At 71.4% G+C, this 57671-nt stretch carries 47 protein-coding genes and 1 riboswitch (2 of these 48 cut by a window edge); of the genes, 21 read left to right on the top strand and 26 right to left on the bottom strand.

Features of this window, described 5'->3' with window-relative positions; translation table 11 throughout:
• Positions 1 to 283, bottom strand: partial view of a TetR/AcrR family transcriptional regulator gene (locus tag ABD817_RS35125; protein WP_344922736.1) — the beginning only. 341 nt of this gene lie to the left of the window's left edge; 283 of the gene's 624 nt are visible here — the first part of the coding sequence; its start codon is at positions 281 to 283; the stop codon falls past the left edge of the window.
• A 122-nt stretch (positions 284 to 405) separates the two neighbouring features.
• Here ABD817_RS35125 and ABD817_RS35120 point away from each other — a divergent pair, with 122 nt between their 5' ends.
• On the top strand, positions 406 to 801 hold the full coding sequence (locus tag ABD817_RS35120) for an ester cyclase (protein WP_344922735.1): 396 nt from the start codon (positions 406 to 408) through the stop codon (positions 799 to 801).
• A gap of 421 nt (positions 802 to 1222) precedes the next feature.
• Here the strand turns inward: ABD817_RS35120 and ABD817_RS35115 are convergent, their stop codons facing one another.
• The 6 genes from ABD817_RS35115 to ABD817_RS35090 all read right to left on the bottom strand — a co-directional run bounded on the left by ABD817_RS35115 (position 1223) and on the right by ABD817_RS35090 (position 13055).
• Positions 1223 to 4408, bottom strand: a complete 3186-nt coding sequence (locus ABD817_RS35115; RefSeq protein WP_344922734.1) for an ATP-binding protein — start codon at positions 4406 to 4408, stop codon at positions 1223 to 1225.
• A 2-nt stretch (positions 4409 to 4410) separates the two neighbouring features.
• Positions 4411 to 5001 (bottom strand): hypothetical protein, encoded by a 591-nt coding sequence (locus tag ABD817_RS35110; RefSeq protein ID WP_344922733.1) that lies wholly within the window; start codon positions 4999 to 5001, stop codon positions 4411 to 4413.
• Between the two features lie 44 nt (positions 5002 to 5045).
• Complete coding sequence (locus tag ABD817_RS35105) at positions 5046 to 6113, bottom strand: endonuclease domain-containing protein (RefSeq protein ID WP_344922732.1); 1068 nt, start codon at positions 6111 to 6113, stop codon at positions 5046 to 5048.
• 534 nt (positions 6114 to 6647) lie between these two features.
• A complete protein-coding gene (locus tag ABD817_RS35100; RefSeq protein WP_344922731.1) occupies positions 6648 to 10073 on the bottom strand; it encodes a coiled-coil domain-containing protein in 3426 nt (1141 codons plus the stop codon).
• A gap of 155 nt (positions 10074 to 10228) precedes the next feature.
• Complete coding sequence (locus ABD817_RS35095; protein ID WP_344922730.1) at positions 10229 to 11848, bottom strand: helix-turn-helix domain-containing protein; 1620 nt, start codon at positions 11846 to 11848, stop codon at positions 10229 to 10231.
• Positions 11838 to 13055, bottom strand: coding sequence for a hypothetical protein (locus tag ABD817_RS35090; RefSeq protein ID WP_344922729.1), 1218 nt, complete (start codon positions 13053 to 13055; stop codon positions 11838 to 11840). The genes ABD817_RS35095 and ABD817_RS35090 overlap by 11 nt, the downstream gene beginning before the upstream one ends.
• Before the next feature lie 374 nt (positions 13056 to 13429).
• On the opposite strand from ABD817_RS35090, the gene ABD817_RS35085 reads away from it, so the two are divergent.
• The 3 genes from ABD817_RS35085 to ABD817_RS35075 all read left to right on the top strand — a co-directional run bounded on the left by ABD817_RS35085 (position 13430) and on the right by ABD817_RS35075 (position 15800).
• The gene (locus tag ABD817_RS35085; protein WP_344922728.1) at positions 13430 to 14290 is read left to right on the top strand and encodes a helix-turn-helix domain-containing protein; all 861 of its coding nucleotides are present in this window, start codon (positions 13430 to 13432) and stop codon (positions 14288 to 14290) included.
• A 109-nt stretch (positions 14291 to 14399) separates the two neighbouring features.
• Entirely contained in the window at positions 14400 to 14783 is a 384-nt protein-coding gene (locus ABD817_RS35080) for a hypothetical protein (protein ID WP_344922727.1), read from the top strand.
• Between the two features lie 360 nt (positions 14784 to 15143).
• The gene (locus tag ABD817_RS35075) at positions 15144 to 15800 is read left to right on the top strand and encodes a response regulator transcription factor (RefSeq protein ID WP_344922726.1); all 657 of its coding nucleotides are present in this window, start codon (positions 15144 to 15146) and stop codon (positions 15798 to 15800) included.
• A gap of 18 nt (positions 15801 to 15818) precedes the next feature.
• Here ABD817_RS35075 and ABD817_RS35070 read toward each other — a convergent pair whose 3' ends face one another.
• The 11 genes from ABD817_RS35070 to ABD817_RS35020 form a co-directional block, all read right to left on the bottom strand.
• Positions 15819 to 16598, bottom strand: a complete 780-nt coding sequence (locus tag ABD817_RS35070; RefSeq protein ID WP_344922725.1) for a poly-gamma-glutamate hydrolase family protein — start codon at positions 16596 to 16598, stop codon at positions 15819 to 15821.
• 278 nt (positions 16599 to 16876) lie between these two features.
• Positions 16877 to 17497 (bottom strand): 5,6-dimethylbenzimidazole synthase, encoded by a 621-nt coding sequence (gene bluB / locus ABD817_RS35065; protein WP_344922724.1) that lies wholly within the window; start codon positions 17495 to 17497, stop codon positions 16877 to 16879.
• Positions 17498 to 17529: 32 nt separating this feature from the next.
• A riboswitch (cobalamin riboswitch) is annotated at positions 17530 to 17725 on the bottom strand.
• A gap of 37 nt (positions 17726 to 17762) precedes the next feature.
• Positions 17763 to 19781 (bottom strand): prolyl oligopeptidase family serine peptidase, encoded by a 2019-nt coding sequence (locus ABD817_RS35060; protein WP_344922723.1) that lies wholly within the window; start codon positions 19779 to 19781, stop codon positions 17763 to 17765.
• A gap of 55 nt (positions 19782 to 19836) precedes the next feature.
• Positions 19837 to 21573, bottom strand: a complete 1737-nt coding sequence (locus ABD817_RS35055; RefSeq protein WP_344922721.1) for an ATP-binding cassette domain-containing protein — start codon at positions 21571 to 21573, stop codon at positions 19837 to 19839.
• Positions 21570 to 23426: an ABC transporter ATP-binding protein gene (locus tag ABD817_RS35050; RefSeq protein ID WP_344922720.1), complete on the bottom strand. Its 1857-nt coding sequence runs from the start codon at positions 23424 to 23426 to the stop codon at positions 21570 to 21572. Before ABD817_RS35050 ends, ABD817_RS35055 begins: the two co-directional genes overlap by 4 nt.
• A 116-nt stretch (positions 23427 to 23542) precedes the next feature.
• Positions 23543 to 23680, bottom strand: coding sequence for a SapB/AmfS family lanthipeptide (locus tag ABD817_RS35045; RefSeq protein WP_344922719.1), 138 nt, complete (start codon positions 23678 to 23680; stop codon positions 23543 to 23545).
• Positions 23681 to 23736: 56 nt separating this feature from the next.
• A complete protein-coding gene (locus tag ABD817_RS35040; RefSeq protein ID WP_344922718.1) occupies positions 23737 to 23874 on the bottom strand; it encodes a SapB/AmfS family lanthipeptide in 138 nt (45 codons plus the stop codon).
• Between the two features lie 53 nt (positions 23875 to 23927).
• A complete protein-coding gene (locus ABD817_RS35035; protein WP_344922717.1) occupies positions 23928 to 24065 on the bottom strand; it encodes a SapB/AmfS family lanthipeptide in 138 nt (45 codons plus the stop codon).
• A 4-nt stretch (positions 24066 to 24069) separates the two neighbouring features.
• Positions 24070 to 26718: a class III lanthionine synthetase LanKC gene (gene lanKC, locus ABD817_RS35030; RefSeq protein WP_344922716.1), complete on the bottom strand. Its 2649-nt coding sequence runs from the start codon at positions 26716 to 26718 to the stop codon at positions 24070 to 24072.
• Between the two features lie 149 nt (positions 26719 to 26867).
• Positions 26868 to 27569: a sensor histidine kinase gene (locus ABD817_RS35025; RefSeq protein ID WP_344922715.1), complete on the bottom strand. Its 702-nt coding sequence runs from the start codon at positions 27567 to 27569 to the stop codon at positions 26868 to 26870.
• Positions 27570 to 27811: 242 nt separating this feature from the next.
• Entirely contained in the window at positions 27812 to 28525 is a 714-nt protein-coding gene (locus ABD817_RS35020; protein ID WP_344922714.1) for a M50 family metallopeptidase, read from the bottom strand.
• A gap of 378 nt (positions 28526 to 28903) precedes the next feature.
• Here ABD817_RS35020 and ABD817_RS35015 point away from each other — a divergent pair, with 378 nt between their 5' ends.
• Together ABD817_RS35015 and ABD817_RS35010 are read left to right on the top strand one after the other, a co-directional pair.
• A complete protein-coding gene (locus ABD817_RS35015; RefSeq protein ID WP_344922713.1) occupies positions 28904 to 29380 on the top strand; it encodes a nuclear transport factor 2 family protein in 477 nt (158 codons plus the stop codon).
• A 30-nt stretch (positions 29381 to 29410) separates the two neighbouring features.
• Positions 29411 to 30556, top strand: a complete 1146-nt coding sequence (locus tag ABD817_RS35010; RefSeq protein ID WP_344922712.1) for a magnesium and cobalt transport protein CorA — start codon at positions 29411 to 29413, stop codon at positions 30554 to 30556.
• Between the two features lie 44 nt (positions 30557 to 30600).
• Here ABD817_RS35010 and ABD817_RS35005 read toward each other — a convergent pair whose 3' ends face one another.
• On the bottom strand, positions 30601 to 31047 hold the full coding sequence (locus tag ABD817_RS35005) for a DUF2730 family protein (RefSeq protein WP_344922711.1): 447 nt from the start codon (positions 31045 to 31047) through the stop codon (positions 30601 to 30603).
• 138 nt (positions 31048 to 31185) lie between these two features.
• Positions 31186 to 33402 (bottom strand): thiamine pyrophosphate-dependent enzyme, encoded by a 2217-nt coding sequence (locus tag ABD817_RS35000; RefSeq protein WP_344922709.1) that lies wholly within the window; start codon positions 33400 to 33402, stop codon positions 31186 to 31188.
• A gap of 671 nt (positions 33403 to 34073) precedes the next feature.
• Here ABD817_RS35000 and ABD817_RS34995 point away from each other — a divergent pair.
• Positions 34074 to 34454, top strand: a complete 381-nt coding sequence (locus ABD817_RS34995; RefSeq protein ID WP_344922707.1) for a hypothetical protein — start codon at positions 34074 to 34076, stop codon at positions 34452 to 34454.
• Positions 34455 to 34785: 331 nt separating this feature from the next.
• Complete coding sequence (locus ABD817_RS34990) at positions 34786 to 35652, top strand: universal stress protein (RefSeq protein ID WP_344922705.1); 867 nt, start codon at positions 34786 to 34788, stop codon at positions 35650 to 35652.
• A gap of 6 nt (positions 35653 to 35658) precedes the next feature.
• On the opposite strand, the gene ABD817_RS34985 is transcribed toward ABD817_RS34990, so the two are convergent.
• Positions 35659 to 36258, bottom strand: a complete 600-nt coding sequence (locus tag ABD817_RS34985) for an SACE_7040 family transcriptional regulator (protein ID WP_344922759.1) — start codon at positions 36256 to 36258, stop codon at positions 35659 to 35661.
• Between the two features lie 97 nt (positions 36259 to 36355).
• On the opposite strand from ABD817_RS34985, the gene ABD817_RS34980 reads away from it, so the two are divergent.
• The 9 genes from ABD817_RS34980 to ABD817_RS34940 all read left to right on the top strand — a co-directional run bounded on the left by ABD817_RS34980 (position 36356) and on the right by ABD817_RS34940 (position 46081).
• On the top strand, positions 36356 to 37924 hold the full coding sequence (locus ABD817_RS34980; protein WP_344922703.1) for a carboxyl transferase domain-containing protein: 1569 nt from the start codon (positions 36356 to 36358) through the stop codon (positions 37922 to 37924).
• A 35-nt stretch (positions 37925 to 37959) separates the two neighbouring features.
• Positions 37960 to 39969, top strand: coding sequence for an acetyl/propionyl/methylcrotonyl-CoA carboxylase subunit alpha (locus ABD817_RS34975; protein ID WP_344922701.1), 2010 nt, complete (start codon positions 37960 to 37962; stop codon positions 39967 to 39969).
• A complete protein-coding gene (locus ABD817_RS34970; RefSeq protein WP_344922699.1) occupies positions 39966 to 40232 on the top strand; it encodes a hypothetical protein in 267 nt (88 codons plus the stop codon). The genes ABD817_RS34975 and ABD817_RS34970 overlap by 4 nt, the downstream gene beginning before the upstream one ends.
• Positions 40229 to 41182 carry a hydroxymethylglutaryl-CoA lyase gene (locus ABD817_RS34965; protein WP_344922697.1) on the top strand — a complete coding sequence of 318 codons (954 nt, stop codon included), beginning with the start codon at positions 40229 to 40231 and terminating at the stop codon, positions 41180 to 41182. Before ABD817_RS34970 ends, ABD817_RS34965 begins: the two co-directional genes overlap by 4 nt.
• 2 nt (positions 41183 to 41184) lie before the next feature.
• Complete coding sequence (locus ABD817_RS34960; RefSeq protein ID WP_344922695.1) at positions 41185 to 42339, top strand: acyl-CoA dehydrogenase family protein; 1155 nt, start codon at positions 41185 to 41187, stop codon at positions 42337 to 42339.
• Between the two features lie 169 nt (positions 42340 to 42508).
• Complete coding sequence (locus ABD817_RS34955) at positions 42509 to 43387, top strand: MbnB/TglH/ChrH family RiPP precursor modification enzyme (RefSeq protein ID WP_344922693.1); 879 nt, start codon at positions 42509 to 42511, stop codon at positions 43385 to 43387.
• Positions 43387 to 44145, top strand: coding sequence for a hypothetical protein (locus tag ABD817_RS34950; protein WP_344922691.1), 759 nt, complete (start codon positions 43387 to 43389; stop codon positions 44143 to 44145). Before ABD817_RS34955 ends, ABD817_RS34950 begins: the two co-directional genes overlap by 1 nt.
• A 138-nt stretch (positions 44146 to 44283) precedes the next feature.
• Positions 44284 to 44421 carry a hypothetical protein gene (locus ABD817_RS34945; protein ID WP_344922689.1) on the top strand — a complete coding sequence of 46 codons (138 nt, stop codon included), beginning with the start codon at positions 44284 to 44286 and terminating at the stop codon, positions 44419 to 44421.
• 325 nt (positions 44422 to 44746) lie between these two features.
• Entirely contained in the window at positions 44747 to 46081 is a 1335-nt protein-coding gene (locus ABD817_RS34940) for a glycoside hydrolase family 6 protein (RefSeq protein ID WP_344922687.1), read from the top strand.
• A gap of 132 nt (positions 46082 to 46213) precedes the next feature.
• Here the strand turns inward: ABD817_RS34940 and ABD817_RS34935 are convergent, their stop codons facing one another.
• A complete protein-coding gene (locus ABD817_RS34935) occupies positions 46214 to 46717 on the bottom strand; it encodes a MarR family winged helix-turn-helix transcriptional regulator (protein ID WP_344922685.1) in 504 nt (167 codons plus the stop codon).
• 78 nt (positions 46718 to 46795) lie between these two features.
• Here ABD817_RS34935 and ABD817_RS34930 point away from each other — a divergent pair, with 78 nt between their 5' ends.
• A complete protein-coding gene (locus ABD817_RS34930; RefSeq protein ID WP_344922683.1) occupies positions 46796 to 47218 on the top strand; it encodes a DoxX family protein in 423 nt (140 codons plus the stop codon).
• A gap of 130 nt (positions 47219 to 47348) precedes the next feature.
• Complete coding sequence (locus tag ABD817_RS34925; RefSeq protein ID WP_344922681.1) at positions 47349 to 48212, top strand: hypothetical protein; 864 nt, start codon at positions 47349 to 47351, stop codon at positions 48210 to 48212.
• Here ABD817_RS34925 and ABD817_RS34920 read toward each other — a convergent pair.
• From ABD817_RS34920 to fxsA, 3 genes are all read right to left on the bottom strand, one after another.
• Complete coding sequence (locus ABD817_RS34920; RefSeq protein ID WP_344922679.1) at positions 48148 to 50133, bottom strand: tetratricopeptide repeat protein; 1986 nt, start codon at positions 50131 to 50133, stop codon at positions 48148 to 48150. The two genes, ABD817_RS34925 and ABD817_RS34920, sit on opposite strands and share 65 nt — an antisense overlap.
• Entirely contained in the window at positions 50130 to 51035 is a 906-nt protein-coding gene (locus ABD817_RS34915; RefSeq protein ID WP_344922677.1) for an SIR2 family NAD-dependent protein deacylase, read from the bottom strand. The genes ABD817_RS34920 and ABD817_RS34915 overlap by 4 nt, the downstream gene beginning before the upstream one ends.
• 66 nt (positions 51036 to 51101) lie before the next feature.
• The gene (fxsA, locus tag ABD817_RS34910) at positions 51102 to 51290 is read right to left on the bottom strand and encodes an FxSxx-COOH cyclophane-containing RiPP peptide (protein ID WP_344922675.1); all 189 of its coding nucleotides are present in this window, start codon (positions 51288 to 51290) and stop codon (positions 51102 to 51104) included.
• Between the two features lie 264 nt (positions 51291 to 51554).
• Between fxsA and fxsT the strand changes: the two genes are divergently transcribed.
• The gene (gene fxsT, locus ABD817_RS34905; protein WP_344922673.1) at positions 51555 to 54092 is read left to right on the top strand and encodes an FxSxx-COOH system tetratricopeptide repeat protein; all 2538 of its coding nucleotides are present in this window, start codon (positions 51555 to 51557) and stop codon (positions 54090 to 54092) included.
• Here fxsT and ABD817_RS34900 read toward each other — a convergent pair.
• Positions 54089 to 56566: an FxsB family cyclophane-forming radical SAM/SPASM peptide maturase gene (locus ABD817_RS34900; RefSeq protein WP_344922758.1), complete on the bottom strand. Its 2478-nt coding sequence runs from the start codon at positions 56564 to 56566 to the stop codon at positions 54089 to 54091. The two genes, fxsT and ABD817_RS34900, sit on opposite strands and share 4 nt — an antisense overlap.
• A gap of 240 nt (positions 56567 to 56806) precedes the next feature.
• On the opposite strand from ABD817_RS34900, the gene ABD817_RS34895 reads away from it, so the two are divergent.
• A protein-coding gene (locus ABD817_RS34895) for an FxsB family cyclophane-forming radical SAM/SPASM peptide maturase (RefSeq protein ID WP_344922670.1) crosses the window boundary here: on the top strand, positions 56807 to 57671 show its 5' portion. The gene runs 374 nt beyond the window's last position; only the first 865 of its 1239 coding nucleotides appear in the window; its start codon is at positions 56807 to 56809; its stop codon lies beyond the right edge, outside the window.

Here is a 57671-nt window from a genome sequence, read left to right as displayed (position 1 = left end):
TGAGCGCTTCCGCTTTCGCCACCAGTTGCCTGATCTGGTCGGTCGCGACGGCGAGATACAGCGCCTCCTTCGCCGGGAAGTGCCGGTGGACGGTGCCGGGGCCAACGCCCGCGCGGCGGGCGATCTCATCGAGCGAGACGCCGAGACCCTCCGTCGCGAACAACTGCTGCGCGGTCCGCAGAACCCGCTCGCGATTGCGGCGCGCGTCGGCCCGCAGCTCCCGGTCACTCCCGTGAGCTGCCGTCGGGCTTGCCGGGACCGGATCAGGTGGCTGGCTGGACATGTCCGCATCAGTGTAACCGGGACGGCGCACCGTATAGTGTGGCCATAAACGGGGCGTCGCACCGGTTAGAGTCCGCGGCGCTCATCACGACCCGACCTGTGAGCCACGAGGAGACCACACCGATGACCACACGTGAGGACACGAGCGCTCTGGTGCGGCGGATGCAGGAGTGCTTCAACAGCCGGCGATTCGACCAAGCCGCCGACCTGCACACCCCCGGCTTCTTCAGCCATCCGCTCGGCACCACGGGTTTCGAGGCGGGCAAGGACGCCTGGCGCGTGCTCGTCGCTCGGTTTCCCGGCATACGCGTCGTCGCCCAGGACATCCTGGTCGACGGCGACAAGGCCGCTGTCCGCTCGACCGTCGAGGGGATCGCGGCCCCGGACGACGACGCGCGGCCCACGCTGTTCGAGATCTTCCGCATCGATGACGGCCGGTTCGCGGAGATGTGGGGGGCCAGCACGGGATTCCCGTCCTCGGCCAGCCCCGAGGATCTGAGTCGCCCGGTGAGCCGATGACCGGTTCGGCGACCACGGAAAGTGCTTCTGACGTGCGCCGGATAAGCCGGACAAGGGGTGAGGAGCGGCGCGGCTTGACGTACTGCCCGCAGGCGTCGACGGCGTAGGGTTCCATGTCGTCCTGGGGCGAGGCCGGGAACCTGCTCTCGTCATACGTGTCGATCCGCACAGCGGCGACGGTGTCCGGGGCGACGATCCCGTCCTTCACCCGGATCCTGTCGCCCTTACAGGTCGTCGACCGCCAGGCGCCGAACGGGTTGCCCTTGATCGCCTTGGTGACACGTGGAGCCGCACGGGGCGACGGGGGTCCCACGGGCGGGAGAGATCGTGCGGCCACGGGCCGGGACGAACGTCCCGGCGGCGCGCACGACCTTTCCCGCGAATGATCACGCTACGGATGAGCACCGGCTGACCCACGAGGTCACCGGCTCGCTCGGGTGATGACCTCCTCGGTCGTCAGCGGCGCCCTGGGGTGATGGGTCAGACACAGAGGTGTACGCACCTTCGCGAACCCCGCGCCCTCGGGGGCGATGTAGAACTGGCCGCTGCGCAGCGAACCGATGTCATCGGCACTGCCGCCTTTGACGCGGGCCATCGCCTTGGCGGCCTCGATCTGCACGTCCGCGTTGAGCAGGCCGTAGAACTGGGTGGCGGCGTTGCCCGGGATCCGGTTGTGCAGGCCCTTGGGCGCCTGGGTCGCGAACACCAGCCCGAGCCCGTACTTCCGGGCCTGGGAGGCCAGCGCGAGCGTGCTCTGCGTGCACGCGGTCATGACGCCCGAGGGGGCGAAGGTCTGCGCCTCGTCCATGACGAGGAGCCCCCCGAGGGGCAGGTCACCGGCGGGGTTCTTCTTGATCCAGGCGAACAGCGCCATCTGCAGCTGGTTCACGAAGGACTGCCGCTCGGAGTCACCCTGCAACCCTACGAAGCTGATGACCGAAACCCGGGCCCGCTTCCCCTCGGCCGGAGTGAGAAGCCGCCCTGGATCGACCGGCTCACCTTCCCCGCCGAACAGCGGATCGGTCACGGCGGCGGCCCGGAGCAATCGGGCGAGCTCATTCGCGATCTTCGCTGCTCCGTCGATCCGGCTGATGTCCTCGGGGAAGTCCGCGAGCAGATCGATCAGCCCGTCGAGGCCGCCACGCCTGTGTTTCCCGAAGTGGACGACCGCCTCCGTGAGCACCGCCCGCGCGACCTGGGCCTTGCCGGTGGTGCCCGTCACCTTCGCTCGCGGGGCGAGCGCCGCGATGGCGGCCTGGACGGCCTCGTTGAACTCGTCGACGTCGTCCCGGACCCCGGAGAAGTCGGGCAGCGGCTGGAAGGCCAGCGGACGGCCCCTCTCCCGGCGCGGTGTCCAGACCACGACATCGGTGTCCGCGAGGTAACGAGCCGCCAGACCCCGGTCACCGGGGCCCCAGGCGGAAGGCTCCTCCGGCCAGGCGTCACCGAGACGGGCGAGGTCGTTGTTCGGGTCGAGCACGATCGAGGAGACGCCCCGAAGGGCGCACTCCTCGACGATCCGCCTGATCAGAACGGTCTTCCCCGAGCCGGATCCCGCGAAGATCGCGACGTGTTTACGGAGCGCCTCCAGCTCTACGGAGACCGGAAGCCCGCCATCGTAGGAGTGCCCCACGGTCAGCGACGGCACCCCGGCCGGACGGCTTTCCGGAGAGTGGCCCGAGGAACCGGCCGCGCGGACCGGCAGGGGCTTCGCCTGGGCGGGCGGCCCCTCAGGGACTTTTGGGGCAAGGTCTTTAGGAGCGGGGTCTTTGGGTGCTTGTGGCACTCGCGGAGCGGTTGGATCCGCCCAGTCACCCAGGGCGTCTTTGAGGAGCTTGAGGTTGGCGGTGGGTTTCCTGTCGGCGATCCACTGGTCGAGGTGCGGGAGGTTCTCCGCGAAGAGGTCCCGCAGGGCGCACAGCACCTTGAGATCCTCCTCGTCGGCCGTGATCACCCGGCCGCCCCTGGCGTGGAAGGCGGCGACCGACTCCTGGGTGACCGGCCCGGAGTTCCACGGGATGTTCCGGATGATGATCAACCGGCGCTTGGGACTCTCCTCCGCGAGACCGGCCTTGAGCACCGCCTTGCGGAGCCGGGTCAGCGCCGCGAGATGATGGGTGGCGGCGATGCCACGGAACGCCCAGTGGATCTCGTCCTCGGTCGCCTCGTTCAGAACCTGCTTGAGACCCGCGTGAAGAGAGGTCTTCTGGCCCATCGGCGGATCGACCCGGTAGCGCGCGGGCGTCTCGCGCCGCTCCACGGTCCAGGCCCGCAGGCCCGCCGAGATCAGGCGGGGAAGGACCGCGTCCTCCAGTTCGGCATCCAGCGCTCCACTGACATCGGCCGAATCCGCGAGGAGCGCGAACTTGGTGTCGATCCCCCGAAGCACTTCTTTGAGATTGGGCTTCGGGGTGCGATCGATCACCTTCGAGGACGTGCCGAGACTGTCCAGCTCGGTGATCTCGCCCTGTACGAGACATCTCTGGATGTGCTCGGACAGGCGTTCCAGGACCTGACGCGGAGTGTAGTAGGGAGCCTGCTCGAAGGCCTCCGGCCTGATCGGCCACGTTGGGTACGGCCGGTCGAAACCGATCTCCTTGAAGTGCTCCGCGAGTCGCAGGGTGACGAGCTCCGCCCCCACCGCGGGGGTCGGAACGCGCCGGAGGAAGGCGGCCTTCCGAAAGCGGTCCTTGAAACTCCTGACGGCCAGATTCTCGATGAGCGTCCACGTCTCCGGCAGGCAGGAGAGAACCGTCAGGGTCCGGCTGGTCATCTCACGGAGGTTGGTCAGTCCGTGGGCGAACTGGAGGACCGCCGAGGTCGCCGCCCTGTCGGGATCACCCTCGACGAAGAGGCTGCTCTGCATGATGAACGTGTCGAGCTGGTCGAAGGCCACGACACTCGGGCCGGTCAGCGCCAGCAGCCGCGAGATGTCACGGACGATCTCCTGGGGAGATTTGCGGACCTGCCGGAAGCCCCAGTCCGACCGGTAGCTCTCGCCGTCCGCGATCGAGCAGATGTAGGACTCGCCGATGTCCACCAGGGTATTGCTACCGGCCCCCAGGAGCACCAGAGCCCGAGCGACGTCCTGTGCCTCTCTGCCGACCCGGCGATCGAGGTCGTACAGGGCGTCGATAAACAGGTTGAGATCTTCGAGGGTGACCGCCTGATTGCCGATGATCGCCTGCTGGGTTCTTCGCGGGAGCTGCATCCGGCCCGTCAGATTGCGGAGGAACCGTTTGAGCTGGGTCTCCTCGTCCGTGCCCACCCGGGCCAGCCCGTCTTGAATGGACACGACGGCGCTTTCCCAGAAGTTGCGGGCGTCGAAAATGCTCATGAGGAAGAAGTAACCGTCGCGCTGGATGACCTGCTCACGCAGCCAGCTCATCAGGTGCGTCTTCCCGCTTCCGGAGCCGCCTTCGAGGACCACCCCGATCGGGCTGGTCGCGGGAGAGTCGGTGGCGGCGTCCAGCCCCGAGCGAAGGGCGTAGGAGGCCGCAGGGTGCATCTCGGGCACGTGGAACGGAACCGGCTGCCAGACATCCTCACTGGCGTTGACGGTCGAGAAGGTCTTGAGGCTCTGCAGTGCGTACCATTCGGTAACCATCGTCACGCTCCGACGCGGAACTGATGGTTGGGTGTGCCGCCGATGGCGATCGCGGCGGCGTGGTCTTCGGGCCCAAGGTCACCCAAGATCGCGACGGGCTCGATGTCCACCCGCCCCCCCAGCATCATGGTGCGCAGGACGTCGTCCTGAAGATCCCGGTCGATGTCGGTCAGGAGGGCTCGCAGCCCGGTCATCGCGGCCCACCGACCGGCGCCAGGCGTGATCTTCGCGTACGCCTCGCGGATCCGGTCTTCCACCTCCTCCGGCGACACCGTCGCGGCCAGCGCCCGAACGGGTTCCTCGACGGATTCCTCCACGGCCGGGGTCGCCGTTTTGGGCGTGAGGAGGGAGCGCAGGTACAGCAGAGCCAGCGTCTTGCCCGAGCGGGAGGTCACCGGGACTTTGTTGCGCACTTCCTCGATCGCGCGTTCTTCACCGGCCGGTGTGATCGTGTACCACAAAGCTTGTTTCCTGGTTTCCGACTCGATCAGCTTGGAGTCGACGAGACCCGCGCGGTTCTTGGGGTCGAGCTCCAGGCCCCACTCCTTTTGCAGTTCCTTGTGGGCCAACACGGTCTTGAGCTCCCTCAGCACGAGCAGAGCCGCGACCTGCCGATACGTGAGTCTTTCTTCGGACATCAGCCTGCTCCTTCGTTCATTCCGAGGCGTCGGCCCCGGAGGAATTCCTCGATGTGCCGCAAAACCGCTCCCAGGTCGCTCATCACCTGCTGGTTGGTGAATCGCAAGACCGTGAACCCGTCACGTTCCAGGTGCCGGTCACGAATCCGGTCGCGCTCCATTTGGGCGGGCGTCTCGTGTTCCGGTCCGTCGAGTTCCACGACGCACTTCTCCGGGACCCACATCAGATCCGTACGAATCATCACGAATAACGGGTCTTTGGAGTGATACATCTGATTCCATGTCCGGCCATGAGCCCACGCGCGTTCCGCCAGGGCCGCCTCCATCGCCCGCTCGACCGCACTTCCCGCATGCGGCCTTCCGGCGATCGGCGGCACTCCCGCCGTCGCGATGGGCGGCGGCGCCGTCATCTCCTCGGCCAGCCGCCTGACCGCCGAGGGCACCTCCAGGTGGAAGGTCTCGACGCGGCTCAGCTCGGGGCCGACGAGCCAGATCCCCATGCCGCTCCGGTGTGCCAGCCACTCACATCCGGCGACCAGAAAGGTCTCCTCGCGCGAGGCCGGTCTCTCCGGCACATAGACGACCAGCGCCGCCGATTCGCGGCCGAACGTGGAGGCGATGACCCGGGCCAGCCCGGCCGCCCGCGACTCCGCGGGGAACGAACGTCCCGTGGGGACGCGCTGTCCGGGAACCAGCGGGCCGCCGTGCTGGATGGCTCGGGCGGCGAGGTCGGCCAGGAACGGTGCGAAATGACGGGTGCCCGACGCCAGGCTCGTCGCGAGAATCCTCGCCGCCGCCACCCCGCCACCGCCGGGGCCGGAGAGTCTCTCCCCTCCGGGCAACCAGGCCGGGAAAAGGCCGATGGCGAGTGTTTCCAGCTCGCGGAGGATGGACTCCACCACCCCCGAGGCCGAATCGCCGTCGGTCGCCGTGTAGGTGACGACGGCGGGGCCGGTCTCCGGTAAGGGATCCAGCAACAACTCCATCACATTGGCGTCAATGCGGGAATCGACTCCGGCGAGGCGGAGCACCCTCCCGGCCGGGAGATCGCCCCATGACAATGCCACACCGGCTCCCTCTGGGCGCTCCTCCGAAAACGTGACTTTGCGCAGGATATAGGGCGAGAGAGGTGAGGCGTGGGTAATCCAAAGATATCTACTGTTCTGGAGTTACAAAATCATCCAAACAGTCATCCTGACCTTTCTTCACACCGCCGTTTATGTCATGGGTCGCCGTCATGATCTCCGGCCGGGCGGGGCAGGTGCGGGCGCCCCGCGCCTTCGTCTTCCCGGATTCAGCCGAACACGCCGAGGGGCCCGGCGGCATCGGTGAGACGCGTAGCCGCCGGGCCCGCCTGGCTTGGGACACTCCTTGGGACACGCTTTGGGACACGTCTTGGGCAAACATCCGCCCCGCGTGCGGCCGTATCGCCTCACGTCGTGCCCGATCTCCGGCGGTCAATTGATCGCCTTCCGGATATCTCGCAATTCCGGAATATCGGATATATGGCATCTTGTGGTCATGTGCGATGTATGACGCTCCGGTTTCCAAGTTTCTCGCTCACCGGGCTTCTTGCTCACCGGGCTTCTCGCTCCCCGGGCTCATCGACTCACCGCGGCGGCCAGCGCGCGCACCCGTCCGGCGTGCAGGTCGTGGCCGATGACGACCGGCGGCTCGTTGTACGGCATGGCGTCGGAGGAGCGGCGCAGCTTGACGTACTGCCCGCAGGCGTCGACGGCGTAGGGCTCCATGTCATCCTGGAGCGCGCCGATCACCGTGATCCCGTACGTCTCGCCGATCCGGCGGAACAGCGCCACCGCCTCCCTGCGGTGCTCCTTGCCGAGGTTGCGGCCCAGCTCGTCGAGGACCAGGCACAGGTGCCCGCCGCCCGAGGACGCGATCGCCGCCGCGCAGACCAGTTTGACCGCCTTCTCGTCCATCAGCGCGGTGTTGGCCCGCCGGTTGTACGGCACGAAGCCCTGCCCCTCGCCCCGGCGCCACTTGGGCGTCACCCGCCACGCCCAGCGCTGCTCGGGGTCGGCGGGCGCGGGCGGGACGGGGAACTCCAGCGTCGCGCCGTAACCGCCGTAGGAGGTGTCGAGCTTGTCGAACTCCTCGGCCACCCGGGTCAGCCGCGCCCTGATCGCGGCGGTCAGCGCGGCCCGGTGCACGGCGGTGGACTGGGCGGCCTCCTCGGCGCCCCTGGCGGCGGCCGTCAGGTCGCGCTGCCGGGTGACGATCTGCGTCTCGATCTGGCGGCGCCGGTGCCGCTCGTACTCCTCCTGGCCGCGCAGGTAGGACGCGAGCGCCGAGCACACGCCGGGAAACGTCGCCTGCTCGCGGGCGGTGCGCCCGGCGCCGGGCGCGGTCCGTTCCCTGACCAGGAAGCGCAGCTCCTCGGGCATCTCCTCGTCCTCGCCGGGGAAGGTGTCGCGCAGCGCCTCGTCCAGGCGGCGCTCCGCGGCCCGCCACCACTCCTCGGACGTCAGCGGGCGCTCCTGCTCGTCCAGGGCGCCCAGCCATTCGCGGGCTCCGTCGACGGTGCTGCCCCAGTCACCGGCCAGCGCGTCCAGCCCGAGCGCGTCACGGTCGGCGGCGATCCTCGCCGCCTGCTCCCCGGCCTGGTCGCGGTCGGACTCGTGCCGGGCCCGGCGACCCTCCAGACGCTCGATCTCCATGCTTCTCGTACGGGCCCGGAAGTCCAGGGCGCTCGCCCGGCGCTCGGCCTCGCCGACCTTCGGCGCGATCCCGGCCAGCGCCTCGGACAACTCGGTGAGCGAGCCCCGCCGCTCGGCCAGCCGCCGCTCGATGTCGGCCAGCTGCACGGACGCCTTCGCCCCCTCAAGCCTCCGGCCCGCCTCGGCCACCGCGTCCTCGGCGGCCCGTACGACCGCCGCCGCGCTCTCCTGGGTGTCACGTGCCCGGTGCAGGCGCTGCTCGGCCGCCTTGATGCGCGCGTCCCTGCCGGTGACCGCCACCTCGAACGATCCCACGACGGTGACGCCCGCCGCGCTGACCAGCACCGATCCGGGCAGCGCGCCCAGTGCCCGCGCCGCTGCCTCCAGGTCGGCCGCGTCGACGATCACCGCGTGCTCGTGCGGCCACCCGCGAGCTCCCAGCGGTGCCGCCTGACCGCCTCGGCGCTGCGCGGCCTCGTCGTCGCGCGCCTGCTCGGCGACGTCGATCGCGTCGAGCAGGCCGGTCGCCTCGACACCCGCCTCGGCGAGCGCGTCGAGCTGGGCCGCCGCCGGGCCGCCCTCGGCGTCGTCCAGCGCGGCCTTCGCCCCCTCGGCCTCCCGGTCGGCCACGCCCAGCGCCTTCAGCGCCTCGTTCAGCCGTGTCCTGGCCTCGGCCAGCTCGGCGCCCGCCGTCGCCACGTCGCGCCCGTCGGCGAGGCGGCGCTGCTCCTCAAGGCCGGGGATCCAGCCGCGCAGCTCGTCGACCGAGTTCTCCGCCACCGCCCGGTCGGCGTCCAGCTTCGCCGCGCGTGCCTGCAGGCCGGTCAGCTCCTTGCGGGCCTCGGCCAGCCCGCGCTCCAGAGTGTCGTCCTTGAGCGTGGCGATCTCGGCCCTGACCTCGGCGATCGCCTCCGTGGCACGTGTGCCCTCCGCGTGGACCCGCTCCAGCTCGACCGCGAAAACCTCGTCCCGCTGCCCGGCGTCGGCCAGCCTGCGCGCCAGCCGCCCCCGCCAGCAGCGCATCGCGTCGGCCAGCCGGACACGGGCCCGGTCACGCCTGTCGAAGGTCTCCAGGAGCGTACGGGACTCGCCCTCGAACTCCCGGAGCAGCTCCACGGCCCGCGTCGCCCGCACCCGCCTGGCGTGCTCGTCGCGGCGGGCCTCCCGCTCCTGGTCGAGCTCGGAGTCCAGGCCGGTCAGCGCGGCGATCGCCTCGAAGACCCGCTCGGGGGAGATCTCGTTGAGCGGCTGGGAGAGCAGGTTGGTGGCGACCTTGCTCCGTACCGAGGTCGACAGGAACGACACGCACCTGACACGGTCGCCGTACAGGAACCTGGTCAGGTCGCGCGCCACCACGTCGCGGCGTCCCGCCGAGCGGGGCAGCGCCGCCCACAGCTCGTCGGCCCGCGCCACCCGTTCCGCCTCCGAGGCCGCCGACGCCAGATGCACTCCCTGGATCCACCGGATCTCCAGGTGCGGAGCCTCCTGGTTGACCCGCAGCCACACGGTCACCGCGTCGTCCAGGGCGCCGTCCGGGGTGGCGCCGCTTGGGGTGGCGCTGTCCGGGGTGGCGTCGCTTGGGGAACCGGGGCCCGGAGAGTCGCCGTCCACGGTGTTGGTATTCACGGGATCGCCGTTCGCGGGGCTGGCGCTCGCGGGAACGGTGTGCACGGAGTCGGCGGGGGCGAAGACGCCGACGATGTAGCCGTGGGCGGCGCTGGCCCACGTCCGGCCACCCCCGCCCGCCGCGAGCTCGGCGTTGAACAGCAGCTCCGAGACGGACTTCGCACCCGAGGCGAAACGCCACTGCTCGTCTCCGAGCAGCGCGGTGATCATCGCGATGAACGACGACTTGCCCGCGCCGTTGGAATCCTTCGGCCCCGCGCCCGCGACCACGATCAGCGTGCCCGGCACGGTCGGCACCGGGTGGGTCGAGAGCCGCGAGATGTTGACCGGCTGCACGGCGATCAGCACCCGGTCACCCACCACGTTCTCGCTCGGGCCGGTGGCACGGGTCGCCTCCACGGGGACCAACGTCGCCTGCGTCCCGCCCGCGCCCTCGGAGGCCCCGGTCTCCCCGCTCTCCGCCCGCCCCCTCCCGGTCCGGTCCTCGGCTTCCGCCCGCCCCCTCCCGGTCCGGGCGGTCCCGGTGCGCTCGGCCTCCGCCCGCCCCCTCCCGGTCCGGGCGGCCCTGGTTTCCTCGGCCTTCGCCTGGTCCCTCCCGATTCGGGTGGTCCCGGTGCCCTCGACCTGGACGCGTTTGGTCCCGGACGTGCCGGTGCGGCTCTCCGTGGCCGTGGCTCGGCTCCCGCGTGAGCTCTTCGCGGCCTGGTCCCGCTGGTCGGTCAACCCCGTCGTTCCTTTCTTCCATCCTGCTTCCGGCGCATGGAGCGCCGGATCTCCGGCACCCCGCTCCGGGCTCGACCCATCGTGGGAGGCGGTCTCCTCACGCCCGCCCGACGCCTGGCCCGCCGGGTCTCCGGCACCCCGTCGTCGCGGTCCGCTCACCGCCGGTTGGCCCGTACGGCCGCCGCCAGCGGGGTGTGCGGCCCCGCCGCGAGGATCAGCTCCTCCTGCAGGCGACGTCTGGCCTGCGGGGTCAGCCGGTGGAACTGCGGCCCCGGCACGTAACCCCCGGCCTCCTCGCCCGCCTTCACCTGGGTCACCAGACCCGCGTGGCGCAGGACGCGCAGCGCGGCGTCCAGCTCGCCGACCGGCAGCCTGGTGTGCCGCCGAAGCTCGTCGACCTGGGCGGGGAACGGCGAGAGCCAGCTGTCGGCGGGCAGCAGGCCGTCGGCCCGGGGGATCGCCACCGAGTGGATCAGCACGAGGACCAGAACCGCCCGCTCGGACTCACCCAGAGCCGAGCCTGCCCCCGGGGCTGAGCTCGCTCTCGGGGCCGACCCCGCTCCCGTTCCCGTCTTCGAAGCCGGGTCCGATGTCTCCGTCTCCGGAGTCGGGTCCGAACCTGAAGTCGGGCCAGAACGCGATCCCGGGCCCGGCCCCGAGGACACACCCGCTCCGGTGAGCGTCTCGGGCGCGTAGCCCGAGGTCCACGCGTCGCGGTCGTGGATCAGGACCCGGCCGCGACGCTCCAGCATCTCGGCGAGCGCACGGCGCGGCATCGGGTCGCGCAGCGCGGAGAAACGGGCCTCGTGCACCGGCTCGGCCGCGTGCTCCACCGCCATGAAGGCCGCCACGACCTCGGCCCTGCGCCGCTCGTCGAACGGGCCGAGCAGATCCTCGTCCACCTCCTCGGGGAGCGTGACACCGGCCCCCGCCTCCGCGTCGTCAAGGGCGTCCTCGGCGACCGGGAGCACCTCCAGGCCACCCGGAACCTCCTCGCCCGAGGGCAGGCGGCGCATCAGCTCCCGCAACTGGGCGTGTGACGCGGTGGGCCAGGAGGCGCACCGGGGGCCGAGCCGTACGAAACCGTCGGAGACCTCCAGCCAGGCCGAGTCGTGCAGGCGGCGCAGCGCGCCGACCGCCCAGTTGCGCATGAGGTCGTCGCCGCGCCCGATCAGCGCCCGGTACGCCGACAGCACGTCATCCACCGTGGCCGGGATGCCCGGCCACGGGTCGGCGGCCAGGTCGGTCCAGCAGCACCGCAGCGCCGCGGCCAGCACCCGCCGAGTCTCCCCGGATCGTTCCACCGTCACCGGCGTGACCTGGTATTCCTCCAGGAGGGACGGGGTCGCCCCATCGGGCCAGACCGGCAGCGCCAGGCCCGTCCCGTCGCCGCGCCCCAGTCGCGCCATCCCGGCGGGGGCCGCCTCTCCGGCCGCGAGCGGGAGAGGACCGCCCGCCCTGGCGCGGACGTGCGCCATCCGGGACGGCTCGGTGTCGGCCGCCGGGACCCGCGCGGACATCCCGGTCTCGGTCTCCGCCGGGTGGGTTGTCGCCGCCTCTCCTTGTGTATCGGTCTCGGTCTCCGCCGGGTGAGTCGTCGTCCGTTCTTGTGTATCGGTCTCGGTCTTCGCCGGGTGGGTCGTCGCCGTCCCTCCCCGCGTACCGGCTTCGACATCGGCCGGTCCCGCCGCCCGCTCGTACGTCGCTCCTGCCGCCGTCGCCCGCTCGTGCGCCGGGACCGTCACTGCCGGGGTGTGTCGCGGATCAGCCGACACCGCCGGTCCTTTCGAGCCGGCCGTGGGAGAGCCAGGCGGGCTCGTCGCCGGGGGCGGCGGTGAGGCCGTCGGACCAGCGCAGGCGGTATGGAGAGTCGGGACGCAGGTCGGCGGAGACGAGGTCGGCCAGCAGGCGGCGGGCGGAGACCCACTCGCCGTCGGCGGTGAGCAGCTCCTCCAGACGGGCGGTGGAGCGCCCGGCGAGCGCGGCCTCGGCCACGGCGGTCAGGTGGTCGAGGCCGTCGGTGCCGGGGACGTGGGTGTCGGCGGGGCCGGAGTCGGGCAGGGCCGAACGCGGGGGAGTGGGCTGGGCGGGCGCCGGGCGCGGGCTCTCGTCCACGGCCCTGACGATCGCCGCCGGGTCGTGCCAGGGGGCGGGGGCGTCGAAGACGAAACCGTCGAGCACCGAGGCCAGGCGCTCCTTGCTCGCGGTCTGCGCGAAGGTACGCCACGTCTCGGCGGGGAGCAGCGTCAGGTTTCTCGTCGTGCCCGCGGAGTCGGCCAGGCGCCCGGCGGCGCGGCGCGAGGCGTCGCTGTAAGAGTAAATCGAGGCGCGCAACTCGGTGCAGGTGCGGTCGAGGTCGGGCCAGCGGGTGAGGATGGTGCCGTGCAGGCTCTGCGCCCGCCGGGCGATCTCCTCGGTGCCCCACAGCTTGGGCGCCTGCTCGCGCAACTCCTCGATGGTGCCGCCGGTCAGGGTGATCAGCTCCAGCGCCCACAACCGGAAGGCACGCGACAGGTTCTGCGCGCTGGCGCGGGCCTCCTCCATCGTCGTACGGGGGTCGGCCACGTTGAGGTCTTCGAGCGCGAGCAGGCGGTGCATCTCCGACTGGCCGCCGTCGTCCATCATCCGGCGGATGAACATCAGCCCCACCACGCTGGTGAACGACGCGCGGTAGCGGAGCTGGTTGGGTTTGGGAAACACCTCGCGGATCGCGCCGAGACCGCGCAGGACCCGGAGCCGGTTCTCGAACCGGTCGAGGGGGTAGGCCCGGCAGACGTGGCGCATCTGCTCGTGGGTCAGCCACTCCTCGCCCGCCTCGGCGAACGCCGCGAACAGCGTCTCGGCGATGTCGACCAGCGCGGGGTCGTCCACCACCGCGCCGCTGTCGCGGGCGAGCGCCGCGAACATGCGGCGGTAGGTCGAGAGCACGGCCTCCTCGGTGAGGGCCGAGTCGAGCGTGATCTCGTGGTTCGTCTCTGGCACGCGCCCTACCGTAAGGCTTGCGCCCGACAATCCTGACCTGGACCGCCGAGAAGTGCTCCGCGAGGAGACGCGGCTGGACACGGGCCGTCCGGTCCGGCGTGGGCTGAACTTCGGCCTGCCGGAGCCGGTCGCGGGTGGCCTCGACAGCCTTGACAGCCTCGGGAGCGTCGACTCGGTTCGCCGGCCCGTCCTGTCCGTGAGATCGCCGAGCGGAAACGGGCCGGGGACGAGCAGGGAAGGCACGGAGTGGGCGGACAGGGGAGCGTGATGGGAACGCGCCCACGATTTCACAACAATTCGCAACATTTGAGACGGATCGCAACATTCGACGTACTGTCGGAGCACCAACCCCCCGCGGTGACAAGGTGATGGAGATGGCGACCTCCACAGCACGCATCGACGAGGCCAAAGGCATTCTCGCCGCCAGGCTCAGGGCGCTCCGCGCCGACGCCGGGCTGACAGGGCGAGCGCTGGCGGCGAAGACCGGCCTGGACCACACCAAGATCTCCAAGATCGAGAACGCGGTCCAGATGCCCAACCAGGCGGACATCCGCACGTGGTGCGAGGCCTGCGACGCGGACGAGCAGGTGGTCGACCTCATCGCGGCCGCCCAGAACATCGACGCGATGTACACCGACTGGCGCCGCCTGGAGGAGAGCGGGCTCGGTCATGTCCAGCGCTCGTTCCAGCCGCTGTACGACAAGACCCACCAGTTCCGTGTCTGGCAGCACTCGGCCGTACCCGGCCTGCTCCAGACCGGCGACTACGCGCGCGGCCACCTGCGCGCCATCATCGACTTCCGGGGCATCCCCGACGACATCGAGGCCGCGGTCGCGGCGCGGCTGAAACAGCAGGAGATCCTGCGCAACGGGAGCAAGCGGTTCGCGTTCGTCGTCGGGGAACAGGCGCTGCGCATGCCGCTGGTCGGCCCCGAGCAGATGGCCGCCCAGCTCGACCGGCTGGTGGAGCTGACCTCCGGCACCGCGAACGTGTCCTTCGGCATCGTCTCCGCGACGACCAGGCCGCCGCTCATGCCGCCGGAGAACTTCTGGATATACGACGCCAACAGGGTCCGCGTCGACACCGTACCCGGCCAGATCCAGCACAAGGCCCCCAGTGACGTGGGCGTGTACGAGAAGGCGTTCCAGGCGCTGAGCGGAGCCGCGGTGTACGGGAAGGAGGCCCGCGACATGCTGCGAGCCGCGGCCGGCACGTTCCGCGGGAAGTCGGGATGACGTCCCTCAGGGAGTGAGATCCCGCGAAGTGACGCTTCGCGAGGAGTGAACACGCAACATCGCGCAACATCGTTGAGGCGGGCGCCCCCGGATCCTTACCCTCACCAGCGTGGCCGTTGATCACAGAACCCCCGAAGACCTCGGGCCGCCCTCAGCTGAACTCCGGGCCCGTGAACTGGCGGCCCTGCTGGCCCGATCCCACAACATCCCGGCGGACGTCCACCGCCTGCCGTCCGGAAAGATCGTCATCTCCGTCTACTACGGCCTGGTCGCCCGCCTGGACGATGCGTGCCGTTTCTGGTGGATCGTCCCGATCTCCGCGGACCGGGACAGGCCGCTGTGGACGAGTGCGGCCACCCCGGTCGCGGCGGCGATCCGGATCGCCGCCCACTACCGGGAACTGCGTGCCCGCCCGCTGGTCCACCTGATACGCGGAGGCTACCTGCTCACCGACGTCCTGCTGGAACACCACGAGGCCGCCGCCCCGGTCTGACCGTGTCCGTCGCGGTGGCGCACCGGTGACGGACCGCAGCCGGAATCGCCTCCCCGGAGCCCGCCCCCGGCATCCGGCGAACGCGAGTCCGGTCCCTCTGGAGAGGGGGCGCGCCGCCCGTCGTGGCCGATTTTCGCGGCCGATTTGGCCGCTTCGTGTGGGTAGCGCGCGCTTTTTGAGAGCGCGTCCACTGACCGCCGGCCCCTATTTGCCGCGCGCCGAAGTCTCCTACCTGCGCGAATCACGGTCCGATGCCGCGCGTTTCGTGTTTAACTCGGACTTGCGGTAGTCACCCGACTTCCTTGGGTAGTGTCCCCGGGCCAGGTGAGAGCGCGCGGTGCAACATGGGGGAGACGATTCATGATCAGCGTCCTGATCGCCGAGGACATGCATCTCGTCCGAGGGGCCATGGTCGCCCTGCTCTCCACGGAGAGTGACATCAAGGTCGTCGCCGAGGTCGGTCACGGCGACGAGGTGGTCCGCTCCTGCCTGGACCACCGGCCGGACGTCGCGCTCATCGACATCGGCCTGCCCGGCACCGACGGCCTCACCGCGACGGCGGAGTTGCACCGCCGGTTTCCCGAGTGCGGGACGGTGATCCTGACCGGGCTCGCGACCCCGGCCGCGCTGTGCCGGGCGCTGGACGCCGGGGCGCGCGGCTTCGTCGTCAAGGACGCTCCGGCGGGCCAGCTCGCGGGCTGCGTACGCCGGGTGGCCGCCGGTGAGCGGGTCGTCGACCCCGAGCTGGCCGTCGCCGCCCTCAACGCGAAGAGGAACCCGCTCACCGCACGCGAGCTGGAGGTCCTGCAGGCCGCGGCCGAGGGGGCGCCGGTCGGCGAGATCGCCGACCGTCTCTGCCTGTCCGGCGGCACGGTACGCAACTACCTGGCGCGGATCCTCACCAAGGTCGACGCCCGTACGCGCGTCGAGGCGGTCAGGATCGCCAGGGAGGCGGGCTGGCTGTGGTCCGACGACCTGACCAGCCTGGGCCTGAACCGCTACCGCTCGCTCAACTGACCGCCCGCCCCGTCCGCGTCAGAGTCCGGCCAGGGCGCGATTGACCGCGGCGGTGTATCGGTAGAACGCGCCGGTGCGGTTGGCCGGGTTCTCGATCCAGGAACGGTTCAGCCTCCCGCCCGCGAAGAACCGCTCTCGCTGGCCGCTGCTGATCTCAAGCTGCACCCCCTTGCCCCTGCGGTTCTTGTTGGCGATGTTGCTCGGGCTCCTTCCCGCGATCTCGGCCGGTACGAACTTCGCGACCGTGAACCCCGCGGCGCGCAGCTCCGCGGTGACCCTGCGGATCAGCGCCACGTCGCGACCGCCGACGTAGGTCGTCGGCCTGGCGCCGGACGCGCCGTGCCAGGAGACGGTGTAGTCGACCCGCGCCACCAACTTGAGCGCCCTGGGTTCGTCGAACCGGCCGGAGGTGATGTGCAGGTCACCGTTGCCGGATTTCTTGATGCCCTCGAACGAGTAGTAGGCGAAGCCTCGGGAGCTCGCGGAGTGGCTCGCGAGCTGGGTCGTGGGTGCCTCGATGCCCCCTCCGTGGATCGCGATATGCGCCACCCTGGCCCTGGCGGGGAACCGCTGGACACGCCGATAGTCGCTTCCCTCGCTCTCGTGGGCCGCGAGCTGGGCGTACCCGTCGTACGTGTCGGACGCGACGCCGAAGGGAATCCGGCTCACCCCGGCGACCGCCGCCCCCGGTGCGGTCCGCGCCGCGCCGTGGGCGGTGGCCGGGAGGACCATGCTCGCGCCCAGCGCGATCACCCCGAGCGTCGCTGGAAGACATCGGCGAATGGAATCGCTCTTCACGATCATCTCCTCGTGAGGTCCGTCACCGCGAGCATTTCCCGGGAGGATCCGGCATTCAAGTGTCACTGACACATCGCCGTCGTTTCGATGCCGATGGACGGCGGGCCACCTTTGGGCCTCGCCGCCGGAAGCGGAAACGGGCCGCGCTCACCTGAAGGTCGGATTGGGCGGCGGGGCCGAGAGCGGGGGGTGACGGTCCGCCGTGCGGGCGCGAAGACGTCACGGCGTTCGCCGGAGACCGGCTCCGGACGACCGTCCCGACCTCGCCGGGGCGCCGGTCACCAGCGGTCGTGGTGGACGACGTCGCCCAGCGGGCGCCGGTGACGCCAGCCGTGCCGTTCGAGGTCGGGCGTGGTCTCCAGGTGGGTGACCGGGCCGAGGCACAACCAGGCGACAGGGCGGATCCCGGCCGGGATGCCGAGGAGGCCGGCGAGGAAGGGCTCGCGGTAGAACGACACCCAGCCGACGCCGAGGTCCTCGGCGGTCGCGGCCAGCCAGAGGTTCTGGATGGCCAGGCACACCGAGTACAGGCCCGCGTCGGCGATGGCGTGGCGGCCGAGGACGGCGGGGCCGCCCCGGTCCCGGTCGTAGGTGACCACGATCGACAGCGTCGACTCCAGCACACCGTCGATCTTGATTCGGGCGAATCGCCGCGCGGCGGAGGCGTCGAGGGTCGCGGCGAAGACCTCCCGCTCGCGGTGAACGTGTTCGTGGAAGGTCTCCCGGATGGCGGCGTCGCGTACCACGACGAAGTCCCAGGGCTGGGAGAGGCCGACGCTGGGCGCGGCGTGGGCCGCCGACAGGACGCGGTGCAGGACCTCGTCGGGGATGGGCGCGCCGGTGAACTGCGCGCGCACGTCGCGGCGGCGGTGGATGACGTCGTAAAGCCGGTTGTCCATGGGCAGGCTCCCGCTGTGTACATGCCCCGTGCCGGGGCTGTGAGCGCGAGGCCGGTCTTCGGACTTCCGGATCGACGCCTGGCCACCCGCCTTCCCAGTCCGTGCCGGACCAGTGGCCGCGCGTACGCGCGTGGGTGGGGACTTCCCGGTCACCGCGGCGGGCCCGTGCCGGAATCACACCGGCTTCCCGATTCTCCCCGCCGGAGCGGAGCACCTCACAACAGTTCGCCGCTCGACACGGTAGCCGATTCCCGCCGGGATCGTGTCACCGGGCCGTTCGGGTGCCGGTGTCCAGGCTGGTGTCCAGGCCGGTGTGGGCGGCGAGGAAGGCGAGCATGTCGGCGGCGAGGCCGACGGCGCGGCCCGCCGAGCGGGAGCCGTGGCCGACGCCGCCCTCGTGGCGCAGCAGGATCGGCCGCGAGCCCGACGTCGCCGCCTGCAGCGCCGCGCACATCTTGCGCGCGTGCATGGGGTCGACGCGGGAGTCACCGCCGAACGTGGTCAGCAGCGTCGCCGGGTAGTCGACGCCGTCGGTGACCCGGTGGTAGGGGGAGTAGCCCAGCAGCCAGCCCAGCTGCTCGGGGTCCTCGGCCGAACCGTACTCGGAACGCCACGCCGGGCCGAGCCCCGACCGCTCGTACCTGACCATGTCGAGCAGCGGCGCCGAGCAGACGACGGCGGCGAACAGGTCGGGGCGCTGCGTCAGCGCGGCGCCGACCAGCAGCCCGCCGTTCGACTCGCCGCACGCGCCCAGCCGCTCGGGGGTGGTCCAGCCGTCCGCGACGAGCTTCTCGGCCGCCGCCGCGAAGTCGTCGAAGACGTTCTGCTTGCGCTCCAGCATGCCGTCGCGATGCCAGTCCGCGCCCTCCTCGCCGCCGCCGCGCAACTGGGCCAGGGCGAAGACCCCGCCCGCCTCGACCCAGGGCAGGACGTAGCTGGAGTACGACGGCGTGAGCGAGAGCCCGAACCCGCCGTAGCCGTACAGGATCGTGGGCCTGGGGCCCGAACCGGGGCGGGCCAGCACGACCATCCGCACCGGGGTGCCGTCCGCGGAGGCGCAGACCACCTGGCGGACCTCAAGCTCGGGGACCTCCACGGCGCCGGGCGCGGCGCTCCACAGCGACGTCCGACCGGTGCGCGTGTCGTAGCGGTACACCCCCGCGGGCGTGACGCTGTCGGTGTAGGTGAACCAGACCTCGTGGCCGCCCTCGGGGCGGGTGGTCATCCCTCCCGCCGAACCGAGGCCGGGCAGCGGCACCGGGCCGCGCCGCCTCCCGGTCGTCAGGTCGTGGACGCCGATCTCGCTGACCGCGTGCCGGGTCCGGCTCACGAGCAGCGCCTGCCCGGCGATCGCGAACTCCCCGATCACCGCCTCGGGGTCCTCGCCGACCAGGTCGATCCAGTGCTCGGGGCCCGGCCGCGCCGGGTCGGCCACGCACAGCCGTCCCCGTGGCGCGTCCAGGGTGGTGAGCAGGTACAGGCGCCCGTCGCGGCCGACCGCGGGCACCGTCATCGCGCCCGCCGCCCGCTGGACCACCCGCAGGTCGGGGCGCTCGGGGGAGGAGGACGACAGGTCGGCCAGCCAGAGGTCGTTGCCGTCGCCCGCCATCGCCGAGACCGTGAGCCAGCGCCCGTTGTAACTGATCCCCAGGCCGTACGAGCGCTCCTCACCCATGATCACGGCGTCGTCCTCGGCGGGGGTGCCGAGCCGGTGCAGGCGGACCTGGCGGGAGCGGACGTAGAAGAACGCCTTCCCGTCGGGCAGCCACGCCACGGGCGCGTACCGGCAGCGGTCGATCGGGCCGTCCACCACCCGGCGGGTGACGACGTCCATGACCCGCAGTTCCGACCGCTCGTCCCCGCTCCTGGACAGCTGGTACGCCACCAGCCCGCCGTCCAGGTCGGGCTGCCAGTGGTCGAGCGTGGTCAGCCCGCTCGGGTCGAGCTCCATCGGGTCGATCAGCGTCTCCTCCACCCCGTCGGGACCGGTGCGGTAGAGGACGGCGTGCTCCTGCCGGGCCGTACGGCGCAGGAAGAACCGGCTCCCGCCGCGCCACATCGGCGTGCCGACCGTTCCGGCCCCGGTCAGCGCGGCCACCCGCGAGTGCCACCGGTGGCGGCCCGGCAGCGCGCCCGCGTGTTCGCGCCACAGCTCCCCCTGGGCGTCCGTCCAGCTCCGCGTCTCCGGGCTGTCCGGATCCTCCAGCCACCGGTACGGGTCGGGAACCGCGTGACCGTGGAGGTGGTCGACGACGGGGTGCCGTTCGGCGGGAGGGTAGATCATCGGATTCCTCCGGTGTGGAGACCTTGGGCTCTGGACGGGAAACGCGGTGCGGGCGTCACGGCACCGGCTCCCGGACGCTCGACGGGTCCCACTGCCCGGCCAGGTCCGCGTACAGCGGGGAGGTGGCGAGCATCTCCTCGTGCGTGCCCAGCCGGACGCTGGTGCCGTCCATGACGAGGATCCGCCGGGCCCGCAGGGCGGAGGTCAGCCGGTGGGCGATGACGAGGAGCGTGCCGTCCCGGCGGGCGAACGCCTCTTCCGCACGGGCCTCGGCCGCCGGGTCCAGGTGGCACGTCGCCTCGTCGAGGATCACCAGCCGGGCCGGGGCGAGGTAGGCGCGGGCCAGGGCGACCAGCTGCCGTTCGGCGGGTGACAGCAGCCCCGAGTGGATCTCGGTGGCGTAGCCGCCCAGCCGCGCCACCAGGTTCGTCAGGCCGACCTCGGCCACGGCGTCGTCCACCGCCTCCCGGGGGGCGTCGGCCAGATAGGTCAGGTTCTCCAGCAGGGAGCCACGGAAGACGTACGCCTCCTGCGGGATCAGCACCCGGTCGGCGGGGGCGAGGCGGTCGGCGGGCACCCCGCCCACCAGGACCCGGCCCGCCCCCGGCGGGAGCAGACCGGTCAGGAGCGCGGCGAGCGTGGACTTGCCGATGCCGCTGGGGCCCACGACGGCGATGTGGTCCCCCTCGGGGACCACCAGGTCCAGGCCGTCGATCACCGGTTCCGCGTGCGGGCCGTACGCGAACGTCACGCCGCGCAGCTCGGCCCCCTCGCTCCCGTCCCGCGCCGTGAGACGCCCGCGCGCCCGCACCGGCGGGTCGCCGTCGCGCAGGAGCCGGCCCAGCGCCACCCGCAGCCGGACCCCGTTGATGCCCAGCCCCTCCACGAGGTTGCCGAGCGCGGGCGCCAGTGACTGCGTGACGTAGGCCAGGGCGCCCAGGATCACCCCGGCGCCCGCGCCCTCACCCACCAGCCAGGGGGTTCCGGCCAGTACCAGCAGGACCGGTAGCCAGCCGCCCACCGCGAGCGACAGCGTGCGCAGCGCGGTCACCCGCGCGAGCGACCGGGCCGCGCGGGCCTGCTCCGCCACCCGCAGGCCGACGTCGCCCGCCACCCGCTCCTCGGCCCGGCAGGCGGCGATGTCGCGCAGCCCGCCCACCATGACGGCCAGCGCCTCGGCGGTCCGCTCGTCGGCCAGGATGAAGTCCCGCTGCCGCCTGGCCAGGGCGCGCAGCGACAGCAGGAAGATGACGAGACCCGCGACGAAGGGGGGCAGCACCAGCGCGAGCACCTCGGGCACGAGGGTCGCCAGCCCGATGACGACGCTCACCACGGTGAACGCGAACGACCTGACCACCGTGATGACCGAGGCGAAGGCGTCGCGGGCCAGCTCGACCTGGAGGTTGGAGCGGGCCACCGCCGCCGCCCCCGGTCCCCGCCCGGACACGGCCGAGTGGCGCAGCGCGTCGTCGACGACGTGCGCGAGCAGCTCCTCGCGGAACGGCTCCACGATCGAGGCGACGGCCAATATCACCTGCCGCGCGCCGACCGCGGCGAGCAGCCACGCGCCGCCGAGCAGGGCCAGCCAGGCGAACCCGGTCGCGGGACGCCCCGCGCCGAAGCCGTCGTCGATCGCCCGCGCGATGGCCAGGCCGATGACCAGCGAGGGCGCCGTCTCCGCGATGGACCAGCCCGCGAGCCTGACCAGCTGGTACGGGTCCCTCCTGAGCGCCCGCCGGAGGGGTCTGCCGGCGACGTGCCCGTCCGAGGGGTTCTCCACGACAGGGTTCACGACGCGCCCGCCCGTGAGGTGTCCGTCAGGGAAGGCGCGTCGGCCCGGGGCGACGGATCCGCCTGGAAGACGGCGCGGTAGGCCGGGTCGGCCCAGAGCGCGCGATGACGGCCGCACGCGCGCACCCGGCCGTCGTCCAGCCAGATCACCCGGTCGGCCGCCGCCGCGGTCGCCACCCGGTGGGTCACGATCAGGCGCGTACGGTCGCGCAGTTCCCTGGAGAGCGCGCGGGCCACCTGGCGCTCGGTGACGGTGTCCAGGCTGGAGGTGGCGTCGTCCAGGATGAGCAGGCGCCATCCCTGCGCGAAGGCGCGGGCCAGGCCGAGCCGCTGCCGCTCACCGCCGGACATGGGCGCCTCCTCCAGCGGCGTGTCGTACCCCAGCGGAAGCCGTCGGACGAAGGCGTCGGCGCGGGCCGCCCGCGCCGCCGCCCTCACGATCTCGCGGTTCCCGTCCGGCGGGACTTCCCGGCCGCCGCCGTCGTGGTGACCTGACCCGAACGCCGACCCGGACCCTGTCCAGGACTCGGAGCCGGTACGGGGGCTATGACGGCCGGTGACGGCGGTGACGGCGGGAGTGTCCAGACCCAGGGCGACGGCGGCGCCGACGGTGTCGCCGAGCAGCGCCGGGCGCTCGAAGGCGTACCCGACGGCGTGGCGCAGCGCCTCGCGGGAGAGGTCGGGCAGCGGGACGCCGTCGAGGAGGACCGTGCCGTGGCGCGGGTCCACCAGCCGTCCGGCGATGGCGGCGAACTGGGACTTGCCCGCGCCGGAGCGGCCGACCACGGCCACCGCCTGCCCGCCGGGGATGACGAGATCGACGTCGCGCAGGCCGTCCGCGCCGACACCGCGAAGTTCGAGCGTGCCGGGACCGGCGGGCAGCGGGCGCGTGCCGTAGGCCCTCGGGCTCTCGGCGACCAGCTCCCGCACCCTGACCGCGGCGGCCCGCGCCCTGGCCAGGCGGCTGACGTAGCCCAGCGCCGAGCCGAGACCGGCGCCGAGCACGACGTAGCGGGCGGCGGCGTACAGCTCTCCGGCGCTGAGGTCCCCGGCGGCCAGGCGCAGCCCGCCCACCCCGAGCACGGCCACCTCCAGCAGCGGGACCACCGCTCCGGCCTGCACACCGGCCCGCGCGTTGGCCCGCCACATCTCCATGGCGTGCGCGCGCAGCCGGGGCAGGGCGGTCAGCACCCGCGCCCGCTCCCGGTCGGCGGTGTCGGCCGCGGCGATCGTACGGGCCCCGGCGAGGGCGTCGACCAGGCGGGCGGCGATGTCGCTCTGCGCCGCCTGGTAGTCACCCGCTATCGAGGTGCTCACGGTGAGGAAGGCCCGCAGGACGAGGGCGATGAGGACGAGCCCGGCGACCAGCGTCACGGTCAGCAGCGGGTCGATGAGGGTGAGGGCCACGACGCCACCCGCGGTGGGGATGACCAGCGCGGCCCCGGTGACGATCGACTCGGGGGCGCGCCCGATCTCCTCGGCGTTCAGGCCCATCCGGGTGACCAGGTCTCCCTCGGGGAACCGGCGGGTGATCACCGGCCCGACACCGAGCACGTTCCCGACGATCCGGTTCCTGAGCCAGGCCGAGGACCGCGCGCCGCTCGATCCCGCGGCCCAGACGCCGAGGGTGTCGCAGACCACGGTCAGGACCACCGCGGCGACGCAGGCGCCGAGCCAGGTCGCCGCGCCGGTGCCGCCGGGCGTACCGGCCACGAGCTCGTCGACCGTCCTGCCCAGCACGAGGGGGAGCGCGAGCTGCGCGAACGCGCCCAGGACGGAGGTGACCGCGAGGACGGCCAGCCAGGGTCCGCTACGCCGTACGGTGTCGGCCACCAGCCGGTCCGCTGCCCGCACGTCAGCCCCTTCCTGACTTCCCGAACATCCTCGATCTCACGGGTTTCCTCGATTTCCCCGGCACGGGAGTGCCCGGGACGGCCGCCGTCGCTGGCCGTCCCGGGCACGGGGTCTCACTAGTGGCAGAGCACGACGCTCAGGTTGCTGGGCTTGGCGGACTCGCAGCCCAGGACCGTGAGGGTGCTGCCGCCGCCACCGCCGCCGCCGTGACCGCCGGTGGGGGCCTCCAGGGACTGCAGGTCGAGAAGAACCATGGGATTGCTCCGTTTCTACGGGTTATACGGGTTGAGGACGTGGTGGAACAGGGTGCCTAGTGGCAGAGGACGACGCTCAGGTTGCTGGGCTTGGCGGACTCGCAACCGAGAACCGTGAGGGTGCTGCCGCCGCCACCGCCGTGGCCGCCGCCGCCGGTGGGGGCCTCCAGGGACTGCAGGTCGAGAAGAACCATGGGATTGCCTCATTTCTGATGGGAACCGAACTGATATGGGGGAAAGCGAGTGCCTAGTGGCAGAGGACGACGCTCAGGTTGCTGGGCTTGGCGGACTCGCAACCGAGAACCGTGAGGGTGCTGCCGCCGCCACCGCCGCCGCCGTGACCGCCGCCGGGGGTCTCCAGGGACTGCAGGTCGAGAAGAACCATGTCGTTACACCTCCTTCCGCTGTGTGTCGTGGGGGCCAAACCGCCCGGCGGATCCGTGCGCGGGCACCCCTGACGGGGCGCTCGTGCCGACGGGCGGTTCGATGAAGGGGAGGAACACCGGCCGGTCGTGCAGCACGGCGCTCATCGCGAACAGGACTCCGGCCGTACCGGTCGCGAAGTCCATCGAAAGCCTGAGCAGCTGGTTGCCGGGGAAGGCCAGCCCGCCGCCGTGGGGCAGCGCGTGCCAGTCCAGCCCGCGGAGCTGCTCGGCCAGGTCTGTGGTGTGGTCGGTACGAGAGGCGTCCGGCCCGGGGCCCAGGCCCCAGCCGAGGGCGCCGATCATGCCGCTCCGGCCGGTGAACAGGCCGGACTGCACGAAGTAGCGTCCCCGGGTGACGCGCCGGCAGCCGTCGAGCGCGGCGCGGAAGTCCTCGTCCTCCCGGTGGGCCAGGTAGCGGGCGAGGACCATGCCGACGCCCACCGACCCCTCGTCCAGGTAGGGCAGCGTGCGCCAGCCCTGGTCGACCTGGAGGGTTCCGTCCTCGCCGGTGACGCAGCGCCGCAGGTCCTGCCGGAGCGCCACGGCCGCCCTGTCGAGCAGCGACGCGTCGCCGGTGCGCTCGTAGGCGTGCAGGAAGAGAAGAGCGGGCCCGGAGGAGCCGTACATCAGTCCGGCCCGGGGGTGGCTGCCGCCGCTCACCTCCGGCACGTCGTCGGGCCCGCCCAGCCTGTCGGAGCAGATGCCGGTGATCTGCAGGGCCACCTCGGTGAAGGCCCGCTCGCCGGTGGTCCCGCCCAGGTGAAGAAGGTTCAGGCCCATGCCGGCCAGGCCGCCGAACAGTCCGAGCTCCAGCGACTCCCACTTCTGGCGCAGGCACAGGTCGGCGGTGTCGATCGCGTCCTGGCGGTGCCCGAGCAGGTCGAGGACGTAGGCCACGCCGTGCAGCCCGTCGTAGAACCCGATCCCGGTCCCCGGGTCGGGGGCCAGCGCCTTCGCGCGCAGCCAGTCCTCGTACTCGGGACGGCGCTCGGCCCCGGTGCTCGCCAGCGCGTAGAGCACACCCGCCGCGCCGTACGCGAGGTTGACGCCCCCGCCCGGCTGGAACTGGGCGACGTCGCCGGGGAAGAGCCGGTCCTCGCGCTCGGGGGTGGCGCTCGCCAGGATGGCCCGGGTCATCGCCTCCCTGAGCAGGGGCCAGCCGTCGCGTCCCGGCTTCGGGTAGGGCGTGGCCGCCGCGGGGGCGGGGCCCGTGACGGTCCGGACCGCCTCGTCGAGCACCTCGCGCGGTACGGGGAAGGTCTCGCCGATGAGCCTGGCCAGCTCGGTCACCTTGGCACGGTCGAGCGGCAGCATGATCGTGAGCTGGGGGGCGAAGAGTCCGAGGCAGAGGCAGGCGAGGGCGTACAGGTCGACGTCGACGCCCTGCCGGTCGGCCGGCGCGCCGAACGCCGGGTGGGCGAGCGCCGCGCGGCCCCGGTCCTCGGTGAGGGTGGCCACCTCGTAGTCGATCAGGGTCAGGCGGCCGTCTTCGGTCACGAGGATGTTGTTCGGGTGCAGGTCGCCGAAGACCACTCCGCGCTCGTGCAGGGACTCGACGGCCCGCCGTACCTTGGGGAGCGTGTCGAGCACCCAGGCGGTGTACTCGGCGAGAGCCTCGTCGTCGCAGGTCGCCCTGGTCAGCGGGTATTTGTGGACGAGCTGCCGCTGGAGCGGGTTGCCGTCGACGAACTCCTCGACCAGGAAGTGGTGCCCGCCCAGGGTGAAGTAGTCGATCAGCGCGGGCACCGCGTCCAGCCCGGACAGGCGCTCCAGCATGTCGCGCTCGTGCGCCAGCCGTGCCACCGCGTCCCGGCCGACGGCGTCCAGGCCGGCGTGCGGGCGGGCCTCCTTCAGCACGACCCGTTCCCCGGTACGCAGGTCCTCTCCCAGGTAGACGCCGCCGCCGTTGGAGAACTGCATGACGCTCTCGACCCGGTACGGCAGCCCCTCGGTGGTGACCGCGTTGCGGGCGGCCACGTGGGGTTCGAGGAAGGCGGGCAGCGTCACCCAGGACGGCACGCCGAAGGCGGGTTCCCGCAGGTCGGGGACGAGCCGGCCGTCGCCGTCCTCGATGGCCAGCACCAGCTCGCCGTTGTCGGCCAGGCAGCGCCGCCCGGCGAAGCCGCCGTAGCGCACGAAGAGCGGGCCCTGGCCGTAGCGGAGGTCGCTGAGGATGTACGGTCCCTCGACGCCCCTGAGCAGCTCGTCGAGCTCCTTGAGCGTGAGTTCCAGCTGCGCCTCGTCCACCGGGTAGATCGTCACGAGCTTCCCGCTGGCGCCACGGGGGGCGGCCTTGGAGTTCAGCATGGTCATGACCGGCAGGCTGCGCAGGAACTTGAACGCGATGTCGCGGGGGACGCAGTAGTCCCAGACCGCCTCTATGGCGCGATCGGCGTCCTCGGCGCGGGCGGAGACGTGGATCTTCCAGCCCTGGGCGGGGGTGCGACCGGCGAGCGGCGCGTAGTGCATCCAGGTGTCGGTCGCCTGGTGCTGCCAGCCGTCCGGGACATCCCGGGCAGCGAGCGCGAAATCGGGGTGATCACCCCGACGACCGTCAAGCGCGTCGTAAAAAATCGGGTCCGCCAGGCAATAAAGCTCATACTGGTCATCCACGACATTCTCCCCTGCTGTCTTCCAGAAGAGAGAATTACGGATAACCCGAGAAAGCACTAGTTACAAACTCAACCACTCGTATATGCGAAACGCACAGTGCCAACCGTGAAGGTGTGCGCTACCTGCGCTTTCGTGGTTAAACGTGAAGATCATTCGGGAAAATTAGCAGGAACCTCGGCTATCAGGGTGAACCACCCGCCCGCGCCGCCAGCCACCCGCACCGTGCCGCCCAGCTCGCCCACGCGGTGGTCCAGGTTGTCCACGCCGCTGCCGGTGGAGGGCACCTCCTGCCGGGGAGCCCCGTCGTTGACGACGGTGAGGCGCAACCGGCCGCCGTGCTCGACCAGCTCGATCGCGCACCGCTTCACCTGGCTGTGCCGCAGCATGTTCGTCACGCCCTCGCGGACCACGGCGCCCAGCGCGGTGCTCACGACCTCGGGAAGCTCCTCCACGTCCACCCGGACCGAGCAGTAGGCCCCGAACCCCTCCAGCAGGGTCCTGGCCCGCGCGGCCTCGGTGGAGAACGACAGCCGGTGGGCGGCCTTCGACACGTCCCGTACGGCGTGCGCGGCCTGCCGTACCGCCTGCAGCACCTCTTCCAGGTCCTCGCGCAGCCGCGCGTCGCCCTTCGCCTTCCGGTGGGCGAGCTCTCCCTTGATGGACGCCAGCCAGAGCCAGTGCCCCACGACGTCGTGCATGTCGCGGGCGAACCCCTCGTACGCTCTGCTGAGCGCCCTCTCCCGCTCGGCGCGGAGCCGCCTGATCCGCAGGACGAGGGCGAACGTCACGCCCAGCGAGGCGAGCAGGATGCCCGTCCCGGCCGCTCCGACGAGGTAAGCGGGGTGGGGCATGGAGCGCCTCTCGCAGGAGAAATGATATCCCCGCTAATAAACTCAAAAAAGTCGTTATATGTCAATCAAGAAGAGGGGTTCTGTGGCACGATACGGAAGGGGGGGAGGGGCATCATAAAATCAGTGTGAAATGCGGTGATATAGCCCGTCTAATACCCTGTTCGCGAATCGTGACCATCTTGTTGCCGTGCTTCCCGATGGCAAGGGGGGCCGGGGTTTTCCGGACGCCTCGGGGGGCTCTCTCAGATGAGCCTGAGCGCCGAGGGCAGCAGCAGGTAGGCCCCGCCCACCAGGCACGCGCCCGCCACCACCAGGAACAGGAACACCCAGAACCCGCCGGGCAGGAAGGTCAGCCTGGCGAGCTGGTCGGCGTCGGAGTCGGGCGCCTGGTGGCGGCGCCGCTTGCGCTGGAGCTCCACGATCGGCCGCACGCCTCCCAGCAGCAGGAACCACACGGCCAGATAGGCCAGGACCGCGTCCATGTCGGGCGCCGCGTACCAGGTGAAGGCGAAGATCGCGCCCCCGGTGGCGAGCAGGCTCACCACGCCGAACAGGTTGCGGATCAGCAGCAGCATGCAGAACAGCAACCCGATCACAATCGTGATCAGCACCGCCACGTAGCCGGAGGCGGTCAGCCACGCCCCGCCCAGTCCCAGCAGGGACGGGGCGACATAGCCGGCGGCGGCGGTCAGGATCATGCCGAACCCCCGGGGCTTGCCCCTGGTCAGGGTCACACCCGAGGTGTCGGAGTGCAGCCGGATGCCCTCCAGCTTGCGCCGGGTGAGCAGCGCCACCAGCGCGTGCCCGCCCTCGTGGGCGATGGTGATCAACCCTCGCGACAGCTGCCACGAGGTGGACCACGACACCACGCCCAGCGCGGCCAGGGCGGACAGCAGCACGACCCACAGGGGCGGCCCGGAACGGGTCGTGGTCAGGGTCACCCAGAGGTCGGACAACGCTCGTTTCTCCTTCGCGGCGTAGGAGCAAAGCGTCCCACGACTTCCGGTGTGCTGGCGATAAAGTCGGAACCGTGCCGAACGTGATTCCGGAACTCGCGGACCAGGGCGTCCCCACCCGGTGGCGAGGGCTTGGCCTGCCAGGTCCGGCGGACGGAACGCCGAGTCTGGCACCATTTCGAGCACGGCGGACCTCTGACGGGGCCCTGATGGGGAAGGGGCGGCCGATCCACCGGCTCGGGCTCGGCGACGATCGGCTCCGCGCGGTGTGCTGGAACGATCGGCTCCGCGCGGTGTGCTGGAACAACGCGGACAATCTCCTCGACCTTTCCGCGCACTACACTCGGTCGGCAGGATATTGATGACCGGGAGAAACTCGTGAACGACCGGAACGCCGAGCTCATCAAGACGTTCTACGAGGCCTTCGCGCGCCGCGACGCCGACGCGATGGAGCTCTGCTACCACCCCGACGTCACCTTCGGTGACCCCGTCTTCCAGGACCTCGAAGGACGCGACAGGGTGATGGGCATGTGGCGGATGCTGCTGGGCCGCAGCGCCGACCTCGACGTGACCGTCCGCGACATCACCGTCCGCCCGCACGAGGGTACGGCGCACTGGACCGGCCGCTACACCTTCGGCAAGGCGGGCAGGAAGGTCGTCAACGAGGTCGACGCCCTCTTCCGCTTCGAGGACGGCCTGATCGTCCGCCACCACGACGACTTCGACCTCAGGCGCTGGTCGACGATGGCGATGGGCCGGCCGGTCGGTATCGTCCTCGGCTGGACCCCGATGCTCAGGGCGAAGATCCGTACCACCGCGATGCGGTCGCTGCAGGAGTTCATGAGCGCCCGATGACGTTCATGAGCAGCCGATGAGGAGAGACGCGTGACCGACCGGCGAATGCGGGGCCTGCGGAGCCTGATGCGCGGGCGTCCCGGCAGCGGTCAGGAGTCTCCCGAGCGGTCGATGGACCCCAGGTCCGCCGGCGAGGGGCGGCCTGTCCCGCCCCGTTCCCGCGTCATCGACAACGCGATCTACGTCAACGGTCATCGCGCCGCCACCCCCGAGTCGCTGCCCGAGGCGTTCGAGCGCCTGAAGAACACCCCGGACAGCATGGCCTGGATCGGCTTCTATCGGCCGGAGGAGAACGTCATCCTCAACGTCGCCGACGAGTTCGACCTGCACGAACTGGCGGTCGAGGACGCCATCGTCGCCCACCAGCGGCCTAAGGCCGACCGCTACGGAGACACCCTGTTCGTGGTGCTCCGCCCGGCCCGCTATCTCGACGAGGCCGAGGAGGTCGACTTCGGCGAGCTGCACGTCTTCGTCGGCCCGAACTTCGTGATCACCGTACGACACAGCGAGGCGCCCGACCTGTCCCAGGTCCGCCGCCGCATGCAACACGACCCCGAGCTGCTCGGCCAGGGCCCGCAGGCGGTGCTCTACGCCATCCTCGACGCGGTCGTGGACGGCTACGCCCCCGTGGTCGCCGGCCTGCAGAACGACATCGACGAGATCGAGGTCCAGGTCTTCGGCAACGAGCCCGGGGTCTCCCGCCGCATCTACGAGCTGTCGCGCGAGGTGATCGAGTTCCAGCGGGCCACCCAGCCGCTCCTCGGCATGATCGAGGGCTTCATCGCGGGGGCCGCCAAATACGGGGTGGACCAGGAGCTGCAGAGATACCTGCGGGACGTGGCCGACCACGCGATCACCGTTGCCGAGCGGGTCGGCGGCTTCCGCCAGATGCTCCACGACATCCTCGTGGTCAACTCGACGATGGTCGCCCAGGCCCAGAACGAGCACATGACCAACCTCACCGAGGCGAGCAACGCCCAGAACGAGGAGGTCAAGCGGATCTCCGCCTGGGCCGCGATCCTCTTCGCCCCCACCCTTGTCGGCACCATCTACGGCATGAACTTCGACGTGATGCCCGAGATCCACTGGAAGTGGGGCTACCCCTTCGCCGTCCTGCTCATGGCGGGCGTCTGCCTCACCCTCTATCTGGTGTTCAAACGCCGCGACTGGCTCTGACGCCGCCGGGCCCCGGACCACCGGCCCGGGGCCGTCGCCGAGGATCAGCCGAGCTTGGCCAGAATCAGGTCCAGCTTGCCTTCCATGGAGTCCATCCGCCCTTCCATGGAGTCCATCCGGCCTTCCATGGAGTCCATGCGACCCTCGAAGGAGTTCATGCGCCCTTCGAAGGAGCTCATCCGGGTATCCATTTTCGCCTCAAGGCTGTCGACCTTGGTCTCCAACCCGTCCACCTTGGTGTCAAGGCTGTCCACCTTGCTCTCCAGTCCGTCCACCTTGACGGAGAGCGCGGAGAGATCCTCCTTGGTGGCCATCCGGTTCATGATCTCTTCGAACATCGGCGCGGTGTAGGTCATGACCTCCTCGCGGATGATCTTGGGGAGATCATGCAGGGTCTCCTTGATGTCCGCCAGGTCCTCGCCGGTCCTGAAGGCCCAGGCCTCCAGGTCCACCACACGCTGAACGGTGCTCTTGGTCGCCACGTCGGGCATATTACCTCTCCTGCTCGGGGGAATGGAGGGATGACCTGTCGACGGGTCGGGGCCATGGCCCGTGACGGTGTGCGACCAATTGAATACGTTCCGATGGAGCGGTGGGGTCGATTCGAGGATTCCGAACCGGAGGGCGGGTCAGCCGAGCAGCTTGCGGGCGGCTGCTTCGATCTCGGCTTCCGACAGCAGCACGTGCCTGGCCGCCTCGCCCAGTGGGATGAAACTGTCCGAGGAGGTCACCCGGGCGATCCTGCCGGTGAAACCCGCGTCGAGCAGCTCGGCGACGATGCTCTCCGAGACGCCTCCGGTACGGCGGGTCTCGTCGGCGATCAACACCCTGCCGGTCAGCTCCGCGGCCCGCATCAGATCCTCCACCGGCAGGGGGGAGAGCCAGCGCAGGTCCAGCACCCGGCAGCTGTGCCCCTCGGCGGTGAGCCGCACCGCGGCGCGCAGGCTCATCCGCAGGCCGTTGCCGAAGGTCACGATGGTCAGGTCGCGGCCGTCGCCGTAGCTGCGGGCGCGCCCGATCGGGATGTGCGTCTCCGCCCACCGGGCCGGGGGGGCGTACGGGGAGAGCCAGCCGTTGTCGCCCTCCTCGAACAGGTCGCGGGTGTTGTACAGGGCGATGGGTTCGAGGAAGACGCAGACGCCGCCGTCGACGCGGGCCGCGGCCAGGCAGGTGCGCAGCATCGAGGCGGCGTCGTCGGGCCGGGCCGGGGAGGCCACGACCAGGCCCGGGATGTCGCGCAGCGCGGCGACGGAGTTGTCGTTGTGGAAGTGGCCGCCGAAGCCCTTCTGGTAGGCGTAGGAGGCGACGCGCAGCACCATCGGGTTGCGGAAGGCCCCCTGGGAGAAGAACTGGAGCGTCGCGGCCTCGCCCCGGATCTGGTCCAGAGCGTTGTGCAGGTACGCCAGATACTGGATCTCGGGCACCGGAAGCAGGCCGGAGACCCCGGAGCCGAGCGCCAGGCCGAGCACGGCCTGCTCGTCGAGATGGGTGTCGAACACCCGGCCGGGGCCGAAGCGCTTCTGCAGGCCGCGCGTGACGCCGTAGACGCCGCCCTTGCGCGCCACGTCCTCGCCGAAGACCAGCACGTCGGGGTGGGCGGCCAGGGAGTCGGCGAGCGTGCGGTTGACGGACTGGGAGAAGGTCAGCGGGCCCTCCCGCTCGGGGAGCCTGCCGGCGAAGGCCCTCGACCTGACATCCGGGGCCGCCACCCGGGCGCTGGCCGCGGCGACGGCCACGGGGGTGCGCGGGGCCAGCGGCTCCACGATGTCGAAGGCGGAGACCAGCCGGGGCCGCCGCGAACTCTCCATCGCCATCTTGAACAGGTGCTCGCGCGTCGTCTCGTACCGGACCAGGAGCTCGTCGGGGGTGGTCAGCCCGGCCTCGACGAGCAGCCTGGCGGTCGCCACCAGCGGGTCGCGCGCCAGGTCGGCGTCGATCTCCCGCTTGGTGCGGTACGACAGCTCCACGTCCGAGCCCGCGTGGCCCATCAGCCGGACGGTGCCGACGCGCAGCAGGGCGGGGGCGCGGTGCGCGCGGACGTGGTCGGCGGCGGCCACCGCCATGTCGTGGACGTCGGCCAGGTCGCAGCCGTCTGCCTCGAAGTATCTCATCAACGGGTGGCGGGCGGCCTTGACCCAGCCCTCGGGGGTGCGCACGCTGATGCCCAGGCCGTTGTCCTCGCAGACGAACAGGATCGGCAGCGGCAGCTTCTGGTACGAGCCGTAGGCGGCCGTGTTGAGGCCGGAGAGCGCGCTGGCGTGGTTCGTCGAGGCGTCGCCGAAGCTACAGGTCACGATCGCGTCGGCGGGCCACGGCCCCGGCAGGCCGAGCTGGCGGGCGCGCTCGACGGCGAAGGCCACGCCCACCGCGCGGGGCAGGTGGCTGGAGATCGTGGAGGTCTGCGGGATCACCGCCAGGCCGGGGTGGCCGAAGACCTTGTGCCGTCCGCCCGCGATCGGCTCCTCGACCGAGGCGGTGAGGCCGAGCAGCACGTCGCGCAGCCCCTCCTCGGGCAGCCGCCCCGCCATCGCCGACCTGGTCAGGTAGAAGGCGCCGGACCGGTAGTGCAGGAGGGCCGGGTCGGTGGCGCGCAGCGCGGCGGCGACCGCGGCGTTGCCCTCGTGCCCGGCCGAGCCGATCGTGTAAAAGCCCTGGCCCTGCTCACGCAGCCAGCGGGCGGTGACGTCCAGCAGCCTGCTGCCGAGCTGGAACTCGAACAGCTCGCGGCACCGCGCCCCCGTCAGGGTCGTGCCCTCGCGTACGGGCAGGCCGGGATCGCGCGGCGCCCCAGGAGAAAGGGCGGTCACGGCCTCGGTGAAATGGGTCTCAACAGTGTCGCGCGCCACAGCCCGATTATGTCCCCCATCGGCGGATGCCGTCCTGAACCTTGACATCTTTGGTGTGCGCATGATGGTGGACCGATCGTGTTTAACCGCCATTCATGACAGCTTGTCAGGCGCGATTTTACGATCCGTCCGATGACAAAGAGCGGTAACTCCGGAGCCGGAACTCCCAGGCGGGACGGGCCGGCCGAAGGCGCGGAGACCCCGGACGACGCGCGCGCATTCGTTTCCTGACCCTGTGTTCCGATCCGTGAGTATCCACCCTCCCTTGTTGCCACAAGCCGTTCCCGCTGCGGACTTCCTGCGGAGGGTGTCTTTGCCATCGGCGGGTACGGCGGCTGCCAGCATCTTCGGAGTTCACGTCCATCCCATCGGTCACATGAGTGGAGACACACATGCTTGGAAAACTGATTCTCACCGGGGCGGTGGGGGCGGTCGTCATGCTGCCGGCCACCGCCCACGCCGCCGTGCCGTTTCCGGATGCGGCGCCGTCCGTCACGGCCCTTTCCGCCGACACGCCGGTCCCCGGGATACCGGCCACCGCCGCACCGGGCACCGGGAGCGCACCGGCGCCCGGGAACCCACCGGTGCCGGGGGCCGCATCGATGTCCGCGCTGTCATCCTCGTCACCTTCGGCAGCGACGCCGCCCCCCGTCCCGCCGCCCGCGGCTTCGGTGCCCGGGACTCCGCCGCCGTCCGACACGACCCCGCCCGGCGCCGTTCCGCCCGGCACGACCCCGCCGGTCGACGGCACCGCGCCCGGTACCACCCCGCCCGGCGCCGTTCCACCGGTCGACGGCACGACCCCGCCCGGCGCCGTTCCGCCCGGTACCACCCCGCCGGTCGACACGACCCCGCCCGGTACGACCCCGCCGGTCGTCGTTCCCCCCGATGCCGCCCCGCCGGTGGCCGTCCCGCCGGTCCAGGCCGTGCCGTCCCCGGTGATCTTCGCCGCGCCGGGTACGCCGCTCGTGGTCGCGTCGGCCGTGGCCGCCTGGGCGGGAGCGCTCTGCTCGCCGGTCGGCGTCGCGACCGTGGCCGCTTCGTGCCTGTGACCGGTCTGCTGATCGGCCCGCGCCCGTGACCGCCTGGCGCCGATGACATGCCGGTGATCGCGCTGATGGCCTGATGACCTGATGACCTGATGACCGTGTCGACGGCCGTGCCGGTCACCGGTCGCCGTACCGCTCCGGCGGGCTCGTGCGGCCCGTGCGGACCCCCTCCCGGCTCCGGCCGGTTCTGAGGCGCCCTCCCGCCGCCCCCGGGCGGGAGAAGGCATCTTTGCCGATACGAGCCGTAAAACAAGAAGAGTCTTGTGGAAGCACGCCCTTCCCGGCGGGCGGATGAGAGAAGGATGGAAAGGAGTGACGCGGGAGAGGAGCCGCAATGCCGGTACAGGACGAGGGGCGACCGGTGGTCGTCGGATACGACGGATCGGCGGAGAGCCGGCTGGCCCTGCGATGGGCCGTCGAGGACGCCCGCCTGAGATTTCTTCCGCTGCTCGTCTGTCACGCCTGGCAGTGGCCCTACCCCAGGCTCTCCCTCGCCCCCGAGACCACCGAGGTCGTCCGCCGGATGGGCAGGCGCGTCCTTGACAGCGGGCTGATGGCGGCGCGGGAACTGGCGCCCAGGGTGCCGGTGCGCGGGCAGCTGGTGGAGGGGACTCCGGCCGCCGCCCTGGTGGGCCTGTCGAACTCCGCGGAGCTGATCGCGATCGGCCCGCGCGGCGTCGGCGGGCCCGACGAGCTGCGGATCGGCTCGACCGTCGAGGTCGCCGCGCACGCCCACTGCCCGGTGGCCGTCGTCAGGCGGCCCGGCCACCCGCGCGCCGGTCGCGTGGCGATCGCGGTGGAGGACGCGGGCATCGACTCGACGGAGCTGGGCATCGCCTTCGAGGAGGCGAGGTTGCGCAGGGCGGCGTTGCTGATCATCTGCCTCTGTTCCGAGGACGCGGGCGACATCAGGTCGGCGGCCGTTCGTTTCAACACCAGCGTCGCGCTGTGGGAGGAGAAGTATCCCCTGGTGGAGGTGGAGACCATGATCGAGACACGGCCGCACGTCGAGGTGCTCCGCCACGCGGCCGACCGTTCGGACCTGCTGGTGGTCCCCGACCGGGAGCGTCACGACCCGCTGGAGCCCGCCATCGGCCCGGTCTGTCAGGTGATGCTGCGCGAGGCGCCGTGCACGGTCGTGGTGACCCCCTCGCAGGCGTGGAGCCCGTCCAGGCGAGGGGAAGTCTTCGTCAGGGGTTAGCGATCCCTAACCCTGGGTGGCTGCCAGCGCCGCACGGGCCATGCCGCGCAGCAGCTCGGCCATCGCCGCGGGCGGCAGCTCGCCCGCGCTGTGCGGGGTGGAGTTGAGCAGTCCGAAGACGGCGTGGGTCGCGGCGCGCAGCCCGGCCTGGGGGCGCCCCGGGTAGAGCTCGCTCAGCACGGTGACCCACTCCTCGACGTACAGCCGCTGCAGCCTGCGGATCCGCCGACGCGCGGGCTCGGGGACGTTGCCGAGCTCCCTGTCGTGCACGGTGATCAGCGCCGGGTGGCTGAGCGCGAACTCGATCTGGCAGCTGAGCAGGGCGTCCAGCGCCTGCTCGGCGTCGGCGGCCTCGGTCACGCGGCGCGCGCCCGAGGTGTGCAGCCGCTCGCTGACGTCCAGCAGCATCTCCGAGAGCAGGGCCTCCTTGCCGCTGAAGTGCCGGTACAGGGCCGGGCCCGAGGTGCCGACCGCGCCGCCGATGTCCTCGATCGAGACGCCGTGGAAGCCGCGTGCGGCGAACAGCTCCGCCGCGGCGTCCAGGATCTCCGCACGCCGGGAGCCACGGTTGCGGGTGGAGGGCTGAACAGTCGTCACCTCTCGTATGGTAGACGGTAACGTTAATAATGACTAACATCTGCGGTGAAGCTGGGATCGGTGACCCAGCGGTGACAGAGCCGGAAGACCGGACGGGGAGGCTCCCATGAGTGGCTGGCCGGTGCTGCGGAGCGCCTGTGACCCGGGTGACGAGGGTTTCAAGCGCAACGCCGAGGTGAACGAGCGCCTCGTCGCCGACCTCAGGGAACGCGTCGCCGTGGCGGGGCTGGGCGGCCCGGAGCGGTCGCGCGCCCGGCACGTCTCGCGGGGCAAGCTGCTGCCCCGCGACCGCGTCGACTCCCTGCTCGACCCCGGCTCGCGCTTCCTGGAGCTCTCCCAGCTGGCCGCCAACGGCATGTACGGCGACGCGGCCCCCGCCGCCGGGATCATCACCGGGGTGGGCCGCGTCTCCGGGCGCGAGTGCGTGGTCGTCGCCAACGACGCCACCGTCAAGGGCGGCACCTACTACCCGGTCACCGTCAAGAAGCACCTGCGGGCCCAGGAGGTCGCCCTCCACAACAACCTGCCGTGCGTCTACCTCGTCGACTCGGGGGGCGCGTTCCTGCCCCGGCAGGACGAGGTCTTCCCCGACCGCGAGCACTTCGGCCGGATCTTCTACAACCAGGCCACCATGTCGGCGCGCGGCATCCCGCAGATCGCCGCGGTCCTCGGCTCCTGCACGGCGGGCGGCGCGTACGTCCCGGCGATGAGCGACGAGGCGGTGATCGTCCGCAACCAGGGCACGATCTTCCTCGGCGGCCCGCCGCTGGTGAAGGCCGCCACCGGCGAGGAGGTCAGCGCCGAGGAGCTGGGCGGCGGCGACCTGCACGCCCGCGTCAGCGGCGTCACCGACCACCTCGCCGACGACGACCGCCACGCGCTGCGGATCGTCCGCGACATCGTCTCCACCCTCGCGCCGCGCACCCCCCCGCCCTGGGAGCGCGCGCCCTCGGAGGAGCCCGCGCACGACCCCCGCGACCTGTACGGCATCGTCCCCGCCGACACCCGCACGCCCTACGACGTCCGCGAGCTCATCGCCAGGATCGTCGACGGCAGCAGGTTCGGCGAGTTCAAGGCCGAGTACGGCGCCACGCTCGTCACCGGGTTCGCCCACCTCCACGGCCACCCCGTGGGGATCGTCGCCAACAACGGCATCCTGTTCGGCGAGTCGGCGCTCAAGGGCGCCCACTTCATCGAGCTGTGCGACCGGCGCAACATCCCGCTGGTGTTCCTGCAGAACATCAGCGGGTTCATGGTCGGCAGGGCGTACGAGGCGGGCGGCATCGCCAAGCACGGCGCGAAGATGGTCACCGCCGTCGCCTGCGCCCGGGTGCCCAAGTTCACAGTGGTCGTCGGCGGCTCGTTCGGGGCCGGAAACTACGCGATGGCCGGGCGCGCCTACTCGCCCCGGTTCCTGTGGATGTGGCCGGGAGCCCGCATCTCGGTGATGGGCGGCGAGCAGGCCGCCAACGTCCTGTCCACCGTGGGCGACGCCGACCCCGACGCCATCCGCGCGCAGTACGAGGAGCAGGGCAACCCCTACTACTCCACCGCCCGCCTGTGGGACGACGGGGTCATCGACCCCCTCGACACCCGTACCGTCCTGGGCCTGGCCCTGTCCGCCTCGGCCAACGCCCCCCTCGAACCCGTCGGCTACGGCGTCTTCCGGATGTGACCCCACCCATGACCCACTCACCGCCACCTCGTCGGATGTTCGACACCGTCCTCGTCGCCAACCGCGGCGAGATCGCCCTGCGGATCACCCGCACCCTCAGGAGGCTGGGCATCCGCTCCGTCGCCGTGCACAGCGACGCCGACGCCGGGGCGCGGCACGTCCGCGAGGCCGACGTCGCGGTGCGGCTTCCCGGCGGTTACCTCGACGCCGACGGCATCATCGCCGCCGCCGAGGCGACCGGAGCCCAGGCGGTGCACCCCGGATACGGCTTCCTCGCCGAGAACGCGGCCTTCGCCCGGCGCTGCGCGGCGGCCGGGCTCGTCTTCGTCGGCCCGCCGCCGGAGGCCGTGGAGGCGATGGGCGACAAGATCCGTGCCAAGGCCACCGTCTCGGCGGCCGGTGTGCCCGTCGTCCCCGGCGGCGCCGAGCCCGGCGACGACCTCGCCGAGGCGGCCGTACGGGTCGGCTTCCCCGCGCTGATCAAACCCTCGGCGGGCGGCGGGGGCAAGGGCATGGTGCTCGTACGCTCCGCCGAGGAGCTGCCGGAGGCACTCGCCTCCGCCCGCCGTACGGCCGCCGCCGCGTTCGGCGACGCGACCCTGCTGATCGAGCGGTTCGTGGAGAACCCCCGGCACATCGAGATCCAGGTGATGGCCGACGCGCACGGTGGCGTCATCCACCTGGGCGAGCGCGAGTGCAGCCTCCAGCGCCGCCACCAGAAGATCGTCGAGGAGGCGCCGTCCCCGCTCCTCGACGCCGAGGCCAGGGCCGCGATGGGCGCGGCGGCGGTCGAGGCCGCCAGGTCCGTCGGCTACACCGGTGCCGGGACGGTCGAGTTCATCGTCCAGGGCGAGACCGGCGACTACTACTTCATGGAGATGAACACCCGTCTGCAGGTCGAGCACCCCGTCACCGAGCTGGTCACCGGCCTGGACCTGGTCGAGCTGCAGCTCAGGGTCGCCGCCGGTGAGCCCCTCCCGCTCACCCAGGACGAGGTGCGCCTCGACGGCCACGCCGTCGAGGCCCGCGTCTACGCCGAGGACCCCTCCCGGGGCTTCCTGCCGACCGGCGGCCGGGTCCTCGCGCTGCGCGAGCCGCCGGGGGTGCGGGTCGACTCCGGGCTGATGGCCGGGGGACTGGTCGGCAGCGACTATGACCCGATGCTGTCGAAGGTCGTCGCCTGGGGCCCCGACAGGGCGGCCGCCCTGCGAAGGCTCGACGGCGCGCTCGCGGCCACGGTCGTGCTCGGGGTGCCCACCAACGTCGCCTTCCTGAGGGCCCTGATCGGCCACCCCGCCGTGGTCGCCGGAGACCTCGACACCGGCCTCGTCGAGTGCCACCTCGGCGAGCTGGTCCCCCGCGAGGGCGTCCCCGCCGTCCCCGGCGACGTCCTGGCCGCCGCCGCCCTGGTCCTGCACCGCGAGCACGTGCCCGCCGTGCCCGCCGTGCCCGCCGGGGCGCCCGCCGACCCGTGGGACGTCCCCGACGGCTGGCGGCTGGGCGAGGCGGCCTGGACCGTCTACCGGCTGGAGACCCGCGACGGCGTCTCCGAGCTCAGGGTCCGCGGCCTGCCCGCCTCGGGTGCCGAGGTCTGCCCGCCCGGCGCTGAGCCCGTACGGGCGCGGCTGGCCGAAGAGGGCGGCCGCGACGACGGGGGCGACGGGGGCGACCTGCTCGTCACCCTCGGCGATACCGCGAGGCGTTACACCGTCGCCAGGGACGGCGACACCGTCTGGCTCGGCCGCGACGGCGACGCCTGGGCGCTCACCCGCCGTCACCTGGGCGACCCCGGAGACCGGACCGGCGCGGGCGGCCCCGGGGACGGGCTGGTCCGCAGCCCGATGCCGGGCACCGTCCTGGTGGTGAAGGCCGGTCAGGGGGAGCGGGTCGCCGAGGGACAGCCGCTGCTCATCGTGGAGGCGATGAAGATGGAGCACACCGTGACCGCGCCGATCGGCGGGGTCGTCGCCGAGGTGCGGGTCCGGGCGGGCCAGGCGGTCGCGATGGACGCCGTGCTCGCCGTGGTCCGCGGGGAGGAGCCGTGACGGGCACCGCGCCGGTCGCGCGGGCCGTGCGGGAACGGTCGATCGCGCGGGTCGTACGGGAGCGGCCGGTCGTGCGGGCCGTACGGGAACAGCGGGTCGTACGGGAACGCCGGGAGATCGCGACGCGGGCGGTCAGATGGGCCGTGACGCACGATGGCGGCGGGGTCACCACCGGATGGATCGCCGAGGTCGCGACCCCGCCGACCCCGCCGACATCGTCGGCAGTGGGGACCGTGTGGCGCGAGCCGGTGAGGAGGGCATGATGCGCGAGCCACAGCGGGTCCGGGCGGCCGGACTGCCCGAGCGGGTCACGATCTACGAGGTCGGGCCCCGCGACGGGCTGCAGAACGAGGCCGCGGTCGTCCCCGTCGAGGTCAAGGCCGAGTTCGTCGCCCGGCTGGCCGCCGCGGGACACCGCGTGATCGAGGCCACCAGCTTCGTGCACCCTAAATGGGTGCCGCAGCTCGCCGACGCCGCGGAGCTGCTCACGAGCATGGAACGGGTCCCCGGGGTGCGCTACCCGGTGCTCGTCCCCAACGAGCGCGGCCTCGACCGCGCCCTCGAACACGGCGTCGAGGAGATCGCGATCTTCGCCAGCGCCACCGAGACCTTCGCGAACAGGAACCTCAACCGGACGCTGGAGTCGCAGTTCGAGATGTTCGAGCCGGTCGTCGCGCGGGCGCTGGCGCACGGCCTGAAGGTGCGGGCGTACGTCTCGATGTGCTTCGGCGACCCGTGGGAGGGGCCGACGCCCGTCGCGCAGGTCGTCTCCGTCGGGCGCAGGCTCCTCGACCTGGGCTGCTTCGAGCTGTCGCTCGGCGACACCATCGGCGTCGGTACCCCCGGCCACGTCGCCGCGTTGGTCGAGGCCCTCGGCGGCCCCTCCCGGCTCGCGGTGCACTTCCACGACACCTACGGCCAGGCCCTGGCCAACACCCTCACCGCCCTGCGCGCGGGCGTGACCGTCGTCGACGCCTCCACCGGCGGCATCGGCGGCTGCCCGTACGCCGAGAGCGCCACCGGCAACCTCGCCACCGAGGACCTCGTCTGGATGCTGCACGGCCTCGGCGTCGAGACCGGGCTGGACCTCTCCTCGCTGGTGGAGACCAGCACCTGGCTGGCCGCGAGGCTCGGCCGTCCCAGCCCGTCGCGGGTCGTCCAGGCCCTGGGCGAGAACCCGTCCCGCACCACCGCAGAGAACGTCGAGGAGTGACCATGAAGCTGACCGAGGAGTACGAGGAGCTTCGCAAGACCGTCGAGGCGTTCGCCCGCGACGTGGTGGCCCCGGTGATCGGGGACCTCTACGAGCGCGAGGAGTTCCCCTACGACATCGTGCGGCAGATGGGCGCGATGGGCCTGTTCGGGCTGCCGATCCCCGAGGAGCACGGCGGCATGGGCGGCGACTACTTCGCGCTCTGCCTCGCCCTGGAGGAGCTGGCCAGGGTCGACTCCAGCGTGTCGATCACCGTCGAGGCCGCGGTGTCGCTGGGCGCGATGCCGATCCACCGGTTCGGCACGCCCGAGCAACGCGCCGAGTGGCTGCCCCGGCTGGCGTCGGGCGAGATGCTCGGCGCCTTCGGCCTCACCGAGCCCGGCGGCGGCTCCGACGTGCCCGGCGGCATGCGGACCACCGCCGTGCTGGACGGCGGCGAATGGGTGATCAACGGTACGAAGGCGTTCATCACCAACTCCGGCACCGACCTCACCGGTGTCATCGGCGTGGCCGCGATCACCGGCGAGCTGCCCGGAGGCAAGAAGGAGATCTCCACGATCCTGGTGCCGTCCGGCACCCCCGGCCTCACCGTCTCGAAGAAGTACTCCAAGGTGGGCTGGAACTGCTCCGACACCCGCGAGCTCTCCTTCGACGGCTGCCGCGTCCCGGCGGGGAACCTGCTCGGCGAGCGCGGGCGCGGCTACGCGCAGTTCCTGCAGACCCTCGACGAGGGCCGCGTCGCCATCGCCGCCCTGTCCACCGGCCTCGCCCAGGGCTGCGTGGACGAGTCGCTGCGCTACGTCCGCGAGCGCCACGCGTTCGGCCACCCCATCGGCCACTACCAGGCCATCCAGTTCAAGATCGCCGACATGGAGGTCCGCACCCACACCGCCCGGCTGGCCTACTACCACGCGGCCGAGAAGATGCTCGCGGGGGAGCCGTTCAAGAAGGAGGCCGCCATCGCCAAGCTCGTCGCCGGCGACGCCGCGATGGACAACGCCCGCGACGCCACCCAGATCTTCGGCGGCTACGGGTTCATGAACGAGTACCCGGTCGGCCGCTTCTACCGCGACGCCAAGATCCTGGAGATCGGCGAGGGCACCAGCGAGGTCCAGCGGATGCTGATCGCCCGGGAGCTGGGGCTCTCCGGCCTCTGACCCGCCGAGGTCGCGTCCACCTCGAGGCGCGACGCCCCCGGCCGGGCCGTCGCTTTGCGGAAGTTTGACGTGGCGGCCCAGCGTGGCTCCGGATCCCGTCGGGCACGTTGCGGGGTACAGCGGTTGTGAAGTGCTCGTGAACATCACTGTGAAGTGATGGGAGAACCACATGCTGACAGGGTTGCCCGCACTGGGGTCCGGCCTGGGACATCGCACGGAACTGGCCGAGGCGATCGAGGCGCACGCCGACCGGATCGACTGGCTGGAAGTGATCACCGAGCGCTACCTGTTCGCCCCGGCCGACGAGCGTGAGCGGTTGCGGGAGCTGGTCCGCCGCTTCCCGATCGTGCCGCACGGGCTGGAACTGTCCATCGGTTCGGAGCGGGAGCCGGACGCGGCCTACGTACAGGCGCTGGCCGCGCTGGTGGCGGACATCGACGCGCCGTGGTTCAGCGACCACCTGTGCTTCACCCGTACCGACAGGGTCGACGTCGGGCTGCTGGTGCCGCTGCCGAGGACCCGGGAGGTCGCCCGGCGGCTGGGACGCAGGGCGCGGCGGGTGCAGGAGGCGGTGGGCAGGCCGTTCCTGCTGGAGAACATCACCTACTACGTGGACCTGGCCACCCCGCTGACCGAGGCGCAGTTCGTCACCGAGGTGCTGGAGCACTGCGAGTGCGGGCTGCTGCTGGATCTGGCCAACCTCGACATCAACGCGCGCAACCACGGCTTCGACCCGCTGGAGTTCCTCGACGCCATCCCGGTCGAACGGGTCGTCCAGGTGCACCTGGCCGGTGGTGTCGACGGGGACGGGGACCGGCTCTCCCTCGACAGCCACGGTGCCGCGATCCCGGCCCGGGTGTGGGACCTGCTGGCGGAGCTGGTGTCGCGTACGCGCGTCAAGGCCACGCTGGTCGAACGCGACCAGAACTTCCCCGACGACTTCGGCGACCTGCTGGCCGAGATCGACCGCGCGCGAACCGCGCTGCGCCCCCGCGCCACCGGAGAGCGGGCGGGCCGGGTGACGGCACAGCGGGCGGGAGACGCGTGATGGGCGTGCAGGACGCGCTCGCGGCGATGCTGGTCTGCGAGGCGGAGTCCGCGCTGCTACGCGAGGACCCCGCGAGGCTGCAGCGCCGGTACGAGCTGAGCGACGCCGAGCTGGCCATGTTGAGCGGGGCCGCGCCCGACGGCTACCGGGTGACGTACACCGGCGTGCTGGGCAAGCTGCGGTCGGCGGTCGCCGCGTGCCTGCCGGACACGGCCGCCGAGCTTCTCGGCGGCCACCGTGCCCTGTGGGAGGAGTTCGCGCACGGTGTCGTACGCCGCCCGCAGCCGGTGGACCGGCCGTTCGGGATGGGGGAGTCCGAACGGCTGACGGCCTGGCTGGCGAGCCACGCGACACCGCGGCTGACCGCCTACGCCCGCTACGAGCTGGCGCGCGCCACGCTGGTCCACGACCGGGACGCCGTGCTGGCCGCCCGCGACGCCGCCACCGCGGCGGGATCCGGCGACCGGGCGATCGGGGCGCTCCGGCTGTCGGCCGCCGCCCGGGTCGAGACGTACACCCACGACGTCACCGCGGGGCCGCCGATCGGTGAGCTGCCCGCCGTACGGACGCGGGTGCTGTTGCAGCGCCGCTGGGGGGCGCCCGTCGTACGGGCCTACCGGATCGATGACGGCACCGCCAGGCTGCTGGCCCGCTGTGACGGCACCCGCGACGCCGACCAGGTGGTCGCCGAGGTGGGCGGTGATCGCGCCCGCGCCGCGGAGACGCTCGCCAAGCTGGTACTGGCCGGTCTGGTCTGAGGACACGGCGCCCTCGGGCACCGTCACCGAGTCCTCCGCGCCCGGCGCACCCGGTGTGCCGGACCGCGGGGAAACCGGCCCGGCATCGGGTCGCCACCGCGCCCTGCCCCGGCGGGCGCTCCTGGAGGGAGAAACATCGTGAACGATGACATCACTCGCGAGGGCATGGGGCCCGAGTTCGTTTTCGAGGCCGTCACCGGCCCCGACGGCCAGGAGGTCACGGGCCGCTCGTGCTGCGGCGGTGGCCGCTGCGGCCGTGACGATCTCGATGGCTGAGCCGGCCGGCTGAGACGGCCGGTGGGAGGCGAGGGGGAGATCCCCCTCGCCTCCCGTCTCATGGATACCGGCCACGGAGGTCCCTGCCGTACTGACCTCCCTCGGTACGCCGATAGTGAAGGAGCGCGGTCCGGGAGCCGAAGGTCCCCGTCTCGCCGATCGACGGCGGCCGGGCCCGGGGTGCTGAAACTTTCATCGGGTGCCGGAGGTGTTCGCACAGGTCAGCGTGTCGCGATGTGAGGCGGCACCGGTGCCGACTACGTCCGGGCAGGGTGCGCCACCTATTGTGGGAGCGCTCCCATGCCTCCCTCGAAGGAGCCGATCCATGCCAAGAAGATCGATCCTGGCCACGCTCTGCGCGGCCCTGGTGATCGTGTCAGGTGCCGCGGTCGCCGTCGCCTCCGGCGCGTCCGCCGCCGACTCCCCGTTCTACGTCGATCCGGAGACCAGCGCCGCCAGGTGGGTCGCGGCCAACCCCGGGGACTCCAGGGCGCCGGTCATCCGGGACCGGATCGCCGCCGTGCCACAGGCCCGGTGGTTCACCACCACCAACACCTCCGCCGTGCGCGGCCAGGTGTCGGCGTTCGTCGGAGCGGCGGCCGGAGCGGGCAAGATCCCCATCCTCGTCGTCTACAACATCCCCAACCGCGACTGCAGCGGCGCCAGTACGGGCGGCGCGCCCAACCACACGGTCTACCGGCAGTGGATCGACGAGCTCGCCGCCGGTCTCCAGGGGCGCCCGGCGTCGATCATCCTGGAGCCCGACGTGCTCCCGATCATGACCAACTGCATGAACTCCTCCCAGCAGCAGGAGACCAGGGCCTCCATGGCATACGCCGGCAAGAGGCTGAAGGCCGCCTCGTCCTCGGCGAGGGTCTACTTCGACATCGGCCACTCGGGGTGGCTGTCGCCCTCGGAGGCCGCCGCCCGCCTGAACGCCGCGGACGTGGCGAACAGCGCGGACGGCATCGCCCTGAACGTCTCCAACTACCGATGGACCTCCACCGAGATCGCGTACGCCAAGAACGTCATCTCCGCCACCGGCGTCTCCCGGCTCCGCGCGGTGATCGACACCAGCCGCAACGGCAACGGCCCGCAGGGCAGCGAGTGGTGTGACCCGCCCGGCCGGGCGATCGGCACGCCGAGCACCAACGTCACCGGCGACCCGGTGATCGACGCCTTCCTGTGGATCAAGCTGCCGGGCGAGGCGGACGGCTGCATCGCCGGGGCCGGGCAGTTCGTCCCGCAGCGCGCCTACGACCTGGCCATGGCGGCCCCGCCCGTCACCCCGAATCCCACGCCCACCCCCACCGTGACCCCGACGCCGACCCCCACCCCGACGCCGGGCGTGGGCAGGGCGTGCACCGCCGCCTACAAACTGGTCGGCTCCTGGCAGGGCGGCTTCCAGGCCGAGGTGACCGTACGGAGCACGGGCACCGCGGCCCTCACGGGCTGGACGGTGAACTGGTCCTTCCCCGGCAACCAGAGCATCACCCAGCTCTGGAACGGGCAGCACACCCAGAGCGGCGCGGCCGTCTCGGTGCGGAACGTGTCCCACAACGGCAACCTCTCCCCGGGCGCCTCGGCGTCCTTCGGGTTCACCGGTAACTGGTCGGGGAGCAACGGCGCGCCCTCCTCGGTCGGCTGCGCCGCCGCCTGACCCGGTGACGCGGCAGTGATCCGCTACGGCTCGCGCGGTATGCCCCCCGCGCGAGCCGTAGCGGATTCTTCCGCCTTCCCCGCGACCGCGTGGCCGAAGGGCAGAACCGGTCCCGAGGGTCCGTCGCGCGCGTTACCCTGGGCTTTTGCCCGGCCGGAGCGCGCGGAGCGGGCCCGCGGGGGCCGCCTCCATGGCCGCGGTGGCCTTCGTCATGATCTGTCGCATGGTCTCGACCTCCTCGGGGGTGAGCCGGTCGATCAGGAAGGCGCGCACGACGGCCACGTGGCCCGGCGCGGTGCGCTCCAGGCAGCGCGTGCCCTCCTCGGTGAGCACGGCCAGCACGCCCCGCTCGTCCGACGGGCACGCCGCCCGGGTGACGAGCCCCCTCCGCTCCAGCTGCCCGATCTGGTAGGTGAGACCGCTCTTCGAAACGATCAGCCGGTTGGCCAGCTCGGTCATCCGTAGCCGCCCGCCGGGCTGCTGGGAGAGTTTCGCCAGGATCTCGTACTGGGCGTGGGTCAGGCCGGAGTCGGCTTTCAGCTGGTCCTCGACACGGCGCTCCAGAAGGTGCGTCGCGGCCACATAGGCCATCCACGCGGCCATCTCGCTCTCATTGAGCCATTTCGTGTCGCTCACCGGAATATTGTACTGCTTGTTCAAATTTGAACTAACCGCTATGGTTTGGTGCAAATTCGAATGACAAGAGGAGTCATCATGCTTGACCAGGTACGTCCCTATGCCCTGTTGCTGGCGCGGATCGCCCTCGGCGTGATCTTCTTGGTCCACGGCGCGCAGAAGTTCCTGACGTCGGGACTGACCCAGACCGCCGGGTTCTTCGAGTCCGTGGGGATCCCGCTCGCGGCCGTCGTCGCGCCGGCGGTCGCCGTCCTGGAGGTCGTCGGCGGCATCGCCCTCATCCTGGGCGCGGCCCTGCCCGTGTTCGGCGTCCTGCTCGCGCTCGACATGCTCGGCGCCCTCTTCTTCGTCCACCTCCCCAACGGCTTCTCGGTGGGCGAGGGCGGCTACGAGTTCGTCCTCGCCCTCGCCGCCGGCACCCTGGCCGTCGCCTTCGGCGGCGGCGGCGCCCTGGCCGTCGACACCCTCTGGCAGCGCCGCCGCCAGCCGGTCACCGTCTAGGCGGCCACCGTCTGGCGGGCCACCGGTCCGGCCGGTCATCGGAATTACGGATTCCGGGCCTTTCCCCAACGGGAGGGCCCGGACGACCGGAACCGGCAAGATCGGGCATTAAGAGATCCCGGCCCGGACAATGGGCATAGCTGTTCTCGACAGCGCCCAAGAGCTGGGGGTCGGTGTGCGTTGGTTACAAAGAATCGGCAGGGATTTCAAGGCCAGGCAGCATATCGACGCGTATGCTCTCACGGTCGTTCTCTTCGCTTTCGCCTTTCTCTCGATCTTCGGCGACAAGCTGGACGTCGACCTCAGATGGGCCGTCTTGTTCTCCGGGGTCGGGTTGCTCCTCTACCGGCTCACTCTGCCCGCGGAGCCCTCGGAATCGCCTGCCGGTCTTCTGCACGACCGTTCCGTGTACGACGCGGTGCCGCTCTCCTCACTGCTCGCCCAGGCCCGTGACGTGCGCGTGTTCGCGCCGTCCGCGGTCAACCTGCTCTCGGCGCAGACCTGTGAGCTCATCCGCAACACGGTGCTCGCGCGGGAGAGGGGAAAGGCCAGGATCGTCATTCTCGACCCCATGGAGAAGACGGCGGTCCGGCAGGCCGCGAAGCAGCTGGACGATTCGATCGAGTTTCCCGTCCAGCGGCTTCCCGCCGCGCTGGACAGCACGATGGAACGCCTCCGGCTGATGAGCGGCTGGAAAACCGCGGGCGAGTTCGAATACCGCCTGCTTTCCTACAGCCCGGGATTCAGCCTCGTGCTTGTCGACCCGGAAACCCCCAGGGGCCGTGTCATGGTGGAGATTCACGGTTTCCACAACGCCTCGACCTCCTCGCGCATGCATTTGGAGCTGACCCGTGGCCGCGACGAGCGCTGGTACACCTACTGGGTGAACCAGTTCGACCACATGTGGGAGGCGGCGAGACGCGACGACGTCACGCCGTTTTCCGCAGGAGCTCCTCGGCCTGCTTCCGCAGATGCGGTGGAAGCCCAGGAGTGACCGCGCCGAGCGCCCGCGAGGCGAGCCCCTCCGACATCGCGGGCCGCCCCAGCAGGGCGTGGACGCGCGCGGCCCGCACCAGGACGGGACCGCTGTCGGACTCGCCGGCGAGCGCGTCGAGGATCTCCTGCTGGGCGGCGTCGAACCGCTCCTCCAGGGCGAGGGCGAGCGCCCTGGCGGCGATCGTGGCGGGCCGCTGGTGCCTGCGGACGAGGTCCAGGTCGCGCAGGGCCTCGGCGGGCTTTCCGAGGTCGGCCAGGATCTCGCCGCGCAGCGCGAGCGCCTCGGCGGGGGGCTCGTCCGCGAGCGCGACGGCCCCGTTGAGCAGGGCGAGGGCGGCGCGCGGCTGTCCCAGGTGCCAGAGGGCCTGCCCGAGCGCCAGCTGCGCGGGCAGGTCGTTGGGAACCCAGGAGAGGGCGGCGCGCAGCCGCTCGACCGCGCTGTCGTACCGTCCCTGCGACAGCCAGAGCCGTCCCTCCCCGGTCAGCGCGGAGGCCACCCCGTTGAACCGCTGGAGCGTCGCGAACCGGTCGGCCGCCTCCTCGAACCGGCTCCGCGCGCTCTCCACCTCGCCTTCCGCCGACGCCACCTCCCCCAGGATCAGCAGCGCCTCGGCCCGCACCCACGTCTCAGCGCCCCCCGAGGCGCGGACCGCCTCCTCCGCGAGCCCGCGGGCCGTCTCCCACCCGCCCCTGGCCAGCGCCAGCCTCGCGTCGCCGAGATAGGCCGCCGGGGGCCGCGACTGGCGCACCGAGCCGATCAGGCGATCGTGCTGCAGCTCGTACCAGCGGATCCCCAGCCGGTGCTCGCCCCGCAGGATGTGGGAGTCCTCCAGCGCCTTGGCGACGGCGTTCGGCATGCCGGCCGTCTCGTGGAGGCCCTCGTAGACGGTGTTGCGCGTCCCGTGCTCGGTGACGAAGGTCTTGCGCAACCAGGAGCGGATCTCGCTGGAGGTGACACCGGACTCGGCCGAGACGCGGGCGAGCATCCGATCGCAGAAGCCGGTCAGGAACCGGTCGACGTTCACGTGCAGGTTCACGTGCTCCACGCTGATCTCCCGGAGACCGGAGGGCAGCGACTCCCACAGCGCGGAGCAGACGACCTGCAACTGGACCGGTTCGACCGTGTTCAGCGTCAGCGTGGTCGTCTGCCCCTCGTCGTTGGAGATCGGGACGGTACGTAGGTCGTCGACGAGCCGTTCCGCGGCACCGGGGGCGAAGAACCGGCCGGTACCCTCAAGCGGCCTCGTGGTGGCGTCGAGCGCCGCGGCGCGCGTGAGCGGCGGCAGCTGGAACCGCGCCCGCGAGCCCCGGCCCAGCGGACGCTCGTGCGGCAGGACGGAGGCCAGATACTCCTCGCGCAGCGACAGCAGCAGGTGGAGGCCGTCGTGCTCCTCCACCGCCCTCGCCAGCTGACGCAGGAGCCCGTGGCGCTCCTCCTCACGGTCGAGCGGGCCGCCGAACAGCTCCTCCGCCTGGTCGACGGCGACCAGCACGGGCACCGGGTCGCCGTACCTGTCGGTGCGTTCGGGGCGTTCGGCCAGAAAGTCCGAGACCGTCAGCCCGGCCAGCGCCGGCAGCGGCCGGTCCGGCGCCCAGGCCGACAGCAGCGCCAGCACGTAGGGGTTGCCGGGCACCTTCGGGCGCAGCGAGGTGATGCCGCGCGGCGACACGCGGGCGATGGGCAGGACGTCGGCGCGCTCGGGCTCGACGCGCGGCAGGACGCCCGCGTGGAGAAGGGACGTCTTGCCGACCCCCGAGGCCCCGAACAGCACGGTGAGGCCGGTGGCCTGCCAGATGGTGGCGATGTCGCGGGCCTCGCGCTCCCGCCCGAAGAACAGCGCGTGCTCGCTGCGGTCGTAGGGGCGCAGTCCCACGTACGGCCGGACGGTCCCGTCGCCGGCGCGAGTCGCGGTCGTCATGGCGTCCGTCCCATTCTCCGCCGGAGTTCCGCGCAGAACTCCGAGGCGGTACCCAGGAAGATCGAGATGTTCCAGCGGTCGAGATAGTGGGTGATGTAGCGCCTGGCCTTGTTCTCGGCGCTCTCGGCGCTCTCGGCGCCCACGCCGCCTCCGCCACCTCTGCCGACCTCGGGCATGAGCTGCACGCTCACGTGCCGCCGCTTGTTGCTGCGGGGGGTGTTGCGCACCAGGCCGTGAAACAGCACCCGAAACGTCCAGTCCTGGAGGCTGTAGCCCACGAAGAGCAGCGGCCGGGTGGTCATCGCCCGCAGGATCGGGGTCGGCAGCGGGTGCCGCCCGTCGGTCGCGACGGCGTCCACCATGTTGACGAGGTACGTCAGGTAGTCGGCCTCGGTCAGCACCAGCGACGCGGGCTCCGCCCAGCTTCCGTGCAGGTGGTAGACGATGGGCCGCTGCACCGTCGGCTCCGGCAGGAGAGGGGCCGAGGTGGGGTCGGTGTCCCACCAGGGGGAGACGGCCACGTGGGGCTCCTTGCCCTCCGCCCGCAGCGCCTCGGCCAGGAAGTCGTCGTAGTTCGTCGTGAGGAACGTCGTCAGCGGAAAGGTGGCCAGCAGCCGGTGCGGCTCGCCGGGATCACCCGACGGAGGCCGCCCGTGCGAGCGCAGGTGGCCGCAGACCGCCTCCTTGAGGTCGACGGGATCGCGCACCACGGCCTCGCCGTACTGCATCACCCGGGCCAGGTCGCCCGCGTCGGAGAACGGGTAACCGTAGCGGAGGGCGTATCGGTTGCTGAGGACGGTGCCGGTGGGAAGGGTGCCGGCACAGGCTCCCGCCCCGAGGAAAGGGGCGCAATCACCCCTGCCGAGCTGGTCGATCAAACGTTCCCAGTCGGTGTCGTCCACGGCTCCACCATGTTTGTCGACAAAGAGCGTGAGTCTCGCACTCCAATGTCGCACATCGGTGGGTTGTTACAAAGGTTTTGATATGAACGAATCGAATCCGGCCACCGGACCGGTGTCCTCGTCCTCGACTATTTCGCGCAGTGCGAGACCGAGGACGGAATCGCCGATCCCGTCAAGATCGGCCAGGTTCATCTTCGTGAGGTCGATCAGACCCCTGCCGAAATCGGCGTCGGCCATGACGGCTTCGTCGCTCATGCGGATCTCCCTCACACCCCCGCGTTCCCGGCTCTTCCGTGTGTCCCCGCCCGAGGCCATCGTTACACTCTTCCGATGACCGGGCGAGCGCTCCGGGCGATAATTTGAAGACCGGGCAGTATGGTATACGGATAATAATCCTTTTTAGGGTGTGACGGTGATGTCCTTTGGGGCGTAGCCATAAGACTCTGACCCCTTCGTTTATGCGCTTGCGAGGACCGGACGTCTAGGCTGATCCCAAATCGGGCGAGTGGAGGCGGTCGCGTGCCCATTTCACAGTCGTCGGGGGCTTCCCGGGAAACGGGACGCCAGCCCCAGGTCTGGGGAAAGGTCCCCCAGCAGAACAAGAACTTCACCGGCAGGGAAGACCTTCTCGACAAGCTGCACACCGGGGTCACCTCCGAGGTCACCGCGGTGGTGCCGCACGCCCTCCACGGGTTCGGCGGCGTCGGCAAGACCCACGTCGCGATCGAGTACGCCTACCGCTTCCGCCACGAGTACGACCTGGTCTGGTGGATCCCCGCGGACCAGCCGATGCTGGTGCGCTCCTCGCTGGCCGCGCTCGCCCCGCACCTGGGGGTGCCCTCCTCCTCCGCGATGGGCGTGGAGGACGCCTCCGCGGCCGTGCTGGACGCCCTGCGCCGAGGCGAGCCCTACTCCCGCTGGCTGCTCGTCTTCGACAACGCCGAACAGCCGGAGGACATCAACGAGATCGTCCCGCGCGGTCCCGGGCACGTCCTGATCACCTCTCGCAACCACGCCTGGCAGAGCGTGGTCGACACCCTGCCCGTCGACGTCTTCACCCGGGCGGAGAGCATCGAGTTCCTCAGCAAGCGGGTGCCCAGCTCGACCAGCCTCGACGACAGGAACCGGCTGGCCGACCAGCTCGGCGACCTGCCGCTCGCCCTGGAGCAGGCCGGGGCCCTGCAGACCGAGACCGGCATGTCCGTCGAGCAGTACCTCCGGCTGCTGCAGGAGCAGACGGCCCAGCTGCTCGGGGCCAACAAGGCGCCCGACTACCCGCTGTCCATGACCGCGGCGTGGTCGCTGTCGGTGTCCCAGCTCAAGGCGAAGCTGCCCGAGGCCGTGGAGCTCCTGCGCTGCTGCGCCTTCTTCGGGCCCGATCCCATCCCCCGCGACGTGTTCGGGGTGCTTCCCGACGACTTCGCGCCCGGGTCGCGCCTCGGCCCGCTCCTCGACAACCCGATCCTGCTGAGCAAGGGCATCAAGGAGCTGGGACGCTACGCCCTGGCCAGGATCGACTCCGACAACCGGACCATCCAGGTGCACCGGCTGATCCAGGCGCTGCTGCGCGACGAGCTGAGCGAGGAGGAGCACGCCTCCTTCCGCCACGAGGTGCACCTGCTGCTGGCGGCGGCGTCACCGGGCCTTCCCGACGACAACGTCCTGTGGCCGCGCTACGCGGAGCTGCTCAGCCACGTGACCCCCGCGCAGATCGAGGTCAGCCGCGACCCCCGCATCCGCCGCTTCGCCCTCGACGTCGTGCGCTACCTCTACTCGTCGGGGGGCTACCAGTCGGCGAGGAGTCTCGTCGGGCGCCTGATCGAGAGATGGCGGGCCGACAGCGGCGAGGAGGACCAGCACGTGCTCTCCGCGCACCGGCACTCCGGGATCGTCCTGCGCGAGCTCGGCGACTACCGGGCCTCCTTCGAGCTCAACCGCGTGACCCTGGCGCGCATGCGGGAGGTCCTCGGGCCCGACCACGAGGAGACCCTGCTGCTCACCAACAGCCACGGCGGCGACCTGAGGATGCGGGGCGACTTCGCGGCCGCCCTGGCACACGACGAGGGGTCGCTGCGCCAGCACCGGGCGCTGTTCGGCCCGAAGCACCGCCGGACGCTGCGCACCATGAACAACCTCGCGCTCGACTACATGCTGCTCGGCGACTACCAGAAGGCGAGCGAGCTGCAGCAGACCGCCTACACGCTGCAGCGCTCCAGCGACTCCAAGTCGAGCCAGCAGTCCATCCTCACCTCGTGGAACGGGCTGGCCCGCATCGTTCGGCTCAGGGGCGAATACTCCGAGGCCTGCGACATCGGCGAGGACGCCTACGACTCCAGCGTCCAGGAGCTGGGGGCCGACCACCCCAGGACCCTGCGCGCCGCCAAGGACCTGTCCATCGCCAAGCGCAGGGCCGGGCTGATCGACGAGGCGTTCGAGATCGCCCAGCGGACGTTCGAGCTGGAGGAGCGCATCTTCGGCCGCGACCACCCCGACACGCTCGCGGCCGCCCTGTGCCTGGCCAACGCGCAGCGCACCAGGGGGGAGATCGACGAGGCGCTGGAGCTGCTGCGCGACACCGCGGCCCGCTACCCCAGGAGATACGGGGACGAGCACCCCTTCACCTTCGGCTGCGACATGAACCTCGCCCTGCTGCTGCGGGTCAACGGGGAGGTCGAGGAGGCGAACGCGCTCGACCTGAGATGCCTGGAGGGCTTCGACCGCACGCTGGGGCGCGAGCACCACTACTCGCTCACCTGCGCGATCAACCTCGCGAGCGACCTCGCCGCCAGGGGAGAGACCTCCCAGGCCGGGCGGCTGGGCGAGGAGACCCTGGCCCAGCTGCGGGAGCTGCTGGGCGTCGACCACCCGCTCACCCTCGCCTGCGCGAACAACCTCGTCGTCGACCTGCGGGTCCGGGGAGCCCTGGCGGAGGCGGAGAGGCTGGAGGCCGACACCTTCGAGCGCTACCGGCGGGTGCTGGGCGAGGACCATCCCGACACGGCGGTGGCGCTGAGGGGGGAGCGGCTCGACTTCGACTTCGACCCGCCCGCCCTCTAACCGTTGCGCCGGAGCCAGCGCGCGCGGTGGTCGTCCGAGCGTTCACGGCTCATGGCCCGCGCGCGGGCCGGCACGCTCTCCCGCGACCAGCCGTCGAGGCGCCGTGCCATCCCGGCCGTGAAGCTCTCCCCCGCGGGGGTGAGCCGCCCGCTGCCCAGCAGGGTGCCGGTGACCAGGCGCGAGGCCTCGCGCCACTGGTAGAACTCCGCGTGCGCGCGCAGGGCCGCCTCCCCCGACTCCAGGCCGCGCTGGCGCATCCAGAAGCCGGCCACGCCCAGGAAGGCGTACGCGCCCTGGAGCAGCCCCGGCACGGGGCGGGGATCCTCGCGCCAGGGGGCGTAGTGGCGGGAGCCGTCGTCGGGGAGGGTGAGGGGGACGAGGTCGAGCAGGGCCGAGAGCTTCGCGTGCTGCGTCTCGTGCGTCAGCGTGACCGCGAGCGAGGACGCGTCCGGCGGCGTCGACAGGGCCACGCAGCCGAAGGTCTCCCGCGAGGACGAGCTCGACTGGCCCCTGGCGGGCGCGACCAGCGGGGTGAGGACCGTGATCGCCGTGGCCACCTCCTCGGCCACGACCCGGTGGTGGCGCACCAGCAGATCCCAGGCCCCGTGCAGCGCCGACTGCCACCGCTCGGTCTCGGCCTCGGTGAGACGCCCGCCGATGTTGCCCGTCCCCGGCATCCGGTAGGGGTCGAGGTCGTCGATGACCAGGCGGAGCGACATGCCGTCCGCCTCGCTGGACAGCGAACGCAGCCCCCGCCACCCCGGGGCGTCCTGGCGGGGGTCGCGGGGAATCCGGACGATGATCCCGTCCGCGGTGATCTCGGTGTCGTCCGGGCCGCACTCGACCGTGGCCGCCGAGACGGTCGGCGGCAGGACCGCCTGCCCCAGTGACGGCAGGGTGACCACCCCCTCCACCGCCGGTACGTCGATCTCGCAGGCGGTGCCCGAACGGATCGCCGCGGCGGCGGCGAGCGCCGCGAGCTGTCCCGGAGCCGCGTCGCCGTCGCCGGCGACGAGCATCTTGACCGTACGGCGCGCCCAGGCGCCCACCGACGGGTGGCGCAGGACGGCGTCGACGACGCCGGGGTAGCGGCGCTGGACGGTGGCGAGCAGGTCGTAGGCGCGGCGGGTGGCGGCGCCGTCGGGATGGCCGCTCGCCCGCGCGGTCTCCAGCACCCCGCGGACGAGGAGGACGTGCTTGCTGTGCTGTGCGGCGGACAGTTCGGCGACCGCGGGGCCGCCCCCGCCTCCGGCGGCGAGTTCCGAGAACGTCCCGGCCGCGATCCGGTGCTCACGCAGGTTCATCGTGCCCTTTCTCTGCCGTTTCGATCGGGCCGAAAGGTCGGCTTCGACCGTTCTCTTGATGTGCCCGATGAGACGGAGGAGGTCGGGGGAGTACACGGAGGGGTTGGCGAAACCGTGGCCGGAGCGGTAGCGGTGGGCGTAGTGGCCTCCTCCGCAGACCCGGGAGACCGGGCACGCCCGGCAGGTCGGGGAGAGGGCCGCCTCGCCGATCTGGCGGGCGGCGACCGAGGGGAGGAGCAGGACGTCGTCGAAGGAGTCGCGCGCCACGTGCAGCCCGGTCTCCGGCGCGCCCGGGTAGGCCGACTTCAGGGCGTCCGACTGCTCGATGCCGCCGTCGGTCTCCACGACGACCATCGCCGCCGGGGACAGGCCTATCTGCTCGCTCGACGACGAGCCGCCGAGCAGCCCGTGGATGATCTCGTTGAACATCCGGATCCAGGTGGGCCGCCGGGGCGCGGCGTACCAGCGGTCGAAGATCGGGATCAGCCAGTCGGCGTACGGTGTCGCCTCGGTGTCGGGGGTGCGGCCGGGAGGGGGCGCCGACCAGTTGCCGTGCGGGAGCAGGAAGTCGACGGCCGGTGGGTCGAAGGCGAGCAGCGCCTCGTAGGCCCCGATCGGGTCGTTCCTGAGGTCGATGGTGCACAGCAGGCCGCTGAACAGGTGCCTGAAGGCGGGCGAGCCCAGCAGGCCGAGGGCGCGCAGGACGTCGGCGTGGCTGCCCTGGCCGTTGGCACGGCGGCGGCCGCGGTCGTGCATCGTCTCGTCGCCGTCGAGGCTCACCCCGACCCGGACGCCCAGCTCGTCGAAGAGCCGGAGATAGGGGAGGTCGAGCAGGGTGCCGTTCGTCTGCAGGCCGACCGCGGTCCGGGTGGCGGGGCCGACCGCCGAGCGGACGAGTGTGACGAGCTCGCGGATCGCCTCGCGGCCGGCGAGCAGGGGCTCGCCCCCGTGCAGGATGATTTCCACGTTCGCCAGGCCGTGGCGGTGGGCGTGCTGGGCGATTCTCGAGGCCGTGGCGGCGAAGGTCTCCCGTGACATTTGTTTCGGTCGGGTCTGCCACGAGGAGTCGGCCATTTCGTACATGTAGCAATATTTGCAGGCGAGATCACATCTGCTATGGATCTTCAGGATGAACTGCCGGAACGGAGTCGGCCGCCAGCCACCGGCCATCAGCTCTCCGATATCGAGAGTCGACGGCCACTCGTGCATCGCTGATCAGCCCCCTGCCGAGACCACGTTATGTGACGCCCGAAAGATGTTTACACGATAGATGATGGCCGGTCGCCGTTCCAGGTTGCGGGGAAAACCAGTGATCATGTCGGGGAAGGGTAGGTATTCACCGGGCTGAAACTTGACTAATGGGGCAAACTCATGCCAGATAGAGAATGGCGCAAGAGAGGTATGCCGCGTTTGCCGGAGAAACTTGACCCGATAATCCCCTCACCCCGGGGCGTGTTCCCCGAGACGCTCGACGTCGGGGGATTGCTGGACTCGGGGTGGCGGCCGGTGGCTTTCCGGCAGTTCATCCTGAAGATCCACAGCAGGTGCGATCTCGCCTGCCGCCACTGTTACGTCTACGAGATGGCCGACCAGTCCTGGAAGGCCCAGCCGCGGCGCATGTCGAAGGCGATCGTCGACTGCACGGCCAGACGCATCGCCGAGCACGCGCTCACCCACGAGCTGGCAGAGGTCGAGGTCATCCTGCACGGGGGCGAGCCCCTGCTGGCCGGGCCCGACCTCATCTCCTACGCCGTGCGCACCATCAGGGGGGCCGCCGCCGACGTCGGGACCCGCGTCCGCGTCGGCGTGCAGACCAACGGGCTGCGCCTGGACGAGACCTACCTGCGGCTCTTCGAGAACCTGGAGATCCGCGTCGGGGTGAGCATGGACGGCTACGCCGAGGGCCACGACCGGCACAGGCGCTACGCGGACGGCAGGGGAAGCCACGCGATCGTCGCGGAATCGCTTCGCAGGCTGACCGAGGGCCCGTTCCACCACCTGTTCAGCGGCCTGCTGTGCACCGTCGACGTCCGCAACGACCCGCTGGCGACCTACGAGGCGCTGCTCGCCTTCGACCCACCGGCCGTCGACTTCCTGCTCCCGCACGGCAACTGGTCGGCGCCCCCGCCCGGCCGGACCCCGGACACCGAGGCGACACCGTACGCCGACTGGCTGGTCCCGATCTTCGACCGCTGGTACGGCTCGGCCGCCGACCAGACCGAGGTCAGGCTGTTCCGCGAGATCATGCGCCTGCTGACGGGAGGCACCTCGCGCA

Source organism: Streptosporangium oxazolinicum (genome assembly GCF_039537505.1).
Taxonomy (GTDB): domain Bacteria; phylum Actinomycetota; class Actinomycetes; order Streptosporangiales; family Streptosporangiaceae; genus Streptosporangium; species Streptosporangium oxazolinicum.
The sequence above is the reverse complement of the archived record's forward strand: the minus strand, read 5'-3'. Positions and strand labels throughout refer to the sequence as shown.

Bases quoted from the DNA above. Each gene is read 5' to 3' on its own strand.
- ABD817_RS35120 (WP_344922735.1), top strand. From the start codon at position 406: ATGACCACACGTGAGGACACGAGCGCTCTGGTGCGGCGGATGCAGGAG.
- ABD817_RS35115 (WP_344922734.1), bottom strand. From the start codon at position 4,408: ATGGTTACCGAATGGTACGCACTGCAGAGCCTCAAGACCTTCTCGACC.
- ABD817_RS35085 (WP_344922728.1), top strand. From the start codon at position 13,430: ATGGCGACCTCCACAGCACGCATCGACGAGGCCAAAGGCATTCTCGCC.
- ABD817_RS35075 (WP_344922726.1), top strand. From the start codon at position 15,144: ATGATCAGCGTCCTGATCGCCGAGGACATGCATCTCGTCCGAGGGGCC.
- bluB (WP_344922724.1), bottom strand. From the start codon at position 17,497: ATGGACAACCGGCTTTACGACGTCATCCACCGCCGCCGCGACGTGCGC.
- ABD817_RS35060 (WP_344922723.1), bottom strand. From the start codon at position 19,781: ATGATCTACCCTCCCGCCGAACGGCACCCCGTCGTCGACCACCTCCAC.
- ABD817_RS35045 (WP_344922719.1), bottom strand. From the start codon at position 23,680: ATGGTTCTTCTCGACCTGCAGTCCCTGGAGGCCCCCACCGGCGGTCAC.
- ABD817_RS35040 (WP_344922718.1), bottom strand. From the start codon at position 23,874: ATGGTTCTTCTCGACCTGCAGTCCCTGGAGGCCCCCACCGGCGGCGGC.
- ABD817_RS35035 (WP_344922717.1), bottom strand. From the start codon at position 24,065: ATGGTTCTTCTCGACCTGCAGTCCCTGGAGACCCCCGGCGGCGGTCAC.
- ABD817_RS35025 (WP_344922715.1), bottom strand. From the start codon at position 27,569: ATGCCCCACCCCGCTTACCTCGTCGGAGCGGCCGGGACGGGCATCCTG.
- ABD817_RS35005 (WP_344922711.1), bottom strand. From the start codon at position 31,047: ATGCCCGACGTGGCGACCAAGAGCACCGTTCAGCGTGTGGTGGACCTG.
- ABD817_RS34990 (WP_344922705.1), top strand. From the start codon at position 34,786: ATGCCGGTACAGGACGAGGGGCGACCGGTGGTCGTCGGATACGACGGA.
- ABD817_RS34980 (WP_344922703.1), top strand. From the start codon at position 36,356: ATGAGTGGCTGGCCGGTGCTGCGGAGCGCCTGTGACCCGGGTGACGAG.
- ABD817_RS34975 (WP_344922701.1), top strand. From the start codon at position 37,960: ATGTTCGACACCGTCCTCGTCGCCAACCGCGGCGAGATCGCCCTGCGG.
- ABD817_RS34965 (WP_344922697.1), top strand. From the start codon at position 40,229: ATGATGCGCGAGCCACAGCGGGTCCGGGCGGCCGGACTGCCCGAGCGG.
- ABD817_RS34960 (WP_344922695.1), top strand. From the start codon at position 41,185: ATGAAGCTGACCGAGGAGTACGAGGAGCTTCGCAAGACCGTCGAGGCG.
- ABD817_RS34955 (WP_344922693.1), top strand. From the start codon at position 42,509: ATGCTGACAGGGTTGCCCGCACTGGGGTCCGGCCTGGGACATCGCACG.
- ABD817_RS34950 (WP_344922691.1), top strand. From the start codon at position 43,387: ATGGGCGTGCAGGACGCGCTCGCGGCGATGCTGGTCTGCGAGGCGGAG.
- ABD817_RS34940 (WP_344922687.1), top strand. From the start codon at position 44,747: ATGCCAAGAAGATCGATCCTGGCCACGCTCTGCGCGGCCCTGGTGATC.
- ABD817_RS34930 (WP_344922683.1), top strand. From the start codon at position 46,796: ATGCTTGACCAGGTACGTCCCTATGCCCTGTTGCTGGCGCGGATCGCC.
- ABD817_RS34925 (WP_344922681.1), top strand. From the start codon at position 47,349: ATGGGCATAGCTGTTCTCGACAGCGCCCAAGAGCTGGGGGTCGGTGTG.
- ABD817_RS34920 (WP_344922679.1), bottom strand. From the start codon at position 50,133: ATGACGACCGCGACTCGCGCCGGCGACGGGACCGTCCGGCCGTACGTG.
- fxsA (WP_344922675.1), bottom strand. From the start codon at position 51,290: ATGAGCGACGAAGCCGTCATGGCCGACGCCGATTTCGGCAGGGGTCTG.
- ABD817_RS34900 (WP_344922758.1), bottom strand. From the start codon at position 56,566: ATGGCCGGTGGCTGGCGGCCGACTCCGTTCCGGCAGTTCATCCTGAAG.